Source organism: Devosia sp. Root105 (assembly GCF_001424865.1).
Classification (GTDB): Bacteria; Pseudomonadota; Alphaproteobacteria; order Rhizobiales; family Devosiaceae; genus Devosia_A.
Genome location: NZ_LMCR01000012.1, coordinates 275,577 through 331,505, shown reverse-complemented (window position 1 = coordinate 331,505; position 55,929 = coordinate 275,577). Strand labels below are relative to the sequence as shown.

The window sequence follows — 55,929 nt, the reverse complement described above, 5'->3', positions numbered from 1 at the left end:
GCGCCGCCCTTCAGCACGTATTCGACGCGGGCTTCGGCCGAGCGCATGCTTTCGCGGTCGAACTCGCCGAGATGGTTGGTGAGTTCGGCATGCTCGATGGTGATTTTGGCGCCGGCTTCGCCCTCGACGGTGAAGGCGACGTAGCCGCCGGCGTTCTGGCCGAAATCGTAGACCGTGCGCCCCTGAGCATCGGCGAAGGATTTGACCACCGGCAGGGCCGGCAGTTCGTGCACACCGGCCGTCTCGGCCGGTAGCAGCGTCGATTTGTCGAACCCGCTGAGCACGTTGGCGCCACCACTTGCCGGCGCATTCTCGGCCCGGGCGTCGTAATTCTCGCCATAGTAGATGCCGGATTTCATCACCGGCGCGAGGCCGCTCTGCCAGGTGCTGTCGGTGCCGACGATGAGCTCGCCATTGGCGCCGCGCAGCTCGGCAATGGCGCCGATCTTGTCGCCCCAGGTGTTGAACAGCTGGTTGCGCGGCCACATCATCCGCGAGCGGTACCAGCCATCGCCCAGCCAGATGTCGATGGTGTTGTCGCCGTCCTTGAGCAGGGCGCTGACATCGTAAGTCTGGAAGCTGAGGCGGTCCCAGTAGCTGGTCCAGCCCGGCGTCAGCAGGTCGCCGCCGACGCGCTTGCCGTTGATGAACGCCCGGTAGAGGCCGAGAGCGCTGATCCTCAGCGTCCCGGCCCCGCCGCGGGAGGAGAGGTTGAAAGTCTTGCGCAGGAACGACGACTGCGTGCCGACGCCCTGATCGACGCTGGGGTGGATCATTTCGGCGACCCAGGCGCCTTGGCTGGATACGGCTTCACCTGCCCGGATGAGCATCGTCTCGTTCAATTTTGCATCCTCCCAAGGGACCTGTTGCGGTCCATCCGGCGCCGCTGGCTGCCGATCAACGTGTGACGTTCTACGTATACCGTTCTACACGATCAGTTCAAGCAGGATTCGCGCAAGAACCGCCAAATCGACGCAGTAGCCGCCAAATGCCCTCAAGAACCGCCAAAATCGCTCACGTTGTGTTGTGGAAAGCGGGTTGCAGAGCGCCTTCAGGAAAAGTTGCAGACTTTTCCGGTTCGATGGCGCGTCAAATCAAGGACTTGGGGATTTCGCCGTTTCAATGAAACGGTGAAATGTCCTAGAAGAGGGGCCGGTTCGGGGGGAACTGTGGCGCCAGCAAGCAAAACCAGCCGCGTGACGATCAAGACGGTTGCGGCCGACGCCGGCGTGTCGGTGGCGGCTGTGTCGAAGGTGCTGCGCGACGCCTATGGCGTGAGCGATGCGCTGCGTGCCCGGGTGCAGGCTTCGATGGAGAAGCTGAACTACCGGCCGCATGCCGGCGCGCGCGCCATGCGCGGGCGCACCTACACGCTGGGCATCCTCTTGCCCGATATGCGCAACCCCTTCTTCGCCGATATCCTTGCCGGGGTGAACGAGGCGCTCGACCGCACCCAGTATCAGACCATGATCGGCGTCAGCCGCTCCGCCGAGACCATCGAGATGTCGCTGATCGACTCGATGATCGATCGGCAGATGGATGGGCTGATCATGATCGGGCCTCGCATGCCGCCGGAAACAGCGGAGGCGGTGTCGAGCCGCATCCCGACGGCGGTGGTCGGCTATCACGTGCCGCAACTGGCGACGCTCGATACGGCCAACAACGACGACGTTGCCGGCGCCGCTCAGGTGGTGCGCCACCTCGCGGCCAACGGCTATCGCCGCATCACCATGGTGACGCTGGCCGTCCCCACCAAGAATGTCGTGGTCACGGTGCAGCGTGAGCGCGGCTATCGCGAGGCGATGAAGGAACGTGGGCTGGCCCAGCACATCAACATCGTGCCGGCCGACCAGACGGCGCGCGAGGTACAGACGGTTGTGCGGCACCTGCTCGAATCCCGGCATCGGCCAGAGGCACTGTTCTGCTGGACCGACATGGTAGCGCTGCATGCGCTGAGCGTCGCCAAGGACCTGGGCCTCTCGGTACCCGGCGACCTCGCCATCGTCGGCTACGACAACACCATCTATTGCGATCTGGCGCAGAACAGCCTCACCAGCGTCGACCAGTCCGGCCAGGTGCTCGGGCTACAGGCGGCGCGCCTGTTGATCGAGCGGATCGACGGAAGGCAGCAGGGCGATCATTTCGTCGTCTCGCCGCGGCTGGTGGTACGCGGCAGTTCGCGTCCTCGCCCTTCGTAGAGCTTTCCACCGCCTACCATTCCAGTCAAACATTGCGCGCCAACCGGACCAGATAGAGATCATGCCCTTTTTCGACCTGCCGCAGTCCCAGCTCGACAGCTACCGTTCGAGCGCCGTCGCTCCCGCCGATTTCGACAGCTTCTGGGCGGAGACCCTCGAGCACTCGCGCGCCAAACCGCTGGAGGCTGTATTCGAGCCGGTCGATACCGGGCTGAAACTGTTCGACGTCGCCGATGTCACCTTTTCCGGCTTCGGCGGTGACAAGGTGCGCGGCTGGTACATCAGGCCGGCCGGCGTCGCGCCGCGCGGCACCGTGGTGAAGTTCATCGGCTATGGCGGCGGTCGCGGCCTGCCGCAGGAGCATCTGCTGTGGCCGGCCACCGGTCGCGCCGTGCTGGTGATGGATACGCGCGGGCAGGGAAGTTCCTGGTCGCGCGGCGATACCCCGGACCCGGCCGGCTCGTTCCCGGCGCACCCCGGCTTCATGACCCGCGGCATCAACGACCCGCGGGATTACTATTATCGCCGCGTCTACACCGACGGCGTGCGCGCCGTTGAGGCGGCGCTCGGCCGCGCCGAAACCGATCCGAACAAGCTCGCGGTGGTTGGCGGCAGCCAGGGTGGCGGCATCTCGATCGCCGTTGCCGGGCTCGAGCCGCGGGTGAGGGCCGCGATGCCGGACGTGCCGTTCCTCTGCGATTTCCCGCGCGCCGTCGGCCTCACCACCCGTGACCCCTATGGCGAAATCGTCCGCTTCCTCGCCACCCATCGCGAGAAGGCGGCTGCCGCCTACAGCACCATCAACTATTTCGATGGCGTGCATTTCTCGGCGCGCTCCAAGGCGGCGGCGCTGTTCTCGGTGGCGTTGATGGACGACGTCTGCCCGCCCTCGACCGTCTATGGCGCCTTCAACGCCTGGGCCGGTCCCAAGACCATCGAGAGCTACACCTTCAACAATCACGAGGGTGGCGGCACCTGGCAGGAGCGGCGGCAGGTCGCCTGGCTCGACGAGACCCTGCCGTGACCACGCTGGCGCTGGCCTACGCCGACCGCGACGGGGCCAGCGCCCGCCGCCGATGGGCGCTGTCGCGCATCCTGATCTACGCAGTGCTGGCGCTGTTCGGGCTGATCTATGCGCTGCCGGCGCTGCTGGTCCTCTCCAACTCGTTCCGCGACGGCGAGGAGGTGTTCCGCAACGGCATCATCGCCATTCCGGAGAGCTTCTCATTCGACAACTACCTGCGCGCTTGGAACGATGCCTGCGTCAGCGGCATGTGCCGGGGGCTGGGGCCGAACTTCCTCAACTCGCTGATCATCACCGTGCCGGCGACCATCGCCACCGCCATTATCGGGGCGCTCAACGGCTATGTGCTGAGCAAGTGGAAGTTCCCCGGCTCGGAGTTCATCTTCGTGATGATCCTTCTCGGCATCTTCCTGCCCAGCCAGATCGCGCTGCTGCCCTGGGCCTGGATCATCGGGAAGCTCGGCCTGCAGAACAATGTGCTGGGCCTCTTACTCATCCACACGGTGATGGGCATCTCGTTCGCCACCCTGTTCTTCCGCAACTTCTACGCCAGCGTTCCCAACGAGATCGTCAAGGCGGCGCAGGTCGATGGCGCCGGGTTCTGGCGCATCTTCGTGCGCGTCATGCTGCCGCTCTCGGGGCCGATCGCTGCGGTGACGGTGATCTGGCAGTTCACCCAGATCTGGAACGAGTACCTCTACGGCATGGTGTTTACTTCCGGCGCGCAGCAGCCGATCACCGTGGCGATCATGGGGGTGCGCGCCGGCGGCTCGGCGGCCACGGTGATGATGGCGATCGTGCCGCCGCTGCTGGTGTATCTGATCGGCGGCAAGTATTTTGTGCGCGGACTCACCCAAGGGGCACTGAAGTAGGCATGACGACCAGGAACTACGTGATCGACGAGATGATCTCGGCCAAGGCGATCGCGGCTCGGGTGGAGGCGCTCGCCAAGGAAATCTCGAACCACTATGCCGGCACCGACAAGCTGGTGGTGGTGGGGCTGCTGCGCGGCTCGTTCATCTTCATTGCCGACCTGGTGCGTGAGCTCGACCTGCCGGTGGAAGTCGATTTCCTCGAAGTTTCGAGCTACGGCAACTCCACCGAGTCCAGCCGCGAGGTGCGCATTCTCAAGGATCTGCGCGGCGAGATCGAAGGCCGTGACGTGCTGGTGGTCGAGGACATCGTCGACACCGGCTACACGCTCAAGCACGTGCTGGAAATCCTCGCGACCCGCCACCCCAAGCGCATCGAAGTCTGCGCGCTGCTCGACAAGCCGTCGCGGCGCGAGACCAGCGTCAAGGCGCGCTGGATCGGCTTCGAGATCCCCGACAAGTTCGTCGTCGGTTACGGGATCGATTACGCGCAACGCAACCGCAACCTCGATCACATTGGTGCGGTGCGGTTCACCGACTAGCTAAGGCCGAGGGGACCGGCGGAGGAGGGGACATGGATCGCACGCTGCTCGCGGCGGTGGTCGACCGCATCATGCCGGCCGACCGGGATGGCGGGGCCGTTGCCTTCGGCGCGCTCGACTACCTCGATGGCATCCTTCCCGCCCAGCCGAAATTGGGCGCCGCCATCGCCGCCGGCCTCGCGCGGCTGCCTGCCGATTTCGCTGCTCTCCCCGAGGCCGAGCGGGATGCGACGCTCGCCGGCCTCGATGATGCCGGCTGGTTCCGCGAACTCTGCGAACTGGTAGCCGAGGGCGTCTATGCCGATCCCGGCAATGGCGGCAATCCGAATGCTGCCTCTTGGGACATGGTTGGCTACGAGCACCGGCTGCCGGAGGGACCGACCGGTCCCGCCAGACGCGACGGGCAGGCGCCGCAGCCGTTCTCCGGCACGCTCGACTATGATGTGATCATCGTGGGAGCTGGCGCCGGTGGTGGCGTGGCCGCCGGTGTGCTGGCCGAGGCCGGCAAGCACGTGCTGCTGCTCGAGCGTGGGCTCGTGCGCGATTATTCCGACAGCGGCCATCGTGACCACCTGCGCAATCACCGTCTGGCGCTCTACGGCCACAACACCGGTCCGGACCTCGACGGCAACCCGCGGGTGCTGGCGGGGCCGGACGGTGTCGAGCGGGTGCTCCGCCCGCACGAGAACGGCTATCAGAACCTTGCCGCCGCCGTGGGCAGCGGCACGCTGGTCTATGGCGCCCAGGCCTGGCGCTTCCATCGGGCCGACTTCCGCATGGCGAGCCTCTACGGGGTTCCGGAGGGCTCATCCCTCATCGATTGGCCGATCGGTTACGATGATCTCGCGCCCTGGTACGAACGCGCTGAGTGGGAGATCGGCGTCTCCGGCGAGGGCGCCGCCCATAGTCACGAAGGTCTGCGCACGCGCGACTATCCGATGCCGCCGCTACCGGACAGTCCGGCCCGCTCGGTGCTGAGGCGCGGCGCCGCCGCCCTCGGCATCACCACGACCCGCCCGCCGCTTGCCATCAACAGCCAGCCGCGTCACGGCCGCGACGGCTGCATGGGCTGCGGCAGCTGCGTCGGCTTCCCGTGTCCGAGCGACGCCAAGAACGGCACCCAGAACACCATGATCAGGAGAGCGCTCGCCACCGGCCGCTGCCATCTGGTCACCGGCGCCATGGTCCTCCGGGTGGACACCGACAGCGCCGGGGTCGTCACCGGTGTTCGCTTCGCCGACAGCACCGGCGCGGAGCATTCCGTGCGAGGCAAGGCAGTAGTGCTGGCCGGCGGCGCGATCGAGACGGCGCGCCTGCTGCTCAACTCGCCCTCGGCGCGCGAACCGGATGGTCTGGGCAACGAGCACGACCTCGTCGGCCGGAACCTGCAGGGGCACGTCTATGCCGTCGCCTACGGTCAGTTCGACGAGACGGTGCATGCCTCGCGCGGGCCGGGCGTGAGCATCGCCACCACCGCCTACAATCACGGCAACCCCGGCATCGTTGGCGGCGGCATGCTGGCCGACGATTTCGTCCAGCCGCCGATCATCTTCTGGAAGAACGTGCTGCCGCCAGGGCAGCGGCGCTGGGGGCAGGGCGCCAAGGATTTCATGCGCGACCAGTTTCACCGCGTGTTGCGCGTCGCGGGGCCGGTGCACGAGATCCCCAATGCCGAGGCACGGGTGCGGGTTGCTCCCGGGGTACGGGACAAATGGGGGCTGCCGGTGGCGATGCTGTCAGGCGCGGTGCACGCTGAAACCATCCGGACGGCCCATTACATGCACGGCAAGGCGCTCGGCTGGCTTCACGCTTCCGGGGCGCTTGCTACCTGGGGCTTCGCACCCAATCCCGGACTATCGGGTGGCCAGCATCAGGCCGGCACTTGCCGTATGGGAACCGATCCATCCAACTCGGTAACCGATCCCTTTGGTCGTGTCTGGGGACACGACAATCTGTTCGTCTCGGACGGCGGCCTGCACCCGACCAATGGCGGCTTCAACCCGGTGCTGACCATCATGGCGCTGGCCTTCCGCAATGCCGAGCATCTGGCCAGTTCAATGTAGCCGGCCCGGATCGCTCCGGACCGGCTGGACGTCGGTCACCGGCAAACGTAGCGACGTCCGTTGCTGGCCCGATAAGTACCGGTTTCCGGATCGAAGCTGCGGTACTTGCGGCTGCAGTAATCGAGCCAGCGCTCGTACTCGGCGTCATAGCGATCGCGCCTGCTGCGTTCCTTCTCGGCCGAGCCGGCGATGATGGCGCCAATGGTCAGGCCGATAATGCCCGCGCCGATCGCCGCGCCGATATCATCGTCATTGTTCTTTTTGCTGGGGCGGCCCCAGCGGTCCTTCTCGCACCGCTCGCGTTCGCGGCGGTCGAGGAACTGGCTGCAGTCGGCCCAGCGCTGGTCCTCGCTCTGGGCGACGTGAATGCGGTTGCCGGCCGGCGACTGCGCCAGGGCGGGGGAAATCGCGGGCAGGGCAAATGAGGCCGCCATCATGACGGCAGTCAGGGTTCTGGCGAGAGCCATTTTGGTTCCTCGGAGGGCTTTCAGGAAAAGTTGCAGACTTTTCCGGTTCGAAAGCGCGACAAAAGCAGGGACCTGGAGCGGTTCGCCGTTCAATGGAACGGCGAACCGCTCTAGGGGATGGGGAATGGGCGGCCCGGGTGGCCGCGGGCCGCCCTGGGGACCGACGGAACGAGTGACAGATCCGTCGATCCCGATGCGATCTCGTCAGAAGCGGAAGTTGAGCCCCGCCTTGACCGCGTGATTGGTCAGGTCGTCGCTGCGGTGGATGTTGCCGGTAAGGGTCGAGTCGACGTCGTTGAAGCGCGTCTGCGTGTATTCGACCCGCGCCGACAGGCCGTTGCCAAAGCTCTGCTCGAGCCCGGCGCCCCACAGCATGCCACCGACCCACTTGTCGTCGGAGATGACGTTGTTGCCGGCATCGAGCCGCGCCACCCCATAGCCGGCGGTGCCGTAGACCAGCGTGCCGCCAAGGGCGAGACCACCGCGAACCTTGGCGGCGCCGCTCCAGTTCTGCTCCAGCTCGCCGCTGCCGACGCCATAGACGATGCCGCGGGCATAGGTGCCTTCGAGCTCGGCGCCGATCACCGCCGGGCCAAGCTGCATGGTGTAGCCGGCCTGCACGCCGCCCAGCAGGCTCGAGTCCTTGAAGATGTTGAAGTCGGATGCCTTGGGCGCGAGGCCGCCATGGATACCGGCGTAGAAACCGGTCCATTCAGAGGCTGAGGCCGGCGCGTAGGGCTCGCTCCAGCGGCTGTCCTGCGCGTCGGCCGCGGTCGCCGGCAGGACGCCGAGCAGCAGGACGGCAACGAAGCCAGGGGTAGAAAACTTCCAGAACATGGGAACTCCGCGAACAACGGGCCCCGCAACCAGGGAGGTGGCCGCCGGGCAAGTGAGGATGGCCGGCATGCACCTTGCAACCGGACTGCAGAGGTCATTCGGTGACCTCGCGGTCATTCACTGACCGCGTTCGCCATTTTCACTGTTGGGATTGCGCGAGCATTGCGCGGCGCCGAAATCGCTATGGCGTGGTTGCCACGGGCAGTTCGACGCGGAAGCAGACCCCGCCGAGATGGCTCGGCAGCACCGAGATATTGCCGCCATGCTGGCGCACCACTTCGCGCACCAGGTTCAGCCCGAGCCCGGCACCGCGGTCGAGTGGGCGGATGCGGTAGAACGGCTCGAAGATCTTCTCGCGATGCTCCGGCGCAATACCCGGTCCGCTGTCATGCACCTCGAAAGTGCCGTTGCCGGCGATCTCGATCTCTATGGTGCCGTTATTGCCGCCATGCACCACCGCATTCTGCGTCAAATTCGCCAGTAACCGCTCGATGGCGCCGCGATCGCCCAGCACCCAGGCGGAAGGGTCGGGCGCCCTGAGCGAGATGTCGTACCCGGCGGAGATGGCAAGCGGCGCATGATCGGCGACCACGCGCTCGGCCAGCGGCAACAGGTCGATCGGCTGGAAGTCGATCTGCGATTGGGCCAGCCGCTGCAGGTCGAGCAACTGTTCGGCCATGGCCGCCAGTCTCGCCGTGTCGGTGAGCAACCGGGTCCGCTCCGGGCCGGTGTCGAGATTCTCCACTCGGGTCTGCAGGATTGCGATCGGCGTCTTCAGCTCATGCGCCGCGTCGGCGAGGAAGCGGCGATGCCGCTCATAGCCTTCGTCGAGGCGAGTCAGGGCCTCATTCACCGCCGTCACCAGGCCGCGGACCTCGTAGGGTACCTTGTCGAGCGGCAGGCGTGTGCCGTGCTTGTCGAAATTGATGCTGCGGGCCTGCTCCTCGGCAGCGTCCAGCCCGCGCATCACCTTGCGAACGATCAACGGGATGGCGATCACCGTCGCGATGATCAGCATCAGCAGCAACGGCAGGATGAAGATGTTGCCGACCAGGATCGCCGCAAAGATGGTGCTGACAAAGGCGCCACCACCGGCCAGCACGTAGAGCTTGCCGATCGGTGTATCGCCGCTGTGGAATGCCGCCGCCAGATCTTCTTCACCACCCGAGTCGCGAATGTCGACAAACCACAGCCGGTTGAGGCTCGACGCCATCTCGCTATAGGCGGCCGGCACCGGACCATCCTCGAAGGCGTGCCCCTGGTCGTCCGTGACGATCATCCAAACCGTGGGAGACTCGGCGCGATAGCGCTCGAGCTCGGCATTAGGGCCGAGCACCAGTTCGCCATGGGGTCCGCGTCGCATAGCGGCGGCGACTGCCTCGGCAAGCGAGCTGTCGACGATCTGCTCGCCTGGATTGAGCTGCAGGATGAGGATGGTGAGGATGGCGGAAGCCAGCGACAGCGTCACGGTTTGCAGCAGCACCAGACGCCAGGCTAGGCGTCGACGCAGCGAGTGGGGGCGCCAGAACTTCATGCCACCGCCTTGATCAGGTAACCGACGCCGCGAATGCCATGGATTTCGACCCCCGCCTTGGCGTCCGCGAGCTTGCGCCTGAGCCGCGAGATATGGGCATCGAGCGAGTTCGACTGGATCTCGTCGCCATAGCCATAGACCGCGTCTTCAAGCGAGGTGCGCAGCACCGTGCGGCCGGCGCGTCGCAGCAGGCATTCGAGCACCAGCAGTTCGCGCCGCGGCAGCTCGATGGTGCTCTCGCCGATCCGCGCCTCGCGGCTGTCGAGATCGAACGACAGCGCGCCCAGTTGCACCGATTCCGGCGCCACCTGCATCGGCCGCCGCAGCACGGCGCGCAGCCGTGCCAGCAGTTCCTCTACCGCAAAGGGTTTTGGCAGATAGTCGTCGGCGCCGGTGTCGAGCCCCTCGATCTTGTCGGCAATCGAGCCACGGGCCGAAATGATGATCACCGGCACCCCGGCGTGGCGCTTGCGCAGCAGCGGCACCAGGTCGATGCCGTCGCCGTCCGGCAACTTGCGGTCGAGCAGCACCGCGTCATGCGTGTGGCTGAGGATTGCCTCTTCGGCGATGAGCTTGGTGCGCGCATGGTCGACGACCATATCGTAGCGCGCCAGCACGGCGCTCAGCGCCGCGGCCATTTCCGGCTCGTCTTCGACAAGTAGCAATCGCATTCAGGAATCCCCGCGCCACGATCTGCCATATGCAGCATGCATTGCGCCAGGATTGCGCCGCGGCAACCTCGGGTCCGAGTGCGGCCGATCAGCCGCCTGAGGGCTAACTAACCCGTTAGATATTCGAGCCATTTCAGGCGGCGTTTGGCTTTTTCGGCGACCGCAGACTCTGGTATTGTCGCAATGGGGCTCTCGGAAGTTCCGGAGCTTTCCCGCGAAACAGTGGAGAAGCATGATGGCCGAGACAGAGACTTCTACGCCTTCCGATTTTCCCGCCGGACTCCGCGCCATGCTTGGCGACAACTGGTGGCTGCTGCTGCTGCGCGGCATCGCCGCCATCGCCTTCGGCGTGCTGGCCATCTTCTGGCCCGCCATCACGCTCATCTCGCTGACCCTGCTATGGGGCGCCTACACCCTCATCGACGGCGTCTTCGCCCTGTGGGCCGCGATCTCCGGCCGCGCCAACTCCCCCGCCATGGGGCCGCGCTGGTGGATGGCGATCAGCGGCGTCGTCAGCGTCCTCGCCGGTCTTGCTGCCTTCTTCTGGCCCGGCATGACCGCGTTCATCCTCGTCATCTTCATCGGCATCTGGGCGATCATCATTGGTGTGCTGACCATCTGGGGCGCCATCCAGGCCCGCAAGGAGATCGAGGGCGAGTGGGTGCTCGGCCTGTTCGGCGCGCTCAGCATCCTGTTCGGCCTGCTGCTGCTGTTCCAACCGGGGGCAGGGGCGCTGTCGCTGATCTGGACCATCGCCGGCTATGCAATCTTTGCGGGCGTGTTGCTGATCATGCTGGCCTTCCGGGTGCGGAAGTTCAAACGGCCGGCCTGAACCGGCACTGGAACCAAGCAGCGCGAGCCACGTTCAAAGGGCACGGTAAAAGCGCCCTCAAGAACGCGAAGCCCCTGATCAATGCCCCGGATCGCCAAGGTGACCGGGGCATTTTCTTGCCGCGGTATACTTGCGGACAAGGTAGATGGCGGGCGCCTCGAGCTTTCGCTGAGCCGCCCGCCAACCCCGTCAGGTGTGGACGCAAGATCAGGGCGGCGGCCTGATAGCGGAACGTTCCTGCAATTTCGCTGACAAAGCCAGAGGCGTCGCCGCGCCGACGCCTGGTGGCCTGCCGATACCTACTCTGCCGCGCCGGTTCCGCTCATCGGCGCCTCGACCTGCAGGTCCTCGCGATAAGGCTTGGCGGACGGTGGGAGGTCCTTGCGCAGGAAGACATCTTCGCCCTTGAGCTGACGCAGCCAGATCGGGATCATCTCCCGATAACCCGCAAGGATTGACGGGGTAGGCGGGGGCAGGTCGTGCTTGATGGCTTCGTGCAGCCTCTCGAGCGCGTGGTAGGGCACGACCGGGAACATGTGGTGTTCGACGTGATAGTTCATGTCCGAATAGAGGAAGCGGCTGATCGGGTTCATCAGCACGGTCCTGGTGTTCAGCCGATGGTCGGTGACGTCTTCGGCCAGCGCGCCATGCTGCAACAGCCCCACCATCACCATGTGCCAGCAGCCGTAGAGGCGGGGTAGCCCGACCAGCATGAACGGCAGGATCGACTGCATGGCGATCGCGGTGATGCCGGTCGCGGCGTAGATCACCACCCAGATCCGCGCCACCCGAACCACCTTGGGCCACTCGCCCTTGGGAATGAAGCTCTTCTCGGCGTCGCTGACATTGCCGGCAGCGTTCCGTACCATGTCGCCCAGCGCGTACCAGACGTCGACAATGCCGACGAAACTCAGGATCACCCGGGCCAGCACCGGCGGTCGCATCACCGCGATCTCGACGTCGCGGCCGACGATGATGGTGTCGGCGTGGTGGCGAGCGTGGCTCCATTTCCAGGTCGTCGGGTTACGGATCAGCATGAAGCAGGCGATCTGGTAGATCACCTTGTTCATCCACGCTGTCTTGAACGCCGTGCCGTGCCCGCATTCATGCCAGCGGCTGTCGCTGGCCGAACCATAGAGCACGCCATAAACCAAGAAGCACGGCACGCACCACCAGGTGCCCCAGGACGCGATGCCGCCAATGCCGGTGACCAGCAGCAGGCCAAGCCAGATCAGGTTGTCGCGTATCGCCGGGCCATCGGAGCGTTGCATGAGTTCTTTCATGACGGCGCGTGGCACCTCAGTGTGATACCACTCGGCTGCCGCGAGGCCGCGCTCGATGGCGCGCTGCGCCTCGGGCCCGGTGATGCTGTAGTCGCGCTTCGTGATCATCGGCCCCCTCCGATGTGTCCTTACGGCCTGACAGGACCCTGCCCGGCGCCAGTGGCGCCAATGGTGGCGGCGATGCTGTCGAGGTCGGCGGCGTCGAGTTCGATGGTCGCTGCATCGATCCAGCCATCGACCTGGGCCGGTGATCGGGCGCCGACAATCGCGGCGCTCAGCCCAGGCCAGGCTAGCACCCAGGTGAGGGCGATGGTTGAGATCGAAGTGCCGTGCTTGTCGGCAACCGGCTTCAATGCCGCCGCGAGGGCAAGATTGCGGTCGAGCCGCTCGCCGGTGAACTCCGGGTTGGTCTTCCGCCAGTCGTTGTCGGCCAGGGTCGCGGCGCGCTCCCGGGTGAAGCTGCCGGTGAGCAGGCCCGCCTGCATCGGGCTGTAGCAGATGACGCCGGTGCCATGCGCCGCGCACCACGGCAGGATCGCCTCCGCGGTCTCCCGCTTGATCATCGAGAACGGCGGCTGCAGCGTTTCCACATGCCCCATCGCTTCGGCTCGCGCCAGTTGCTCGGCATTGTGGTTCGAGAGCCCGATATGCCGAACCTTGCCCTCGGACTTCAGCTCGAGCATCGTCCCCCAATAGTCCTCGAGCGGCACGTCGTCGGCCGGCCAGTGCACCTGGTAGAGATCGATGGCCTCGACCTGCAGGCGTTTGAGCGAGTTCTCGAGTTCGTTGCGGAGGCTCGCCTTGTTGGCGAGGCGGCGCGGGTTCTGCCCGTTGGCGTCGCGGATCACCCCGCCTTTGGTGAAGACGAACGGCCGCCGATCGGCCGGCAGCGCTTTCAGCGTCTGGCCGATCACCTCCTCGGAATGGCCGACGCCGTAGGCCGCAGCAGTATCGATCCAGTTGATGCCCAGGTCGATGGCGTGGCGGATGGCAGCGTCGGAATCAGCGTCATCCTGCGGGCCCCACATATTGCCGCCCATCGCCCAGGCGCCGACGCCAAGGCGGGTGATCTCCATGCCGGTCTTGCCGAAAGCGCGGGTGGGCAGCGACGTTTTCATGTTTGTTTGTCCTCCATCGGTAACTGCCATACCAGCATCTCCTCCCGGATCGGACAACCCAGCCTTGCGACCAATGCCCCGCTCGCGACCCGGCGGGCAGACGTCCAGCATATTGCATCCCGACATCCCCCTTGCGCCGAACCGTAACGTACGGTACGGTCGCGCCATTGATGTCGAGGTGTCCGGTTCGCGGGGTGCGGATCGTCACCTCGCGGGGCCTTGGGTGTCGTCGTGGCGTCTGCCGTTGCCAATAGCGAAGAGGTGTTCACGCCGCGCCAGCAGCAGGTGCTGACGGCGGCGCTGGATCTGCTCGTCGAGCAGGGCGATCGGCTGACCATGACCTCGGTGGCGCGCCGCGCCTCGTGCTCCAAGGAAACGCTCTACAAGTGGTTCGGCGACCGCGACGGGCTGCTCACCGCGACGGTGCAGTGGCAGGCCGCCAAGGTGAAGGCGCCGCAGGTCGATCGCTGGCGGCTTGATTCCGCCTCACTGCGCCAGAGCATCGAGCAGTTCGCTCGAGACCTGCTGGGCACCATCGTCGGCGATGTCTCGGTGACGCTCAACCGTCTCGCCATCGGCCATGCCGGCGCCGAAAAGCATGGGCTCGGGGCCATCGTCCTCGAGAACGGTCCGCTCGCTATCCGCAAGCGCCTGAAGCCGGTGCTGGAAGCGGGCAGGGAGGCGCGGCTGTTGCGCTTCGACAGCTCCGAGGAAGCCTATCGCAGCTTCTTCGGCCTTGTCGTGCGCGACGCGCAGATCCGCCTGCTGCTCGGCGAAACCTTCACTCCTGCCGAAGCCGAGATCGCGCGCGACGCGGCCCGGGCGACGGAACAGTTTCTTGCCATCTACGCGGTCCACCCGGCCGCCTGAGTTCAAATCGGCCGCACCGGCCCAACGCACCAAGAGGAGACTTCCATGCGCGTCTATTATGATCGGGATGCCGATCTCAACATCATCAAAGGGAAGAAGGTCGCGATCGTCGGCTACGGCTCGCAGGGCCATGCGCACACGCTGAACCTCCGCGATTCCGGGGTGAAGGACATCGTGGTGGCGCTGCGTCCGGGCTCGCCGTCGGCCAAGAAGGCCGAGGGCGAAGGCCTCAAGGTGATGTCCGTCGCCGATGCCGCCAAGTGGGCCGACGTCCTGATGATGCTGACCCCCGACGAACTGCAGGCCGACATCTACAAGAAGGACATCGAGCCCAATATTCGTGACGGCGCCGCCATCGCCTTCGCGCACGGCCTCAATGTGCACTTCAACCTGATCGAGCCCAAGGCGACCGTCGACGTGATCATGATCGCGCCGAAGGGCCCGGGCCACACCGTGCGTGGCGAATACCAGAAGGGCGGCGGCGTGCCGTGCCTGATCGCCGTCCACCAGGACGCCTCGGGCAATGCCCACGACATCGCCCTGGCTTACGCCTCGGGCGTCGGCGGCGGCCGCTCGGGCGTCATCGAAACCAACTTCCGCGAGGAATGCGAGACCGATCTGTTCGGTGAGCAGGTGGTGCTCTGCGGTGGCCTGGTCGAGCTCATCCGCGCCGGCTTCGAGACGCTGGTGGAAGCCGGCTACGCTCCGGAAATGGCCTATTTCGAGTGCCTGCACGAAGTGAAGCTGATCGTCGACCTGATCTACCAGGGCGGCATCGCCAACATGAACTACTCGATCTCGAACACTGCAGAGTGGGGCGAGTATGTCTCGGGCCCGCGCATCATCACCTCGGAGACCAAGGCCGAGATGAAGCGGGTGCTCAAGGACATTCAGTCCGGCAAGTTCACCTCCGAGTGGATGCAGGAATACAAGGGCGGCGCCTCGCGCTTCAAGGCGACCCGTCGCCTCGCCGACGAGCACCAGATCGAGGAAGTCGGCGAGAAGCTCCGCGGCATGATGCCGTGGATCAAGGCCGGCGCCCTCGTGGACAAGGCCAAGAACTAAGCGGGGCCTTGCTCCACGCTTGATCTGATGCGCGCTGGCGCGCCGCCGTGACCAAGGCCGGCGCGCTGGTCGACAAGGCCAAGAACTAATCCAAAGATCCTTCGCAGGATGTATGCGCAGAGGGGCCTCCGGGCCCCTTTGTCGTTTCTGGTCATCACCGTCGGGGAGCACAGGTTGCTCCAACGACTCGATGTCATCCCAGCGAAAGCTGGGACCCAACTCACAGCCCGTGCCAGCGGAGAAATGGGTCCCAGCTTTCGCTGGGATGACATCCGGTGGGTAGGCGAAACGGTTGGCCCACCGCGTTAGCGCGATGCGGCCCTATTGGATCTACCGGCTGGTGTCCGTGGCCATCCTAATGGCGAGGAAGCCGAGCACCGTGCCCATCAGCCAGCGCTGCAGCCGGGCCCACAACGGTCGTCCGGTGAGGAACAGTGCCACCGTCCCCGCCGTGATGATGAGGATGGCATTGACCGTCATGCTCACGGCAATCTGCGTGGCGCCAAGCACCAAGGTCTGGCCGAGCACATTGCCGGCCGACTTGTCGATGAACTGCGGCAGCAGCGACAGATAGAGCGCCGCGACCTTGGGGTTCAACAGGCTGGTGAACAGGCCCATCGCATAGAGTCGCTTCGGCGAATCCGGCGCCAGCGTCCTGAGTTCGAACGGCGAATGGCCGCCGGGGCGCAGCGCATTCCAGGCCAGCCAGCCGAGGTAGAGCGCTCCGGCGATGCGGATCGCGTCATAGGCGAAGGGCACCGCGAACAGCAGCGCGGTGAGGCCGAGCGCCGCCGCCAGCATGTAGACGATAAAGCCGGTGGCAACCCCGAGCAGCGAGATCAGCCCGGCGGCACGACCCTGCGCAATCGAGCGGGAGACCAGGTAGGCCATGTTGGGGCCGGGGGCGATCACCATAGCGAAGGCGACGCCGGCGAAGGCGAGAAGGGTGGTGAGCGCGGGCACGGCGGATCCCCGGTTGGCTGCACACCTGCATGCCACGCGCCATGAACTTCCGCCAGTGACGCCTACGTTTTGCTGTCGCCCTTCTCGATTCGCTCGCGGGTGAGCATTTCAAGCAGGCCAACCAGCCGGGTGATGTCTTCCTGGCGGAGCAGGTCGATCTTTTCGTGCAGGGCCTCGATGTCGAGTTCGGCGCGCAGGTTCACATCGTAATCGAGCTGCGCCTTCTGACGGTCGATGTCGGACTGGCGGTTCTGCGCCATCATCAGGATCGGGGCGGTGAAGGCGGCCTGGAAGCTCAGCACCAGGTTGAGCAGGATGAAGGGGTAAGGGTCCCAGTGCTGCACCCAGGCGACGACGTTGAACACGATCCACAGCACCAGCACCGCCGATTGCACGATGATGAAGCGCCACGATCCGACAAGCGCCGCGATCTGGTCGGCGAGGTACTCGCCATAAGTGCGGGGGAGGCTGATCGGCTTGGCCTGTCGCAGCGTGAATCGCCGCGCCGTCTCGGTGTTGTCGTGGTGGGGTTTGGTTTCGCTCATTGCCGCCTCTTGCTGGCCATGCCATGCGGCGGTTCTATCAGGTCTGGCGGTCGGCGCGGGATCGGATCCGGTGAGCCCCGAATCAAAAAGGGCCCCGATCATCTCGGGGCCCTTCAGCTTGGGATATCGCCTACCGCGAGGTCACTCATGGCCGCGGGAAGGCGTGCTGTGGTGGCGGCCGGCGCGCATCGCGGCGAGGTCGCCACGAGTGAGGCCGATATCACGCAGCAGATGGTCGTCGAACTTCATCAGGTCGGTGAAGACCCGCTTGCGTTCTGCACGACGGAACATGGACGTCAGGCTGAAAGCCATTTGGTCATCTCGTCAGTTTGGGTGGTGCCGGGATCGGCGGAGTGGGCTTATGCCCGTGGATCGATGAATGCCTGATGAACCGTTTGGCCCTTAGCGGGGCTTGCGGCCGAACCAGGTCTTCTGCTTCCTGAGCTCTGCGCGCGTCAGCCCGATATCGGCCAGCAGGCGGTCTTCGATCTGCTGGTTGGGCGTACGGGCACGCAGGTGGTCGGACAGCAGCAACAGTTCGGGGATCATGTTCGATTCCTTGGTTTGATAGCCGGCTCGTCCGGCGTTGGGGCGCTCAATGACCGAGGCCGGTTGAACCGGTTCTGAACGAGGAATTCAGGGAGAGACCAATGACTGAGATCGCGTCGCCGGCATTCCCGGTCGAGGGAGGCTGCATCTGCGGCGCGGTGCGCTACCGCATCACCGGCGCGCCGCTTGCCGTCTACAACTGCCACTGCCGCGACTGCCAGCGCCTGAGCGGCGCCACGCACTCGATGTCGATGCCGATCGCCCGCGACCGGCTGCAGCATCTGCGGGGCGAACTCGTTGCCTACGACAAGCCGGCCGACAGCGGCAGGACCGTGCGCATGCTGGCCTGCGCCCGCTGCGGCACCAAGCTCTGGAACGAGCCGCTCGCCTCGCCGGCGCTCTTCGTGGTCAAGCCCGGCACGCTCGACGACCCGAGCTGGGCCGTCCCCATCGGCAATATCTGGACCGCCAGCCGCCTGCCATGGGCGGTGATCGATGAGGCGCAGGTCAATTTCCCTGGCCAGCCGCCCGACCGCCAACCGCTCTATGACGCCTGGAGCGCGGCGACGACCTGATGCGGTCCACCGCAATTTGCCGGAAGAAATCGCCGCGCTGGCGGAGGGAGCGGCGCACCGTGTCGTGCTAGCAGGTGGACGAAACGCCTGGAGGGGATGATGAGTTTCGACAGTGATATCGCGCTGGTGGCCGAGCAGGAGCGGCAGCTGGTGTTCAGCCGGTTCGACGAGACCACGGCGCTGCAGTTGGGCGAGGATATTCGTGAGCTCGCGGTGGCGGCAAAGGCGGCCCTGGTGATCGACATCCGCTTCTGGAACCGGCCGCTCTACTACTACGCGATGGCCGTCACCGGCCCGGACAATTTCGAGTGGGTCCGGCGCAAGAGTAACTGCGTTCGGCGCTTCAACCGCGCTTCCTACGCGCTGACGCTGCGCCAGCAGCGCGACAATCGCGGCTTCGCACCCGATGACAATGTCGACCCTACCGAGATTGCGGCGCATGGCGGCTCGTTCCCGATCCGCATCGAGGGGGTAAGCGTCGTCGGAACGATCACCGTGTCGGGCGTCCCCGGCAGGCACGATCATGGCTTCGTGGTGACCGCGATCGCAGGGCATCTCGGCATCGATCCAGTGCCACTCATGCTGTCGCACGAGGAACCGACCGCCGACTGACCGGCCGGCTTGCCGGGATGCCGTTGGCCATGCCGCCGCAACCACAGCGACCGTATGGCTACGACAGACGACATCGCAGAATCATCGAGCAAGAACCGGGCTCGAGTTCACCGAGAACGCGGCGTTCTCGATCGGCGTAAGGGTGCGTGAGCGTCCCCCGCGAGAAGCTCGGACTGGTGGCCCCGAATTCGGCACTTGACGATGCGGACTCTGTCCTTGTCGTGGTGCCAATCCGCGCGAAAGACGTCGCTTCGATCGCTGCCTCCGGTCACGCCCCCGATCGTCAAGTGCTCTGCGCCTGAAGCACGGCGACGCTTAGCGCACTCGCAGGAGCCAGCTCTGCTGTTCGCGATGCACGTGCAGCAGCAGCGCCGTGAGGAATAGCGAGATGCCAACGATTTCGAAGGTTTCCTCGGTCACCACGAAGGCGATGTAAGAGGGGGCATCGACACCCTGCGCCTCAAAGATCGGAGCCCCAAGCATCTCCAGCCCAACGGCCCCGAAGACATAGATTGCACCCGACCCGAGAAACAGCAGTTGGGTGCGCCGCGGCAGGCGCAGGATGAACCGCCAGAGCAGAAGCAGGACCACGATCACAGCGGGGATCGCCACGAGGACCCACCCAAAGGTGAACACTCCGCTGGTGTGAAACACGAGCTTCACCTTTTCGATGAGGATCTCGTGAATGCTCGCCGTCTCGTCCATCGACAGGTAGACAAAGCCGAAGGCCAGCAACAGCCAGCCGACCCGTTGCTTGGATCGTTCAGCGCTGGCCTGCTGCGCCTGCAGGAAGAGCATCAGGGCACAAGCGATCAACTGCGTCGACGAGTACCAGACCGGAAGCGTATTCTCCGCATCGAGGCGCAGAATCTTCAGCCCATAAGTGCTGCTGGGCGTTCCCGACGAATAAGCCGCAAGCTCCCGGCCTACGCCCGCTGCAACGACGGCCGCGCTGGCGACCCATATCGCTATCGATGCTGTGATGACTGAAATGCTGACCAGCATGGGCCCTGCCGAGGCAAGAGCGTCGCGAGATCCGGCCTGTTTGCTCCGCCCGTCCATCGCGCCCCTTTGCGACAACTGTCTTCGGGTATTTCAGAGATCATTACGCCGCCGCCTGGCTGCGGTCAAAGGCGACAAGAGGTGCGCTTGCCGCGGTGCCATGCGGTTGGCTATATCGCCCGCAACCACAGGGAGCGGACGATATGGCTACGGCAGACGACATCGCCAAAATCATCGAGCAGGAGCGGGGGCTCGAGTTCACCGAGTTCAACGAGAACGTAGCGTTCTCGATCGGCGCAAGGGTGCGTGAGCGCGCCCTGCGCGAGAAGCTCGGGCTGGTGGTCGACGTCCGCACCTGGGACCGGCAGATGTTCTACGCCGCCATGCCCGGGACCACGGCCGACAATCCGAACTGGGTGCGCCGCAAGATCAACACCGTGCAGCGCCTGCTCAAGTCGAGCTATCGCGTAGCGCTGGAGCAGAACCGCGAGGATCGGCTGTTCGCGCCGAATCGGGCGCTCGACGGTGCTGACTTTGTCCTCGCCGGGGGCGCCTTCCCGATCCGGATGAAAGGCTTCGGCCCCATCGGCTGCGTCACCATTTCGGGCCTCCACGAACGCGACGATCACCAGGTTGGCGTGGACGCCGTGGTCGAAGAACTCGGGCTCGACAAGGCGGCTTTCGCACTCGCCAAGATTTAGTTGGAGGCGTCGCGGGGAGGCGGCTTGACACCGCGGATCGGGCTGCCGCAACTGCTGCCCGGTTGCGGAGCCCGATCATGAAACTCAACTACGTGCTGCTTGATGTTTTCACCACCGAGCGGCTGCAGGGCAATCCCCTGGCCGTCGTGCTCAAGGCCGACGGGCTGCTCGACGATCGGATGCAGGCGATCGCCGCCGAGTTCAATCTGTCCGAGACGGTGTTCATCCAGAAGGCGCAGTCGGAGCGCCACACGGCGGCCGTGCGTATCTTCACGCCGACCGTGGAGCTCCCCTTCGCTGGTCACCCGACAGTGGGCGCCGCCGTGGTGCTAGGATTACAGAATCGAAGCACTGCCGTGCGGCTCGAGGAGCAGGTCGGCGTCATCACCTGCGTGATCGAGCGCGTCGAAAAGGATGTCGGGCTCGCCCGCTTCGCGCTGCCTCGGTTGCCCGAAGAGGTCGGCAAGGTGCCTTCCGTCGAAGCGATAGCCGCCACGCTAGGGCTCCATGCCGACGACATTGGCTGCGGACCTTACCAGCCGGCGCTGTTCTCGGCCGGCGTGCCCTATTACCTGCTGCCGGTCCGCGACGCGGCGGCCCTGAAGCGCATTCGCCTCGAGCGACGCGGCTGGGACGTGAACTATCCTGAGGGGCATGGCTCGATCTACGTCTTCACCCAGACGCCGGAAGAGCATGGCAACGACTTCGCCGCGCGCATGTTCTCGCCCGGCATGGGCCAGGTCGAAGACCCCGCGACCGGCTCGGCTGCCGCCGCGCTCATTGGCCTTCTCGCCCGTCACACCGATAACGGCCAGCACGAGTTCCGCCTGCGGCAGGGATACGAGATGGGCCGTCCCAGCCTCATCACACTGCAGCTGCGCAAGGATGGCGACAGGCTCACCCATGGCGGCATCGGCGGCCACGCGGTGATCGTCGGCGAAGGGACGCTCAACCTGGGGGACTAGTGCTTTCAAATATCAACTGACAGACTTGCAATTCTGTCAGTCGTCATCCACATGAGCAGTCTCACCACAAGGAGACTGGTCATGGATCATCGCACGCTTGGAACATCGGGCCCCGTCGTTTCCGCCCTCGGCCTGGGCGCCATGGGGATGTCGGGCGCCTACGGGCCGTCCGATCGCAGCGAGAGTATTGCCACCGTGCATGCCGCGCTCGAGGCCGGCGTCACCCTGATCGACACCGGCGATTTCTACGGCATGGGGCACAACGAGATGCTGCTCGGCGAAGCCTTGCGGGGGCGGCGCGACAACGCCGTGCTCAGCGTCAAGTTCGGCGCGCAGCGCGGGCCAAACGGGCAGTGGTTCGGCTTCGACGGGCGGCCGGCAGCCGTCAAGACCGCGCTCGCCTACACGCTCGAGCGCCTCGGCGTCGATCACATCGACATTTACCGGCCGGCGCGGCTCGATCCGAACGTGCCGATCGAGGAAACGGTCGGCGCCATCAAGGACATGATCGACGCCGGCTATGTTCGCCACCTCGGTCTCTCCGAGGTCGGGCCCGAGACCATCCGCCGCGCCAATGCGGTGCATCCGGTGGTTGACCTGCAGATCGAGTATTCGCTGATCTCGCGCAGTATCGAGCGGGCGATCCTGCCGGTGACGCGCGAACTGGGCATCGGCGTCACCGCCTATGGCGTGCTGTCGCGTGGCCTGATCAGCGGTCACTGGAGCAAGGACGGTCTCGTCGCCGGGGATTTCCGCGGTCACAGCCCGCGGTTCAGCGCCGAGAATGTTGATCACAACCTGCAACTGGTCGACAAGCTGCGCGATATCGCAGCCGGCAAGGGCATCAGCGTCGCACAACTGGCGATCGCCTGGGTGCTGGCGCAGGGCAGGGACATCGTCCCGGTTATCGGCGCACGGCGCCGGGATCGGTTGACCGAGGCGCTGGGCGCGCTCGATGTGGTGTTGACGCAGGCCGATCTGTCCGCCATCGAAGGAGCGGTGCCACCGAATGCCGCGCGCGGCGAGCGCTACCTGCCGGCGCAGATGGCAATGCTCGACAGTGAGCGAACTGGAGCCTGATGAACGAGGTCTTGACCCGCGAACGAATTCTCGAGGCGGCGGAACAGGTGTTTCGCCGCTTTGGTCCGCATAAGACCACGGTGGTCGATGTGGCGCGGTTGCTCGGGGTCAGTCACGGCAGCGTTTACCGGCATTTCGACAGCAAGATTGCGCTGCGCGACGCGGTGGTCGAGGGCTGGTTGAAGCGCACGTCGGATCCCCTGGCGGCGATCGCGACCTCCGGGGAAGCGCCAGCGAAGCGGCTGCGCCTGTGGTTCAGCACGCTGCTCAAGCTGAAGCGCGAGAAGGTAAAGGGCGATCCGGAGCTGTTCTCGGTATCGCGCACCATCTTCGCCGAGGCGCGCGAGGTGGTGGCCCGGCATGTCGACACTCTCGTCGGCCAGCTGGAGATCATCATTGGGGACGGCATCGCCAGCGGCGACTTCCGGCCGGTCGACCCGCGGGCCACAGCGCAGGCGATGTTCGACGCCACCGCCCGCTTCCACGACCCGGCGCACGGCGCCGAGTGGAGCGCGCCCGATGTCGATGCCGGCTTCGACCGCGTCTATGCGCTGGTGACAGCCGGCATAATGGCATAGACCCCGGACCACGCCACGCCTTCACAATTCATCCGCGTCACGTGCCGACGCTAGTGCGACGCACCCAACTCAGCTAGCCTCCCCGCGGGCATTTGGAGGGCTAAGCCGTGTACGTTGTCACGCTTCTGATTTTCTTCATCCACATCATCGCGTTCATCGCCGGCGGCGCCAATCTGGTGCTGATGCCGATCGTCGGCGCCAAGCTGCCGACCGCCACGCCGGAGCAGCGCGGCCTGCTGTTCTCGATCATCGAAGGATTCGCCAAGGTCGGTAAATACGCCTTTGCGACGCTGCTGATCACCGGCATCCTGACACTGTGGCTCAAGTGGAACTGGGTCGTTCCCAACGCCTGGTTCTGGGTCAAGATGCTAGGCATCCTCGGGATGATCGTGTTCATCAGCCTCAACGAGGTGAACCGCAAGAAGGCCATCGCGGGCGATGCCGAAGCGGCCAAGCGCGCCAAGATGTTCGGCCAGCTGACCGGGGTCTCCTTCCTCGTCGTGGTCTTCTCCGCCGTGTTCGCCTTCAACTGAAGTCCCCCTGCAACTGAGGTCAGCTTGGACGTCGCCTTTTCGCTTCTGCTCATCGCCCATCTTGTCGGTCTCATGCTGGTAGCGGCGGCGTTCCTGCCGCTGCTGGGGATGATGGGGCAGGGCGGGGCGGCGCCCCAGACCAACCGGCTGCTCACCCGCTTCGGGCATTACGGCATCATCGTGCTGCTGCTCAGTGGGCCGTTGATGATCTGGGTCCGCTACGGCAGCCTCGACGGCGTCAGCCACTGGTTCTGGGCCAAGATGGCCTTCGTGCTGCTGCTCGCCGCAGGCGTCGTCCTCTCGGCGGTCTCGGCGCGCAAGATGCGCGCCGGCGATGCGGCGGCGACAGCGCGGGTGCGGCTCGGCCGGATTATCGCCGTGGTGTCGCTACTGGCGATCGTGGTGTTCGCCGTCCTGGCGTTCAACTGATGCCGCGGCTCGACCATATCAATATCGACGTGTCGGACGGCGCGCGGATGGTGCGGTTCTTCGCCGAGGTGCTTGGTGCCGAGGATGGCTTTCGTCCGCCATTCGATTTTCCCGGCCACTGGATCTATGTCGATGGCCATCCCGCCATCCATCTGAACATTGTGGCGAGACAGAGCGATTTCCCGCGCGGCATGGTCAATCACGTGGCCTTCGGGGTCTACGGGTTCGAGCCGACCAAAGCGCGGATCGAGGCGGCAGGGTGGCCGTACCGGATCACCGGCATCCCCGATTCGGAGATCGGGCAGTTCTTCGTCGAAGGTCCGGAAGGGCTGCTGATCGAGGTGCAGTTTCGCCGCGAGCGACCCGCGCGCGGCTAGGGCCGCTTCACCTTCCGTTAGCCGCCGCTGCGCAAAGGCTTGCGCAAGCGGCGGAATTCGCGCAGTATTTGCGCCGTAGCAAGTTTTGGTCTGATGAATGCAGCGCAACCGCGCCATTGCCATAGCCGCCGCCCAGCAGAAGGCTCGTGAGAGCCGGCTGATGATTGCGGCCGCTCTGCTGCTGCTTCCGGCCGCCCTGCTTCTCCTTCTTATCAGCCCCTGATAACCGACAGCTCGTCTAGCGAGCGGGTGGTCAGGGGAGCGCGCAGGTTAACCGAACAACGATTTGTCCGGTCGCGACGGTTTTCGAACCCCGGCCGTTTGATAGGAAAACAGCAATGAGCACCCAGGCAGCGGCAGCGAGCAACAAAGACCGCGTCTTCATCTTCGATACGACGTTGCGCGACGGCGAGCAGAGCCCCGGCGCGACGATGACCTTGGAGGAAAAGCTCCAGGTCGCCGAGGCTCTCGACGAAATGGGCGTCGACATCATCGAAGCCGGTTTCCCCATTGCCAGTAATGGTGATTTCGAAGCTGTGGTGGCCGTTGCCAAGCAGGTGWAGAWCTCGGTGGTCGCCGGCCTCGCCCGCGCCATCCCGGGTGACATCGCCCGCGCCGGCGAGGCGGTACGCCACGCCAGGCAGGGCCGCATCCACACCTTCGTTTCCACCTCGCCGATCCATCTGGCCCACCAGATGAAGAAGACCGAAGAGCAGGTGCTGGAGATCATCTCGGCCACCGTGGCGCAGGCCCGCAACCTCATCGACAATGTCGAGTGGAGCGCGATGGACGCCACCCGTACGCCGATCGACTACCTGGCGCGCTGCGTCGAGCTCGCCATCAAGGCCGGCGCCACCACCATCAATCTGCCCGACACGGTTGGCTACGCCATTCCGGCTGAGCACGAGGCGATGTTCCGCTCGATCATCGAGCGCGTCCCTGGCGCCGATAAAGTGATCTTCTCCGCCCATTGTCACAACGATCTCGGCCTCGCCGTCGCCAACTCGCTGGCCGCGGTGCGCGGCGGCGCCCGCCAGATCGAATGCACCATCAACGGTTTGGGCGAGCGCGCCGGCAACGCCGCGCTCGAAGAAGTGGTGATGGCGCTGCGTACCCGCGGCGACGCCATGCCCTATGACACCGAGATCGACTCGACCCATTTGAGCCGCGCCAGCAAGGTGGTCTCGGCGGCCGCCAACTTCCCGGTGCAGTACAACAAGGCGATCGTCGGCAAGAACGCCTTCGCGCATGAAAGCGGCATCCACCAGGACGGTATGCTGAAGAACGCCCAGACCTACGAGATCATGACGCCGGCCTCGGTCGGCATCAAGGAAACCACCCTGGTGATGGGCAAGCACTCGGGTCGCGCCGCCTTCAAGGACAAGTTGAAGGAATTGGGCTACGACCTTGGCGATAATGCCTTCCAGGAGGCATTTGTCCGCTTCAAGGATCTCGCTGACCGCAAGAAGCACGTCTATGACGCCGACATCGTGGCGCTGGTCGATGACGAGGCCGGCTCGGTCGGTGATCGGATCAAGCTGGTCGACATGGAGGTGATCTCCAAGACCGGCGGCGTGCACCATTGCGACCTCGTCATCACCATTGACGGCGTCGAGGTGAAGGCCTCGTTCGACGGTACTGGCTCAGTGGATGCGATCTTCAACGCCATCAAGCAGGCGGTCGGCAAGGACCCGCACCTGGTGCTCTACGCCATCGATGGCGTGACCGGCGGCACCGACGCGCAGGCGAGCGCCCACGTGCGCCTCGAAATGAACGGCCGCATCGTCTCCGGCAACGCCGCCGAGCCCGACACCCTCGTGGCTTCGGCCCGCGCCTACATCAACGCCTATAACCGCCTGCTGCTCGAACGCGGCGCCGCGGCGCAGGGGGCCACCGAGGCTGCCGCCGCGAGCTGATCCGAGCTGCAGTCGACACTTTCCGAGCCGCCCCTCCGGGCGGCTCCTTCTGATGGTGCGCCAGGCGCCGCCGTCGGGCTGCCCCTTCTGATGGGCTAGGGGAGCGACCAATGACCTACGAATTGCGCGAGCTGGCTTCACCCGAGGATTGGGAGGCGATGCATCGGATCCGGCTCGAAGTGCTGTTCACTGCGGAGCGTCACCCGGGCCTCGTCTATGACCGGGCGCACCCGCACGATACGGAGCCGACGCACAGCAAGTTCGTGCTCATGCATGACGGTGTGCCGATCGGCACCACCCGGCTCGATCCGCGCGGCGAAGGCGGTATCGTCCGGCTGGTCGCCATCGTGCCACCGTTGCAGCGGCAGGGCCACGGCTCGGTACTGGAAACCTTGCTCATCGACTACGCCAGGGCGCGCGGCATGAAGCGGCTGTGGCTCAATGCTGCTCGCGACGCCGTCGGCTTCTACGAGAAGCTCGGTTGGACAGCTGAGGTGTGGGACGAGGTGGAGCTCGCGACCTTCGCCCACAATTGCGTGCAGATGACTAAGCCGATTTGACGCGATGCAGCTTCCCAGCTCGGAGGCGCGCGCAATCCATGACCGCCGACGTTTCGGCGTTTCACTGCAACGGTGAAGCGCTCTAGGCTGCGCCCGAGTCGAATGGCTGGAGCATTCATGCTGCGAGAACTGAAGGGCGGGCTCACCGCCTTGGCCCTGGTGGTTGCTGGCGTGCTGTTCGCAGTGAGCGTCGACCTGGGCATTCCCGGGCAGGCCCTGCTGCAGTCGTTGCGCTTCCACATCGCTGCAGCGCTGCTCGGCCTGGTGGTGCTGCTGTTCGTCGCTGGCGCCTGGCGCCGCGCCTGGGTGTTCGTGTTCGTCTTCGCGATCAGCGTCGGGCAGGGCGCGGCGATCATCTACCATCAGCAGGAGGCGCGCATTGCGCTTGCCGCTACCCCGGGCAAGCCGCTGCTCAAGCTGCTGAGCTTCAACCTGCTGTCGGGCAACCAGAACGGCGAGAACATCGCCCGGTTCATCGCCGGCTCGGGCGCTGATGTGGCCGTCCTGATGGAGGCGGCACCGATCGCCAGCCATGTCGGCATCCTGCGTCAGGTCTATCCGTACTACGCCGGCTGCGATGATGGCTCGCGCTGCGGCGGCGTGGTGCTCCTCTCGCGCACGCCGCTCGCCGACATCACCGTGCAGTCGATGAGTGGGGCGTGGCAGAATCGCCTGGTAACCGCCAGCACGACGATCGACGGGCAGAAGCTCAACATCGTCGCGGCACACCTGGTGAAGCCCTATTTCGACGACTTTGCCGCCGAGGAGTTTGCCAAACTCGGCGCCGTCATCGGTCGGCTCGATGGTCCATTGGTGCTGGCCGGCGATTTCAATGCTGCGGCCTGGTCCGCCAGTATCGACGGGCTGGTGCAGCGGCGAAACCTCGCGCCCGGGCCGTCCTACCCCGCCACCTGGCCGGTTCGGCTCGGTCCGCTGGGCGTCCCGATCGACAATGTTTTCACCCGCGCGCCATTGGTCATCAGCGAAGTGAACGCGCTGGATGACGCCATGGGCTCCAACCACCGTGGGCTGCTGGCGGAAATCAGGCTGACCGGAAGCTAGTTGCCGCAAGGACGCATCATCGTGCGGTGACTTGCCAGATCAGTCATTCGCGTGCATCTCCAAGGCTCAGCTTTGCGGGGGCAGGCATGAAGTGGCGAGACTTTCGGCGCAGCGCGCTCGGGCGGGTGCGACAGGCAGGTCGCTTGGCGCGCTGGTGGCTTTTCGGTCTGCTGGGCTTCGCTCGACCGCCGCGCTTGCGTTTTCGCCCGCCACCGTGGCGGCGTCCCACGCCACTGCCTGCGCAGCCGGCAACCATTACTGTCCCAGTCACCCGCCCCGTGATCTACGGGGATGTGATCCCTGAAAAGTTCGACAGCTTGCCGACCCATGCGAGTGGCGGGGAGCCCGGCATCACGATTGCCGACGATGTTGTGCTTGTACCCGGGCATCTGTTCGTCGACCGTCGAACGGCTGTCGTGTTGCCGCAGAGCCAGGGCGTTATCATCGATCCGAAGGCGCTCAGTGGGCTGAGATCGCGCCCACCCAGAGTGTTTCGGTCTCCTGCTGAGGCAGATGAAGTCTTCGTGGTGGATTGCTACTTCACCGACAACTATGGCCACAACCTGCTCGAGGCTTTGACCCGGCTTATGCTGCTCGAACGGGCTCCCGCCGGCATCGAGATCGCGACCTCCATTCCGAGATCGGCGACAGTCAGCGCGTTATTCGAGGGGTTGGGCGTCGCCCCGTCGCGCGTTCGCTACTATCGCGAGCCGCTGTTCTGTCACCGGGCGTACCTGCCCGACCGGCTTGTCTACCTTGAGCAGTTCATCAACCCGCTGGCGCGCGAGGCGCTCTCGCGGCTGGTCGCGCTTGGAAGCGCCTCCGGGGTCGAGCGCGCCGAACGCATCTTCATATCCCGTTCGCGGATACGTCGGCGTCGTCTCGTAAATGAGGTCGAGATCGAGGCGCTGTTCGAGCGCTATGGCTTTCGCATCGTCCATCCGGAGACGCTGCCGGTTGAAGCCCAGATTGCCTTGTTCAGCGAAGCCAAGATGATTGCCGGGCTAGGTGGGGCCGCTATGCACAGCACCGTGTTCAGTCGTCCCGAAACCAGGATATTGATGGTCAGCTCAAGGGCATGGTTCATGCGCACCGATGTGCTGATCAACGAGCGCGAGGGCCAGCTTGGCTATGTGTTCGGCGAGCCGGAGGGCGTCGCGAGTGGCCTTGGAGACTGGGATTGGCGCGTCGATCCCGCCGCGGTCGAGGCGGCGATCGTTGCCCATTTCGGGCTCTGAGCCGCGAGCAGCCCGAACAGGTCCTTGGGGTCGTCGAGCTCGGGGATAAGGTCGATGTCGCGGATCTCGGCCCGGCTCAGGTCGCGGGCGTAGCGGAGCGTCGAGAAATCCTCGATGGCGAAGCCGACCGAGTCGAACAGCGTAACCTCGCCGGCCGACCTGCGGCCGGCCGCCTTGCCCGTCAGCACCTGCCACAGTTCGGTGACCGCGAAATCTGCCGGCATCTGCTGGATCTCGCCCTCGACCCGGGTCTGCGGCGTGTACTCGGTGAAGACCGAGGCACCGGCGACGATGTCTGGATGCAGCTCGGTCTTGCCGGGACAGTCGCCGCCAATGGCATTGAGATGCATGCCGGGCACCACATGATCAGGCGTCAGGACCCGGGCCCGTGTTTTGTCGGCAGTGCAGGTCGTGACGATGTCTGCGCCGTCGACGGCCTCAGCGACCGAACCGGCGCGGATGATGCGGAGGCCGCTGGTTGCGAGGTTGAGGCAGAACTTGTCCATCGCTTCGGTGTCGAGGTCGAACACCCGCACCTCCTCGACCCCCAGCAACGCCTTGAAGGCGAGGGCCTGGAATTCTGACTGGGCCCCAGCGCCGATCAGGGCCAGCACCCGGCTGTCGGGTCGAGCCAGGGCGCGCGCCGCGACGGCGGAGGTCGCAGCGGTGCGGAGCGCGGTCAGTATCGTCATTTCCGACACCAGTACCGGGTAACCCGTCGACACATCGGCGAGCACCCCGAAAGCTGTGACCGTCAGCTTGCCGCCCGCCGTGTTGCCGGGATGACCGTTGACGAATTTCATGGCGTAGAGTTCGCCATCGGAGGCCGGCATCAGTTCGATCACGCCGTCGCGGCTGTGGCTGGCGAGGCGAGCCGCTTTCTCAAAACTCTCCCAGCGGCGGAAATCGGCCTCGATGTAACCGGCGAGACCGACAAGGAAGGGCTCGAGGCCGGTATGCCGGAGGAGGCTGCGGATGTCGCTGGTGCCGATGAACTGGGTCATTTGGGCCTCTTACTTTGGGAAGCAGTCAGGCTTCGGTTGAGTGTCAGGTTGTCGCTAAGTCACGAAGCTCTGCCGCCCGCGGCGTGGGCGCCGCTTCACCGAACAGGCGGGCGGCGAGGTCGACCATCAGGTCGGCGCTGCTGCCGTGGCGATCGAGAATGGGGTTGAGCTCGACCAGGTCGAGCGAGCCGACGCGGCCGCTGCGGTGCAGCATGTCCATCACCAACTGACCCTCCGCGAGCGTCAGCCCGCCGGGCACGGTGGTGCCGACACCGGGGGCCAGGCTGGGATCCATGGCATCGACATCGAGCGACAGATGCAGGTGGCCGTTGGCGGCCTCCACACGATCGAGGAAACGACGCAGCGGCGTGGCGACCCCGGCGATCCGGATGGCGTCCATGTCCACCACCTCGACGCCGCGCGCATCGATCAGTTGTGCTTCCTCGCAGTCGAGCGCGCGGGCGCCGAGGATCATGACATTGGCGGGATCGACACGCGCAAACCAGGCATCGTCATTGGCAAAGCCCGGCTCGCCGCAGAGGCGGGCCAGCGACATGCCGTGGATGTTGCCGGTCTCGGTGGTGGCCCAGGTGTTGAAGTCGCCATGGGCGTCGAACCACAAGACGAACAATGGCCGGCCCGCATCGCGGCAATGCCGGGCGACACCTGCGACCGAACCCATCGAGATCGAGTGATCACCACCGAGAAACACCGGCCGCGCCCCGTTCTCGAGGCTGCGGTAGCCGGCCTCGCTGGCGCCCGCGGCCAGCGCCTCAATTTCCGCAGCGGCCGTAAGCCGGCGATCGACATTGATATCGCCGAGGTCGGCTACGGCATAGCCGAGGCTCGCGAGGCGCTCTGCCAGGCCAGCCGCACGCAGGTCGTCCGGTCCGAGAGCGGCGCCGCTGCAGGACGCACCGGCATCGGTCGGCACGCCGACCAAGTCGATACGGTTGCCGGCAGAGGGGCGGCGGGCGCGGGCGTCGTGGAGCATCTCGGTTTCCTCGATTGCGATCTTCCCACTATGTGAGGTCGGAGTGCTGCTGACGAAAAGCCGAAGAAGTGATAAGAATGTGCAGTCCAATGCGCAAAATGGTGGCCAAGGATGACGAATAGTACACCTGGTCTCGATGACCTCGACTACCGCCTGATCGCGCTGCTGCGCACCGACGGGCGGATGCCGGTCGCCAAGCTCGCGGCGCAGCTCAATGTCTCACGCGCTACGGTGACGGCAAGGATGGCGCGGCTGGAGCATTCCGGCGCAATCGCCGGCTACACTGTGGTGGTGCAGGCGCAGGGGCGGGTGGACGCCGTGCGCGCCATCACCATGGTCGAGGTCGACGGCAAGAACTCCGAGCAGATCATCCGCCGCCTCGCCGGTTTCCCCGAGATCCGCGGGCTCTACACCACCAATGGCCGCTGGGACGTGGTGGCCGAGATCGAGACGCCGACATTGCGCGAGTTCGACGAACTGCTGCGCAAGGTTCGCCAGATCGACGGCATCGCCAATACCGAGACGAGCATCCTGTTGGGAGCGCGGAAGGAGCTCGGCTAGATCCTCCCAAAAGCCGTGTCGCCCCGGCTCGCACCGAGGCGACGACAATAAGAGGCTCGGTGCGCGGACCGGCCCTACCTGATCGTCAGCGGCGCCAGCGCACGGCTGAGGCTGGCTTCGCCCATCCCGAAGGTCGTCGCGTTGTAGTTGAGCAGCGTATCCTTGCGCGCCGTATTCAGCAGCTGGTTGGTGATCTGGGTCGGTGTCGCCGTGGTGAACTTGCTGCCCAGGATCGAGGCGTAGCCCGAAATGATCGGCGCGGCGAACGACGTGCCGGCGAGGCCGGTCTTGCTGCTCTCGACCCCGACCACCAGGAAGTGGCTCTGCACCGCTGTGTTGGTGCCGGCCTTGTTCGAGTAGGAGGCGAGGCTGGCGGGCTTTGCCACCGTGCCGTTGCTGGTGAGCGCCCCGACATAGATAGCCGACGGTGCGCCGACCAGCGCAAGGTTGAGGAAGTCCTTGTTGCCGGCTGCGTTGGTTGACCCGATGGCGATGCCATCATTGCCCGCGGCTTTGACCGTTACCGCCCTGCCGTACTTGGCATAACTGATGATCGAGGATTCCTGCGCACTCCATCCCAGCTGGCCGAGGCTGTAGGTGCCCTTGGCATACATGCCGTAGCTGAGGTTGAGCACGTTGAGGCCGCTCGCCAGCGGGACCGTGGTGCCGGAATAAAAGCTCTGCGATTTGATGGTCGCGAGCGGCGCGATCATGCTGGCTTCGAGTCGGGTCCATTCGCCGTGCCGGTAGAGCAGCGACCCGGTTCCGAGGTTGCCGGTGAACTTCGATCCGCTGCTGAAATCGTCGACGATGGTGATGGTGGTCCTCTGGCCTTTGTAGCCCTTGGTCCACGCGTCGGCGATGTCGGGGCTCATCCAGCTCCTGAGCACCGGTGAGGTGGTCTGGGCGCTGGAGGTGGAAACCCCGCCCAACAGGGCAAGGCCGGCGATGGCTGCGATGACGAGAGACTTGAGACGGGAAGTCATGGCGTGCACTCCTGGACGCTAGAAACTGGCGCTGTAGCTGAGCGAAATGTGGAGCCGGTTCGGTTCGGCATGGGCGAGGTACTGCAGCGTCTCCTCCGGGGCGAGGACCGTTGCGGCGAGCCGGCAGTTGACGGTCTGGACGCCGCCGATCTCGCCGTAGTCGCCCTCGCAGGGCTGCTCGTTGAGGTCACCCCAGGCGACCGCGCGCACGGTAAGCGAGAGCACTGAGTTGGCGGCCGGATGAGCCTGGGCGACGAAGCCGATGCGAAGGCTGGGATCGACCGTGTATTTCTCGCCCCGCTCGCCGGTGCTGAAGCCCCAGAGCAGGCCGAAATCATCACCGAACTGGGTCAACAGGTCGACGCGGGTATCCGGCCAGTCGCTGTGATACCAGTCGCCGAACGACACCGGGGTGCCGTCGGCAAGCTCGTAGCCCGACACCCGGCTGTTCACCGAGGCGTCGTACCACCCGTCGGCAAGGCTTGCCGCGGTTGCGGACAGCTCCGAGTCCTGCGCCATATCGATCAGGTGGACGGCGACGCCTTGCTCCTGGGCGAGCGTGGGCGAGGACCATGCCGTGAGCAGCACAAGGGCGAGAAGCAGACCGGCGGCGATGCCGCCCTGCCAGTGTTCCTGCCCGTGCAGGTCGTTTCGCCGATCAACCTCAGGGAGCGTTCTGCCCATGAGATGGCCCCATTATCGAGCCGCCAATAGAACGCAGTTTCGCTAAGGAAGTGTTCGGAACCAGAACTAAATAAGTGTAATCAGCCGGCGTGGCCGAGTGCGTGGGGCAGTTCCGCCGCCACGACATCGAGCTCCTCCGGCCGTCCAGCGCTGATGCGGATGTGGCGGTCGAGCCCCGGCGCCATCGGCTTGCGAACGAACACGCCGCGCGCCTCCAGTGCCTTCAGCACCCGCATGGCATAGTCGCCGTCGCGGCCGCAATCGACGGCGACGAAGTTGGTGGCGGAGGGCACAGCGCTGAGGCCGTTCTCAGCCGCGATGCCGTAGATGCGCTCTCGTCCGCTGGCGACTTTCGCCACCACGCTGGTCAGCCATGCTTGGTCCGCCAGTGCCGCCATCGCTGCCACCTGGCTCAGCCGGGTAACACCGAAGTGGTTGCGCACCTTGTCGAAGGCTTTGATGAAGCTTGCTTCGCCGATGGCGTAGCCGACCCGCATGCCGGCAAGCCCATAGGCCTTGGAGAAGGTGCGGGTGCGGATCAGGTTGGGGCGGGCGATGTCGAGGGCAGGCAGGGTGCCCGCCGGCGCGGTCTCGCAATAGGCCTCGTCGAGCAGGATCAGTGTCTCTTCCGGGACCTCGGCGACGAAGCGTTCGATCTCCGCAGCGCTCCACCAGGTGCCCATCGGATTATCTGGGTTGGAGAGATAGATTACCTTGGCCCGCTCGCGCCGCGCCGCCCTGGCGAGAGCGCCCAGGTCCTCGTGGTGACCGGCATAAGGCACCGCGACGATCCGGCCACCGAACCCGGTCACGTGATAGTTGAAGGTCGGATAGGCGCCGAGCGATGTGACTGCGACATTTCCGGGCTCGGTAATCAGCCGGGCGATCAACCCGTGCAGCCCGTCAATGCCTTCGCCAACTGCGACATTGGCCGCGGGGATGTCGAGATGCGCGGCGAGCGCTGCCTTCAGCTCATGCACCTCCGGATCGCCATACATCCATACCCCACCTGCTGCCGCCGCGATCGCCTCGATCACCTTCGGTGAGGGCCCAAAGCCGCTCTCGTTGGCGCCGACCCGTGCCCGGAACGGCACACCGGTCCGCCGCTCCAGTGCTTCGGGACCGGTGAACGGCACGGTGGAGGGCAGGGACTGGGCAAGGGGGGTAAGGATGGGGCGCATGGTGCGGCGAACTTAGAGCGAGATCAGGAAAAGTTGCAGACTTTTCCGGTTCGATCTCGCGACCAAACAGGGACGTGGAGCTGGAGTGCGATTCGAAGAAGCGCAATCCGGCTCCGTCCTGCCCGGAGCGCGCTGCAACTCCATCCATTCGCACCACGTATCTCAATGGTTACATCGCCAAGCCGCACGTTAGTTTGTGTTGTGCGTGACGCGGGCGCGGGACAATCATCGAGGCAATCAGAACCTTCGGGGTGAACTTTCATGATCAAGAACAAGCTGGCGCTCGCGGTGGCAATCGTGGGTGCGCTGGGGATGACCGGCGCGCAGGGCGCCGAGACGGCGACCGCCATCTTCGCCGGCGGTTGCTTCTGGTCGATCGAGAGCGATTTCGACCATGCGCCGGGCGTCATCTCCACCACCTCGGGCTATATCGGCGGGCACGTCGACAACCCGAGCTACGAGCAGGTGGTCACCGAAACCACCGGGCATCGCGAGGCAGTGAAGATCGTCTATGACCCCAGTGTCACCAGCTACGACAAGCTCGTCGACACCTTCTTCCACCTGATCGATCCGATCGAGACGCGTGGCCAGTTCTGCGATTACGGCGAGAGCTACACCACGGCGATCTACGCCGGCACCGATGCCGAGCTGAAGGTCGCCGAGGCCGGCAAGGAAGCGACTGCCGCAGCGCTCGGCAAGCCCGTGGCGACCATCGTCGCGATGGCCCCGACCTTCTGGCCGGCCGAGGCCTATCACCAGGATTTCTGGAAGGGCAGCGAGATGCTGCAGAACGGCTTAACCCGCGCCCAGCACTACGCCCGCTACCGCGTCGGCTGCGGCAAGAATGGCCAGGTCGAAGCCATCTGGGGCAAGGACGCGTTCAAGGGGCTCGACGGGCACGCGTGAGGCCTGACGTCCAGCGGCACCACAAACGGGGGTCATCCCGCGAAAGCGCATTCGCGCTAAGTTACGGTTGTGCCCCACCCACCGGGTCATTCCCGCGAAAGCGGGAACCTCTGTTTTCTTGGCCTTTGCACGTTCGCAAACGGAGTTCCCCGCTTTCGCGGGGATGACACCGAGCTGCAGAGGCTCGGTTCGCATACCCAACGTCACCCGCTTTCGCGGGGATGACCCGGTGCGTGGACTGACGTAGCACCAGCTCCCTTACGTCAGATCCGGCGTCCGCTCACCAGCGCTCTGTGTATGCGGGTCGGCGGCCAGTTCCACCTGCGCCTGCTCGTCGTCGGCGGTGAGCATCTTGTTGATCGCGAGCTTGGCCTTTTCGGTCAGGTCGCGCAGCGTCGGCAGGTATTCGGGCGTCGGCACCCAGGCGCGCAGCTGCAGCATGATCTTGTCGCCGACAAAACTCTCGACATGCACCGTCGGCGGCGGATCGACCTGCACGCGCTTATCCGAGGTGGCGATCTTCAACATCGTCCGGCGCGCCGCCGCGACATTGATCGAATCCGGCACGGTGATGTTCACGTCGATTCGCCGGCGCGGCTCGCGGCTGTGATTGGTGATCGCCGAGGACCAGAGCTTTTGATTCGGCGTGAAGATGTAGAGCCCGCTGGTCGAGCGGAGCCGCGTGCCGAACAGGCCGATCTCCACCACCACGCCGGCCACCCCATCGCCGACGATGTATTCGCCGATGGCGATGGGCCGCAGCCACACCAGCATGATTCCCGCCGCGATATTGGCGAGGGTGCCTTGCAGCGCCAATGCGATGGCAAGGCCGGCGGCGCCGATCACCGCGTAGATCGAGGTGCTCGAGACGCCGAGGAAACTCAGCGCCGTAACGATCGAGAAGATGATGATGCCGTAGCGGGTGACCTGCGCCAGCAGCGGGGCAAAATTCTTGTCGACGCCATAGGCGCGCGGCAACAGGTTGCGCACCATGCGCGACAGCGTGCGCGCCAGGTACCAGCCGGCGATCAGCACGATGAGCGCGCTTAGGAGGGCCACGGAATTGTCCGCAAGCCACCTGAGCGGCAGAGAGATGGCTTCGGTCGCGTCGGTGGGCAGGTCGTTCATCGGCTCTTCGTGGGCTGTTTCGCTGCGGGCGTTAACTTACCAATCTGGCAAAAGCAGGAAAGTCCACAGCAGCGCGAATAGATGCTGGACAAGGTGGGGGACCCCTGATAGTCAGCCGCTCGGACAGGGTGCGTAGCTCAGATGGTAGAGCAGCTGACTCTTAATCAGCGGGTCCACGGTTCGAGTCCGTGCGCACCCACCAAGTCCTCCTAAAGCTTTGAAATGGCGGCCGGAACAGGCATTGACCTCGTTCTGGGCCCTGGACCGATGCGGCCTTCGCCGTTCGACGTTGAAGCCGCGATCCACGTTGTCGAATCGGTACTCAAGCGCCGCGTTCGGCTGGTGGGGAGCCGGCGATTGCCGGCCTACAAAGCGCCACGGGCGTGAATTGATCTAATGGCGCTCTTCACAAGGCTCGCCGCGCCGCTTACATAGCCCCACCACCCTTGCTCACGGAGATAACCCGGAATGCCCTTCGGCCTTGATGCTTCGGCTTTTGCGGCATTCTTTCAGGTTATCATGATCGATCTGGTGCTCGCTGGCGACAACGCGGTCGTCATCGGGCTCGCGGCAGCCGGGCTGCCGGCCGATCTCCGTCGTAAAGCCATCCTTATCGGCATCATCGCTGCGACGATCCTGCGCATCTGTTTTGCGCTGATCACTACCCAGCTGCTGGCGCTCGGCGGCGGCCTGCTCATCGCGGGCGGTCTGCTCCTGCTCTGGGTATGCTGGAAAATGTATCGCGAGCTGTCGGTCTCGCACGAGGACGAACACAACGCCACCGAGGCGCTGGCGGATGCAGACCTCAACGCCGACGGTACCGTCTCGGGCAAGAAGAAGAAGTCGCTGAAGGCGGCGGTCTGGCAGATCATCATCGCCGACGTCTCGATGTCGCTCGATAACGTGCTGGCGGTGGCCGGCGCGGCGCAGCACCACGAAGTGGCGCTGATCTTCGGCCTCGGCCTCTCGGTGCTGCTGATGGGCGTCGCGGCGACCCTGGTTGCGGGCCTCTTGCACAAGTACCGCTGGATCGCCTGGCTTGGCCTCGTGATCATCCTCTATGTGGCGGTGAAGATGCTGTACGAGGGCGCTGACCAGCTGCTCGGCCACACGCTGCCGATGATCCCGCTGATCAAGGGCGCGCCTCCCGTTCCGGTGGTGCACTAACTCCCACGTAACCACGGCCCGAGTTTCCTCGCATTGCGAGGCGGGCCGTAGGGATTTCCTCACGCGAGAGACGATAGCGTCCGGCAGGTTCTCTGCCGGATTTCGTCCATGTCGCTTGCCGCCCTTTCGCTCAGTCCCGTTGCGCAGTTTGCCGTCCCGTCACGACCGGTCGCTTCCAGCTTCGCCATGAACCTGGTCGAACCGGAAGCCTGGGACGATGCGATCGCCGATTTCGAAGGCGTCTGCCAGGAGCAGCTTGCGACCTTCGCGCGGGCCCGCTGGCCGGGCGTCGCACTCGAGCCGCAGCTGTTCACGCTGGCCGGCGAGGTGGTCGGCGGCTGCCTGATTATGGTGCAGCCGCTGCCACTCGGGCTCGGCTCGATCGCCCTGGCCAAATGGGCGCCGATGCTGCGCCATACCGACACGGCCGACGCCAACGCCATCTACGCCCGCATGGTCGCAGCGCTGTCCGAGGAATATGCGGTCGGTCGCCGGATGATGCTCTCGGTGCTGCCGCGTGCGGCGCTAGGCGCCGCCAACGCCGAATACGAACAGCTGCTTGCCCGCGGTTTTCGTCAGGGCGCCAGGCTGCTGTTCCCGGATCGCTACATCGTCAACCTCAGGCTGAGCGACGCCGAGCAGCGTCAAAGCTTTCACCAGAAATGGCGCTATCACCTCAACAAGGCCGAGAAAGCCGGGCTGAGCTTCGAGCACACCGGAGCTGAACGGCGGGCCGAGTTCGACGCGCTCTACGAGCAGATGGTCGACCGCAAGAAGTTTCCCGACCATTCGGCTTACGGCACCGTGCCGGCGCTGCTGGCGATGGACAACCCGACCTTGAGGCCCGAGCTGTTCTTCGTCAGGCGGGCCGGTGAGATCGTCGCCGGGGCGATCATCTTCAAGGCCGGCGATCGGGCGGTCTACCTCTATGGCGCCACCAGCGCCGCGGCGCTCGAACTGCGCGCCGGCTATTTTCTCCACTGGCACATCATCCGCTGGCTGCGCGACCATACCGCCGCCCGTTGGTACGACCTCGGCGGCACCGATGGCTTCCAGGGGCTGCACCAGTTCAAGAAGGGCATGGTCGGCGAGCGCGGCGTTATCACGCCGGTGCCGCCCGTCGCCAACTATGCCGCGCACTGGTGGCCGCGCCTCGTCGGCGAAGGCGCCTTCGCCGGCCGGGAGATTGCACACGCGCTCGGCCGCTATGTCGATCGGCTGCGGCCTGATCGCGCCAAGCCGGACCAGCGGCGGAGCGCCGAATGAGCCTCCGGCAGCGCCTCGTTTCACAATCGAGCGTGATCTTCGGTGCCCGGCTGTTCGGCGCCGGCGTGATCTTCCTGGCCCAGGCGGCCATCGCCCGCTTCTGGGGCGCCGATATCCTCGGCGAATACCTCCTGATCATCGCCACGGTGAACATCGTCGCTGTGGTGATGCCGCTCGGCTTCGAGACCATCGGCACCTACTTCGCCGCCGAGTATCGCTCGAAGGGTGAGGGCCGGCTGCTGCGTGGCTTCATGCTGCGCGCTTACGGCCACGTCGCGGTGACCTCGCTGGTGCTGCTGTTCCTGGGCTATCCCCTGGCCGGGCTGTTCGGCGAGCCGGGCAGGGTGCTCATCGCCCACTGGCTGCCGGCTTGCCTGATGGCGCTCGCCACCGCCGTGGTCTACTGCAACAGCGCGTTGCTGGTCGGGCTGAAGCGTCCATTCGCCGGCTTCTTCGCCGACACCATCTTTCGCCCGCTGCTCATCGTCCTCTGCTTCGCGCTCGCCGCGATGGCGGGCAATGCGGAAGCGAAGTTCGCCGAGTTGATCTGGCTCCTCGCCATCGGTTTTGCCGTGATTGCCGCCGCCCAGTTCGCCTGGGTGCTGCGCGCTGTCCGGCAGGTGCCTGAAGCTATGGCCGCTACTGCAGCCGAGCAGAAGCGCTGGTGGCGCTTCGCGCTGCCATGGGTGGTCATCGCGCTCGCCACCGACTTCTTCTTCGACATCGACCTCTTGCTCCTGTCCCACTTCCTCGATCGCGAAAGCCTCGCGGTGTTCGGCGTCTGCACCCGGGTGTTCTCGTTGGTGGCATTCGGCGTCTCGGCCGTATACGCGGTGACACTGCCCGAGATGTTCGAGCGCAACGCCGCAGCCGACCGGGCGGGCTTCATGAAGCAGATCGGTGAGGCCAACCTCGTCGCCTGCGCCATTTCGGTGGCACTGTTCGCCATCGTGGTGCTGACCGGGCCGTTGCTGCTGATGCTGTTCGGGCCGGAGTTCCAGGTCGGCGTCGTGCCGCTCGCCGTGCTCTGTCTCGCCCTCTGCGTGCGTTCACTGTTCGGCCCCGCGGCGCTGGTGCTGTCGATCCACGACCGGCCCTACGCGACGCTGCCGGCCATCGGGCTCGGCATGGGTGTGCTGGTTGGGGCTAATATCCTGCTGGTGCCGGCGCATGGGCTGATGGGTGCTGCGGTGGCAGCGCTGGCGGCCCAGACCTTCTGGTCGGCGGCGATGTGGCTGACGGCGAAGCGGATGGCCGGGATCGACGTTTCGATAGGCCCGCGGCTCCAGGAGCTCCTGGCGGCCCGGCGGGTGAAGGACGTCTAGCGTTTGTGGGCGTTTGGCCGCGCCCTCACCGCCCCAGCAGCATATCCACCCGCGCCTTGAACCTGGCGATGCGGCCCATGCTCATCCCCGAGTCATAGTCCTCGGTGACCTTGGTGTAGAACTTCTCCATCACCACGTAATCCTGCCCGAATATCTGCTGGCGCAGCAGCGCCGCCTGCTCGTAGCCGTAACGGCGGAGCAGGGCGAGGGCGACTTCGTTCTCCGGCCGTACCCAGGTGAAGGCCTTGTGGAACTTGCCGTTGTCCCAGTGTTCGTCGAACACCCGCATACCGTAAATACCGAGCCGGCTCTGCCGGTGCGACGGAAAGATCCAGCTCCAGTAGCGGAAGATCGAGCCGGTCTCCGGCCCGGAAACGAGACCGCCGCCGGGCACGCCGTCCTGCGTCAGGATGATGACGTGGAAGGGGTCGACGCGCTGCAGCGCCCGCAGGAACCCCTTGGTCAGGCGGCTCTTCTCGTGCTCTTTGAAGCGTTCCGAATAGTGCGGCGACTCGTCGATCACCGCCATCAGCTCGGCATGGATCATGTCGAGTTCATCCGGTCGCGCGGCGTGATAGCCGAGTTCGGGCATCGAAGCCTCCAAATGGTATTGCCGGCATTGTCACCTGAAACCGCCGAGAAAGCGTTTACGGCGAGGGTTTCCGAACGGTTTCAGCGCTTTCCACTAGGCCGAAAGGCGGCAAGTGGTCTGCTTGCCCGACCTTCAGGGCTTGGTTAGAACGGTTCGCAAAATCGGAGGACTATCGATGAGCGAGAGTTTGGTGTTCGCCCCCAGCGCGGCGGCGGTTGCCCGGACACGGACCACGGCGGCGCAGTACGAGGAGATGTACGCCCGCTCGCTGAGCGATCCGGATGGCTTCTGGAAAGAGCAGTCCCAGCGCATCGACTGGATCAAGGCCCCGACCAGGATCAAGAACACCAGCTACACCTACCCCGACATCTCGATCAAATGGTTCGAGGACGGGGTGTTGAACATCTCCGCTAACTGCGTCGATCGCCACCTCGCGACCCGCGCCGATGAGACCGCCATCATCTGGGAAGGCGATATCCCCGGCACCGACGACAAGGTCACTTACCGCCAGTTGCACGAGCGGCTCGGCCGCTTCGCCAATGTGCTGAAGGCCAATGGCGTCAAGAAGGGCGACCGCGTCACCATCTACATGCCGATGATCATCGACACCGCGGTGGCGATGCTGGCCTGCGCCCGCATCGGCGCGGTGCACTCGGTGATCTTCGGCGGCTTCTCGCCTGACTCGATCGCCGGCCGCATCAACGACTGCGATTCGAGGATCGTGCTGACGGCCGATGAAGGCCGCCGCGGCGGCAAGACCATTCCGCTGAAGAAGAACGTCGACGAGGCGCTGCTGAAGACCCCGGGTGTCGAGCGCGTCATCGTGGTCAAGAACACCGGCAACGCGGTGGCGATGCAAGCGGGCCGCGACGTCTGGTACGCCGACGAGGCCGCCAAGGTTTCGGCCGATTGCGCGCCCGAGCCGATGAACGCCGAGGACCCGCTGTTTATCCTCTACACTTCCGGCTCCACCGGTAAGCCCAAGGGCGTGCTGCATACCACCGGCGGCTACATCGTCTGGGCCTCGCTGACCCACGAGCGCGTCTTCGACTACCAGCCGGGCGAAATCTACTGGTGCACCGCCGACGTCGGCTGGGTCACCGGCCACAGCTACATCGTCTATGGGCCGCTCGCCAACGGTGCGACCACGCTGATGTTCGAGGGCATTCCGAGCTATCCCGATGCCGGCCGCTGCTGGCAGGTGGTGGAAAAGCACAAGGTCAACATCTTCTACACCGCGCCCACCGCCATCCGCGCGCTGATGGGCGCCGGCGCCGAGATCCCCGACAAATATGCCATGCCGTCGCTGCGGCTGCTCGGGGGGGGGGAGCCGATCAACCCGGAAGCCTGGCTCTGGTACCACAAGCATGTCGGCAAGGAGCGCTGCGAGATTGTCGACACCTGGTGGCAGACCGAAACCGGCGGCATCCTGATTTCGGCGCTGCCCGGCGCCATTGCCGCCAAGCCCGGTTCGGCCACCAAACCGTTCTTCGGCATCAAGCCGATCGTGCTGTCGCCTGAGGGCAAGCTCCAGGAGCAGACCAAGGCGGAAGGTGTGCTCTGCATTGCCGACAGCTGGCCGGGGCAGATGCGCACCGTTTATGGCGACCACGCGCGCTTCGTTTCGACCTATTTCGAGACCTACAAGGGCTACTACTTCACCGGCGACGGCTGCCGCCGCGACGAGGACGGCTACTACTGGATCACCGGCCGCGTCGATGACGTGCTCAACGTCTCCGGCCACCGCATCGGCACCGCCGAGGTGGAGAGCGCGCTGGTGGCGCATCCCAAGGTCGCCGAGGCGGCCGTGGTCGGCTACCCGCACGACATCAAGGGGCAGGGCATCTATTGCTATGTGACGCTGATGGCCGGCGAGAAGGGCGACGACGCGCTGAAGACCGAGCTCCGGAACTGGGTGCGCAAGGAAATCGGCGCCATCGCTTCGCCCGACCTGATGCAGTTCGCGCCCGGCCTGCCCAAGACCCGCTCGGGCAAGATTATGCGCCGCATCCTGCGCAAAATCGCCGAGAACGACTACGGCGCGCTCGGCGATACCACGACGCTCGCCGATCCGGGCGTGGTGACGGACCTGATCGAGAACCGTCAAAACCGCTGAGGCTGGAGCGTGGGGCCACCCCCCACCCTTGATCCCTCCCCACAAGGGGGAGGGAGACGCTCGAACCGAGATCGTGCGGTTATCGCCTCCCTCCCCCTTGTGGGGAGGGAATGAGGGTGGGGGTGGCCCCATGCTCAGCTCCATCGGGGTTTCGCCGCATTCTCTTGCCAGAAGCCAGTTCCCGATTTCTCCGAGACCCTCATTCATGCGCCTCGCCACGATGCTTCTCGCGACGCTTCTTCCCCTTGCTGCCTCACCTGCCTTGGCCCAGTCGCTCGAGCAGATGGCGGGGCAGATGATCGTCGTCGGGTTTGTTGGCAACGGCGTCGACGACAAGGGGGTGGCGGCGCTGAGGGCCGAGATCGCAGCAGGCGATATCGGCGGGGTCATGTATCTGAAGACCAATGTCGCGAGCCGCAAGGCGGTGGAAGCGATGAATACGGCGTTCCGCGAAGCAGCTCCAGCCGGGTTGCCGCCATTCATCACCCTCGACCAGGAAGGCGGGCTGGTCGAGCGGCTCGATAGTGCCGCCGGCTTCAAGGAAATTCCGGACGCCGCCTCGGTCGCGGCCAAGAACACGCCGGCCGAGGCCCGCGCCATCTATGATGGGTTGGCGCAAGGCGTCGCCGCCTGGGGCTTCAACGTCAATTTCGCGCCGGTGGTCGACCTGTCGGTCAACCCGAACAACCAGGTGATCGCCAAGTACGGCCGCGCCTTCGGCAAGGACGGCAAAGTGGTGGCTGAGTACGCCGCCGAGGTGATCGCCGCCCACCACGCGGCCGGCCTGCTGACCTCGCTGAAGCACTTCCCTGGCCACGGCTCATCCACGGCAGACAGCCACGAGGGCTTTGTCGACATCACCAAGACCTGGAAGGACAGCGAACTCGAGCCCTATCGCGAGCTGATCTCAGGCGGCTACGAGGACATGGTGATGATCGGTCACCTGATCGACACCAATGTCGATCCCTCCGGCATGCCGTCGAGCCTCTCCAAGCCCTGGATCGAGGACAAGCTGCGCGGCGAGCTCGGCTTCAAGGGCGTGGTGATCACCGACGATCTCGAGATGGGCGCCATCCGCGACCACTTCAGTCTCAAGGAGACCGTGGTCAACGCGGTGCGGGCCGGCGTCGACGTGCTGCTGTTCTCCAATACCGCCTACCAGCGCGCCACGCTGGGCGACGAGGTCCGCGCCATTCTCCTCGCCGAGGCCGAGGCCGATCCGGTGTTCAAGGCGCGCGTCGAAGAAAGTTTTGCGCGCATCGTGGCGCTGAAATCGCGCCTCGGAGCCGACAATGTCCAAGCTCAGTAAGGCTGAGGTCATCGCGTCGCTTGGGCTCGGCGGCCATTTCGAGGGCGGTTATTTCCGCGAGACCTTCCGCCCGACGCATCGTGAGAAGCTCGAAACGGCGCGCGGCCGGCGCGGCACCATGACCAGCATCTACTACATGCTGACCGACGATTCCCCGGTGGACCACTTCCACACCAAGCACTCGGATGGCATCCAGTTCCACCATTTCGGCGCGCCGCTGACCTATCACATGATCCACCCCGATGGCCGCTACGAAGCGGTGGTGCTGGGGCCGGACCTGGCCGCCGGACAGGTGCCGAGCCTGGCTGTCGCCGGCGGCGTCTGGAAAGCGGCTGAGCTGCCGGCAGGCGAGTACGGGCTGGTCAGCGAGGTGGTAGCGCCGGGCTGGGAGATGGAGGACATGATCCTCGTCACCCGCGCCGAGCTTCTGGCCCGTTTCCCGCAGCATGCCCAAGTGATCACCCGGCTGACCCCGGCGCCGTAACGGCGTCGCGGGGTTGTCGCGGCGGTGCTGCTTCATCTATGAGGGCCGGAGTTTTCCCCACCTGAGCCGGGGCGGGCGTCGAAAGCGCTCCCGTCCCATAGCTCAAATGGGCTAAACTTCGGATCGCGGAGCGCTATCAGGAAAAGTTGCAGACTTTTCCGGTTCGATAGCGTGACAATCAAATACCCCGATTATCTCGCCGATCGATCGGCGGGATAATCTGCAGGCGAGAGGTTTTGGCATGAGCGAAGAGGGCAGGGAGGTGCGGCGGGTACGTGCGCTGTTCATCTCCGATGTGCATCTCGGCATGCGTCCCACTCGCATCACCCAGTTGATCGACTTCCTGCGCTGGCACGAAGCCGAGACGATCTACCTCGTCGGCGACATCGTCGATGGCTGGCGGCTCGCCAAGGCCTGGCACTGGCCGGCGGAGTATCACCAGCTGGTCGAGATCTTTCTCGACAAGGCGCTGGCCGGCACGCGCATCGTGGTGCTGCCCGGCAATCATGACGAATTCCTGCGCGAGTATCTCGGCACCTATTTCGGCGAGGTCGAGTTCGTCGATCGTACCGTGCACACCACGGCGCAGGGCAAGACCTACGTGGTCATGCACGGCGACCAGTTCGACGTCGTCGTCGCCCACGCCAAGTGGCTGGCGCATGTCGGCGACTGGGCCTATCGCGCTGCGCTCCGGCTCAACATCGCCGTCAACTGGGTGCGCCGCCGCATGGGCCTGACCTACTGGTCGCTCTCGGCCTGGGCAAAGCACAAGGTGAAGAACGCCGTCAGCGTCATCGGTCGTTTCGAGGAAGCGCTGACGCTCGAGGCCCGCGAAAGCGGCGCCGACGGCGTCATCTGCGGCCACATCCACTACGCCGACATGCACGAGCGGCTGGGCATCCACTACGTCAACACCGGCGACTGGGTGGAGAGCTGCACCGCCGTCGCCGAGACGCATGAAGGCGTGCTGGAGCTGGTCCGCTGGACCGAGACCCCGCTGCCGCGCAAGCCACGCCGGCTGCGGCTCAGGCGTGCGCCGGCGGTGCCCGGGCAGTGATCAACCGATAGAGACGGCCCCCTCCCATCCTCCCCCATGAAGGGGGAGGTGCCTCGCCGGTTCGCTTGGTACGATCGAGGCCAGAGCCTCGACTCTTCACCTCCCCCTTCATGGGGGAGGCTGGGAGGGGGCCGTCTGTGACAGTTGGCACTTGTCCGTCATCCCACCGTCACACCCCATTCGCAGCCCTGTCACCCGACTCCCGTAAACCCCACGCATCGCTTGCCGATGGGTGGGTCCGATGCGCAAGGTACTGATCGTCACCGATGCCTGGTTGCCGCAGACCAATGGGGTGGTGCGCTGCCTCGAAGCGGTCGGCCGGGAGTTGATGGGGCGGGGCCACGAGGTCAGCTACCTCACCCCCGAGGGGTTCTGGACGTTCCCGATGCCGACCTATCCGGAGATCCGGTTGTCGCTGGTAACCCCGATGACCATTGGGCAAGTCATTGCCCGCGAGGCACCGGACCACATCCACATCGCCACCGAAGGCCCGTTGGGCCTGCTCGCCCGCTTCGTCTGCCTCGAGCAGGGGCTGGCCTTCACCACCAGCTACCACACCCGCTTCCCTGAATATGTCGCGGCCCGCATGCCGATCCCGACCGAGTGGACCTATGGTTTCCTGCGCTGGTTCCATGGCCCGGCCGCCGCAACGCTGGTGCCGACCGCCTCGATGCAGGAAGAGCTCGCCGCGCGCCAGTTCGGCCACGTCCGGCTCTGGACCCGCGGCGTCGACCACTCGCGCTTCTCGCCAGGCCCCAAGAGTGAGTTTTCCGATCTGCCCGGCCCGCACCTGCTCTATGTCGGCCGCGTTGCGGTGGAAAAGAACGTCGAGGCGTTCCTCAAGCTCGATGTCCCCGGCACCAAGATCATCGTCGGCGACGGCCCGGCCCGCGCCGAGCTCGCGGCGCGCTATCCCGAAGCCGTATTCCTCGGCCTGAGGACCGGCGAGGAGTTGTCCCGGCTCTATCGTTCGGCCGACGTCTTCGTGTTCCCCAGCCGCACCGACACCTTCGGCAACGTCATGATCGAGGCGTTGGCGTCCGGCGTCCCGGTCGCCGCGTACCCGGTCACCGGCCCGCGCGACATCCTCACCGACCCAGCCTGTGGCGCCCTCGACGAGGATCTCGGCTTCGCCGTCATCCGCGCCCTCACGCTCAGCCGCGAAGCGGCGCGCACCCACGCCCTCGGCTTCACCTGGGCCCATTGCGCCGACCTATTCCTCGAGGCGCTGGTGCCGGTCCGCGATACAGCGGCGAAGGCCGCATGATCTCCGTCACGTAACGCCTGATAACGCCGAGCCCGTTGATCTTTCCGCGCCCGCTCTGCACTGTCCGCCGGTGCGGCGGATTCTCCCGCCGGGAGCACACCCGGATGTCGTCGACCACCATCGCCCCGCGCATCTCGCCAGAGCTGCGCGCTGCGATCTATCATTTCACCGTCTTCGGCAGCACCGGGGTAGCGTCCGTCTATCTGGGCATCTGGCTGATCAACCATGGCATCAGCGCCGAGGAGATCGGCATTATCAACGCGGCGCCGCTGGTCGCCATGCTGCTGGTCAACCAGCTGGTGGGGCGCATCGCCGATCGCATGCCGGATTGGCGCGGCGTCATCATCGTGCTGTCGCTGATCGCAGGGCTGGTGCCGATCGGGTTGTTCTTCGTCTCCGGCTTCTGGGGCATTCTCGGTATCTGGATCTTCTCGGTGATGCCGGCCTTCGCGCTGGTGCCCGTCGTCGATGCCGCGACGCTGCGGATGACGCAGCGGCGGGGCACCGACTTCAGCGCCGTGCGCGCCTGGGGCACCGTCGGCTTCATGGTCGCGACGCTCGTCAGCGGCCCGCTGATCGCCTGGCTCGGCGACGGCGCATTCGTTCCGGTCTTCGTCGCCTTCGCGCTGCTGCGCGCCGTGCTGGCGTTCCAGCTGCCGCAGTTCCGTTCCGGCGAGGATCGCGCCGCCTTGAGGAAGGGCGCCCGCCATCTGCGCGATGTGTTGAAGCCGTGGTTCGTGATGGGGCTGCTTGGCCTCAGCATCCTCTACTCGACCCATAGCGCGATGACTGCCTTCGCCGCGATCCTGTGGACCGAGCAGGGCATTTCACCCGGGCTGATCGGGCCGCTCACCGCCACCATGGCCGCTGCCGAAGCGGTGATGATGTTCGTCTGGAGCCGCCTGAAGCTCAGGGTTTCGGCCCGCCATATCATCATCTTCGCCTGTCTGGTCGCCGCATTGCGCTGGACCGCCATGGCGTTCTCACCGCCAGTCTGGGTGCTGTTCGGGCTGCAGCTTTTGCACTCCATCACCTTCGCCATGGGGTACCTCGGCGGCATCTACTTCATCGCCAACTGGACCAGCGACGACATTGCCGCCGAGGCGCAGGGTTTCTCCTATGTGCTGCAGCAGGCCATGTCGGTGGTGATCATCCTCGCCATGGGTTGGTTCGTGGCCGCCTTTGGTCCAATGGCGTGGTTGTTCGTCGCGGCCTATGCCGTTCTCGGAGCGCTTTGCGTGGTGCTCTCGCTGAAGCTGCAGCCCCCATCCGCGCACCCGATCACGTCGGACCAGCTGACCGTAGCCGATCCGGCCCCCTGAGGTTTGATATGCCTGCCAAATCGGCCAAAGAGCCGTTCATTACGCCGGAGCTGCGCGCCACGGCGTTCTACTTTTCGATCTACATGGCAGGGGCAGCGTTCAACGTTTATGGCGGCATCTGGTTTGCCGACAAGGGGCTGAGCTCCGAGCAGATCGGCATCATCAACGCCGTACCGGTGCTGGTGACGCTGCTGCTCAACATCGTCGTCGGCCGCGTCGCCGACAAGGCGTCAGATTGGCGGCAGGTGATCGTGCTCGGCTGCGGGCTCGGCGCACTGATCCCGATCGGCCTGTTTTATGTCCACGATTTCTGGGGCATCCTGATCATCTGGACGCTGGCGCTCCTCCCCATCAACGTCATCGGCCCGGTCGTCGATGCCGCCACAATGCGGATGACGCGACGGCGCGGCACGCAATACGGCTCGATCCGCGCCTGGGGCACTGTCGGCTATATGGTGACGCTGTTCGCCGTCGGCTGGGTCATCAGCCAGTTCGGCGGCGGCATCTTCCTGCCGATGTTCGTCGGGCTCTCGATCCTTCGTGGCCTCGTCGCCTTCGGGCTGCCGCGCTTCCGCGCCGGCGAGGGCGAATTGAAGCCGCCGGTGACCGGCGCCACTCATCTCGGCGCGGTGATGAAGCCGTTCTTCCTGTTGCCGCTGGTCGGCTTCTCGATGGTCTACGCTACCCACATCGTGCTCAACGCCTTCCAGGCCCTGCTGTGGATGGAGCAGGGGCTGTCGGCCGACATGATCGCGCCGCTGCTGGCGCTGGCGGCTTTCGCCGAGGCGGCGATCATGTTCCTGTTCGGCCGGATCGCTCGCCGCTTCTCGGCCCGCAGCCTGATCCTGCTCTCGGCTGCCACGGCGGTGTTCCGCTGGATCTGCATGGGCTTCCAGCCCGGTCTCGAGTTCCTGATCCCACTGCAGCTGCTGCACGCCTTCACCTTTGCCCTGGGCTTCATGGGCTGCGTCAACTTCATCGCCAACTGGACCAGCGACGAGATCGCCGCCGAGGCGCAGGGCTTTTTCCAGATGCTGCAGCAGGCCATGAGCGTCATCGCGCTGATCGCCTTCGGCTGGCTCACCGGCCTGATGGGCGCCCAGGCCTACTTTGTCGCCGCCGCCTTCGCCTTTGTCGGTGCGGTGCTGATCTGGCTGTCGATCACCATGCAAGGCCCCAAGCGCCCGGCCGAAGCCCGGCTGGGCTAGCAAAGCCGGCGCCGCGCTCTATCTCTCCTGGGTAACTCCAGGAGAGATAGATGAACGCTGCGCCCAAACCCTATCAGCCGATCAACTTCGCCCAGAAATACGAGCTTTTCGCCGAGCAGTGGCAGCCCAAGGTGGTGGCCGAACTGAACGACTACCAGTTCAAGCTGGTGCGCATCGAGGGCGACTTCGTCTGGCATGACCACCCCGATACCGACGAGGCCTTCATCGTGCTCGAGGGCGAGCTGCGCATCGATTTCCGCGATGGCGCGGTGACGGTGAAGCCGGGCGAGATGTTTGTGGTCAAGCAAGGCGTCGAGCACAAGCCCTATGCGGCTGGCGAAGTGAAGATGATGCTGATCGAGCCGCGCGGCGTCACCAACACCGGGTCGGCGCCGGGCGAACGCACGGCACAGAACGACGTCTGGATATGACTGAAAAGAAAAGGGCCCGCGGTGTCCCGCGGGCCCCAGGGGAGGTATCGTGCGCGTCAGCCGAGGCGGCCGCTGGCATGGGCCAGCATGGTGTAGACGCGGCCGCGATCGCTGAGCAGGTACTCGCGGGTTTCGCCGGCCGGGTTTGACCCGGTGGCGGCACGCTTCAGCAACTGCTCGAACTCGGCCATGTAAGTGGCTGACGTCTTGGCGAAATCGCTGTCACGCTGGATGCGCTTGCGCACTTCGTCATAGGTCGCCTGGCCGCCCAGCGTGTAGATCCGGCGCGAGAACACATTCTGCTCGCCGGCCTGGTAGCGCTGCCATGCGTCGGCCAGCGCCGAGGGCTCCATCGCCTTGGCGATCTCCTCGGTGAGGGTCGAGAGGTTCTGCGGTGCAGCGGCGGGGGCCGGAGCCGGAGCCGGAGCAGCGGGGGCCGGGGCCGGGGCGGCCGCGGCAGCCGACGGACCCGATGCATTGCGCAGCACGTCACGCAGCCAACCGCCACCTTCTTCGGTCTTGGGGGCAGCCGCAGCGGGCTTGGCCTCGGCAACCGGCTGCGGGCGCGGCGCGGTGACCACCGGGGCCGAAACCTCCGGCATCGCCGTGTAGCGCTGTTGCGCGCGGGTCGGCTCGGTCTTCGGCGGTTCGGCGGCGCGCACCGGCTCCGGACGGACCGGTTCCGGACGCGGCTCGGGCCGCGACGGGGCTTCGTCGCGTGCCGGACGGCTCGGCGACGGACGACGCTCGTTGAGGTCGTGAGTTGCCGGCTGGGCGCGGACGATGGCGTTGAGCTCGGCCAGGGCCTCGATCTGCTCGGCCACGACACGACGCATCGCGGCAGCGCTGGACTTGGTCTCTTCGGGCAGTTCCATCACGCCACGCGCCAGTTCGGAGCGGGTGTTCTCGAGTTCCGAGCCTACTTCCTTGGCGGTGGCGCGCATCGCGGTCGCCGTCTCGTTGAAGCGCTGTGTCGCGGCCTCGAGGGCCTGCTGCATCTCGAGGATCATCGTTGCCTGGGTCTGGCGCAGGGCATCGGCGGCACGCTGGCTCTCGTTCGCCGCGGTGTCGGTGAACGAGCCGAGCTGGGTCGCGACGCGGTGCGAAGTGCCGTCCAGCGCTTCCTCGAGCAGGTTGGTGCTCTTGCTGAGCACCGACTGCATCTCGGACGTGGCGCTGGCGAGCGCGCTCTGCACCTTGTCGGTGGTGCCGGTGAGGGCCTGCTCCAGCTGACCGGTGGTCTCGCCCAGGGCGGTCTGCACCCGCTCGGCCGTGCTGCTCATTACCGATTCGAGCTGGCTGGTGGTCTCACCCAGCGCGTTATGCACCTTCTCGGCAGTGCTGTTCATCACCGACTCGAGCTGGCTGGTGGTGTTGCCCAAGGCGTTCTGCACCTTCTCGGCCGTGCTGGTGAGCACGGATTCGAGCTGGCCGGTGGTTTCGCCCAGGGCGGCCTGCACGGTCTCGGCGGTGCTGGTCAGCACGCTGTGCAGCTGGCCGGTGGTGTCGGCGAGAGCTGCGTTGATGGTGCCCGAGGTCGCTTCCAGCGTCTCGGCGACGCCGGACGTGGTCGAGGCCAGGAGCTGCTCCATCGACTCGCGGGCGGCGACCAGGCGCTGCTCGGTCTCTTCGACGGTGTCGGAGATCGAGTGGGCAAAGCCGCGCATGCGGGTGTCGATCTCGTCGGCGCGGGCGGTGAAGGCCTGCGCCAGCTCGTCCATGGCCGAGCGACGCTCGTCGAGGTTGGCAAGGGTCAGGGTGCCCGAAGCCGAGAGGTTGTGCGCCGCGCTGTCGAGGCTCTTGGCCTCGGCGTCGAGGTTGCCGAGCATCGAGCCGAACTCGTTGACCATCGAGGCGATCGAGGCCTGCAGCGCGCCCACATGCTCGGTGACGAGGCGCCCGGCTTCTTCGGTCGAGCCGATCGCCTCGCGCACCGTGGTTGAGTAGGTGGCGGTCTGCTGGGCCACCGAGTTCTCGAGGTTGGCGAGGTTCGCCGTCGAGGCGTCGAGCACCTTCTGCAGCAGCATGTTGGAGTCGTTGAGCTTGCCCAGCGCCGTCGTCACATCGGTGAGGATGCGCGAGGTCGACTGGTTCATCAGGTCTTCGGCCTGCGAGGCGTTGGTGATCAGCGCCTGTGCCAGCACGTTGCCGTGGTTCTGCAGGCTCATCTCGAGCTGCGCCGAGCTGTCGGAGACCAGCGCCGAGAAGGCGTCGGTCTTTTCCGACACCACGCGGTTGATCTCGGCGACCTTGCCGCCGATGGCGTCGGCAGCGGCCACCGCCTTGATCGAGATCAGCTCGTCGATATTGCTCGACGCCTGCTGGAACTGGGCGAGGGCGCGGCCCACCGCTACGTCCATGCGGTCGGCGGTCGTGGTGACATCGTCGGCGATGCCTTGCGTCGCCGAAACGATGCGGCGGGAGATGGTCTCCTCGATACGATCGGCGCCGGCCTCGAGGTCGGTCATCGATTGCACCAGGGCGGTGTTGATCGCGGTATTGAGCGAAGCCAGCCGCTCGGCCGTGATGTCGGCGCGGGCGGTGATCGCCTCGGGCAGGGTGCCCAGGCGCTGGTCCACCATGTCGGTGATGGCCTTGCGGGCCGAGTTGACGCCGGTCTCGATGATGTCGGCGGCCTTGCGGGCGCTCTCGCCCACCGTGCTGGCCGCACCTTCGATGCGGGCATTCACGCCGGCTTCGGCGTCGGCCATGCGGAGGATCGCGCTGTCGATGCCGCGGCCAAGGCCTTCGCTGACTTCCGAGACCTTGGTTTCGATCAGCGTCGAGACGGCGCCGGCGCGTTCCGACATCACCTCGGTGACGTTGCGCAGGCTCGCATCGATCCGGTCGCGGGCCGTGGTGCCCTGCGCGTCGATCGTGCGGGCCAGCTCGCTGGTGCGCTCGCCGATCGCCGCGGCGATGCCGACGGTGTGGCTGCCGAGCGTTTCGGCCAGCTGCTGGGTGCGGGTGTTGAGCGCCTCGGCAAGCTCCGCCGAACGGGTCGACACCGTCGACGCCAGCGCCTGGGTGCGCTGGTCGAGGCTGTCGCCGATCTGGCTGGCGTGCTGCTGCAGCGTCCTGTCGATGGCCTGGCTGCGGCGGTCGAGACTGTCGCCGATCTGGGTCGCGTGCTGCAGCAAAGTTGTGTCGAGCGCGGCAGTCCGCTGGTCGAGGCTGTCACCGAGCTGCTGAGCGTGCTGCAGCATGGCGGCGTCGAGTGTCGAGGTCCGCTGGTCGAGGCTGTCGCCGATCTGCTGCGCATGCTGCTGCAGCGCCAGGTCGATGGCCTGGGTGCGGGTGGCGACCGACTGGTCGAGCGCCTGCGTGCGGCTGGCCACGGCCTGGTCGAGCTCCTTGGCGCGGCCGGTCAGCACGTTGTCGAACTGCTCGACGCGCGAACCGAGCGCCAGGTCGATCGCCTGGGCGTGGGTGATGATGTTGGTGTCCATGGCGCGGGCATGCCCGGCAATGGTCACGTCGAACGCCTTGACGTGCTCGTCGAGCGCCGCGCTCAGCTCGCCATGGCGGCTGCTCAGCGTCTCGCCGAGGAGCTGGGTGCGGCTGTCCAGCGCATCGGCGATGATCTGCGTATGGCCTTCGAGCGAGTCCGAGATTTCCTGCGACCGGTTGGCGATTGCTTCGGTGATCTGCTTGGTGCGCTGGCCGAGCGTTTCGGTCATTTCACGGGTGCGCTGCGAGACGATCTCGTTGAAGTGCTCGGACTTCTCATCGAGCGCCATCTCCAGCACGTTGGCGCGTGCGGCAAAGCTCGCATTGTTCTTGTCGAGCGCCGCGATCAGCTTGTCGCCCTTGTCGCCGATGACGCCATCGAGGCTGGCGAGGCGGTTGTCGATGACCACCGCGATCTCGTCGAGGCGGGCGTCGAACTGCGCGAGGTTCTGCGAACCGGCGCCGGTCAGGGTGACGCGAGCCCGTTCGGTGGTGTCGTCGAGGGCGCCGGAAAGCTCGATCATCGCCGACTGCAGGCGCGACTCCATCGAGTTGACCTGGATCTGCACCTGCTCGTCGAGCTGATGCGACAGGCCCGACAGCAGCTGCTCGGCTTCCCGGGCGCGGCCGGTGATATCGGACGCGATGCGGGTGCCGATCATATCGAGGGCGCTCGACACTTCATGGCCGCGGTCGCGCAACTGGTCGAGCAGGGTAATGCCGCCCTGGCTCAGGAGCTTGGCCAGCGACGAGGTGCGGTTGTCGATGGCGTCCGAGAGGGTCACGGCACGGCTGTCGAGCGCTTCGGTCAGCGACTGCATGCGGCCGTCGATCACCGCGCTCAGTTCCTGCGTGCGGTTTTCGAAGGCGCCCGAGATAGTGCCGGCGCGGTCTTCGAGCGTGATGTTGAGGCGCGAGGCGCTGTCGTCGAGGGCGACCAGCAGGTGGCTGGTGCGCTGGTCGATCAGCGACACAAAGCTCTCGGTGCGCTCGCCGAACGCGCCGTTCAGCGAGTTACCGGCAGTTTCGAGCGCCTTGGTCAGGTTGCCACCAGATTCGACGATGGTGCCGGCGATGCGCTGCGAGATCATGTCGAGGTCGAACACGAGGCCGGTATGGCTTTCGGTGATCGCTTCGCGCACGCGTTCGGTATTGGTGATGACAGCTTCGCGCTGGCTGGCCAGTTCCTGGATCAGCGCGCGCATACGGGATTCATTGTCGGAATAGGTACGCTCGAGCGCCGTGACCTCGTTGTGGATCATCACTTCGAGCTCGCCGGCGCGCGACAGGGCGCGCTCGAGGCCATCGCCCAGCGCGTTCACTTCGCGGCGCACGGCCTGACCGACCGAGGCGACCTTCTCCGATGCGGTGGTCTCCGGCTCGGCGAGGCGGATCGCCGCCTGCGTCACCGCGGCGGCGGCGTTGCGCAGGTCCTGCGCCCGGCGGATCAGCGTCGCGATGGCGAAGATGCCGATCACCGGCACGATGGCGAGCGCCAACAGGCCGATGAAATCGTTCGAACCCCAGAAGGAGGCATTGCCCATGTCGGCGCCGTTGCGGATCATCGCCACCAGCGCGATCGCCACCACCCAGCCGAGCGCCACCAGCCCGGCCACCATGGTCGGCGCGCCGGACGATTTCGACTGCAGGCCGTAGAGAATTTTGGAAGAGGGGAAGCGGTCGTCATTGGCGACCGAACCGGTCTGCGCCGCGAACTTGTCGGCGGTGCGCTGACGTTCCGAGCGCGGCGAGTTATCGCGCGGCGGCAGCTTGGGCGCGGCCTTTTCGGCCGGCGGCTCTTCCGCTGCTGCGGGCTGGTCAAGGTTGGCGAAAACCGAGTCCTTGAGCGCGTCCTCGACTGCCGAGAATGCCAGAGTTGCAGGATCGTTCTGGGGTGTTGCGGTCTTTTTGGCCATAACTCTTTACAACTCTCGCATCGGCACTTGGCGGTCGATCAGAGCCTGCATTGGACCACCCCGGGGGTTCCGGTTAGTCGTCCAAATTGGGTAAAATGCGATTCAAATGCCCCGCAATCTGCCCTATGCCCCACGCCGCCGCACGCTAGGTGGACCTCAAACATACATACAATTTGAGGCAAACCGAGCGCATTCTTAATGGAAGGTTAATTTCGGGTCGGAATGCGGCCGGTTAAGGGCATAGGTAAGATTGTACCCATTCGTTTTGGCTGCCCTTCACCCGGTCTCGCTAGCTTCCTGCCATAGCCCAGGTCCGGGCGGTAGGAAGGGTTGCGGGGATGGTTAGGAATATTGCAGTCGAAGCCGGGGCAGGGTCAGCCTCCCGGGACCTTTCCCATGCTCCCATCGACATGGATCACCTCGATCAGCAGTCGCTCGGCGATCCGGGGCTGCGCGATGAAGTGCTCCGGCTCTATGCCCAGATGTCGGGCGTCTATCTCACGCGCATCGAGAA

At 65.5% G+C, this 55,929-nt stretch carries 56 protein-coding genes and 1 tRNA gene (2 of these 57 running past the window's edge); 37 read left to right on the top strand and 20 right to left on the bottom strand.

All coding sequences use genetic code 11. The annotated features are described in order from the left end of the window. Positions 1 to 830 carry the 5' portion of an alpha-L-rhamnosidase gene (locus ASC68_RS10285; RefSeq protein ID WP_055879816.1) on the bottom strand. 1,513 nt of this gene lie to the left of the window's left edge, so only the first 830 of its 2,343 coding nucleotides appear in the window; the start codon lies at positions 828 to 830; the stop codon falls past the left edge of the window. Between the two features lie 366 nt (positions 831 to 1,196). Between ASC68_RS10285 and ASC68_RS10280 the strand changes: the two genes are divergently transcribed. From ASC68_RS10280 to ASC68_RS10260, 5 genes are all read left to right on the top strand, one after another. After that, complete coding sequence (locus tag ASC68_RS10280) at positions 1,197 to 2,198, top strand: LacI family DNA-binding transcriptional regulator (RefSeq protein WP_248310521.1); 1,002 nt, start codon at positions 1,197 to 1,199, stop codon at positions 2,196 to 2,198. A gap of 61 nt (positions 2,199 to 2,259) precedes the next feature. Then, positions 2,260 to 3,222 carry an acetylxylan esterase gene (locus ASC68_RS10275; RefSeq protein WP_055878406.1) on the top strand — a complete coding sequence of 321 codons (963 nt, stop codon included), beginning with the start codon at positions 2,260 to 2,262 and terminating at the stop codon, positions 3,220 to 3,222. Then, positions 3,219 to 4,094 (top strand): carbohydrate ABC transporter permease, encoded by an 876-nt coding sequence (locus ASC68_RS10270; RefSeq protein ID WP_055878405.1) that lies wholly within the window; start codon positions 3,219 to 3,221, stop codon positions 4,092 to 4,094. Before ASC68_RS10275 ends, ASC68_RS10270 begins: the two co-directional genes overlap by 4 nt. 2 nt (positions 4,095 to 4,096) lie before the next feature. Beyond that, positions 4,097 to 4,636 (top strand): hypoxanthine phosphoribosyltransferase, encoded by a 540-nt coding sequence (hpt, locus tag ASC68_RS10265; protein ID WP_055878403.1) that lies wholly within the window; start codon positions 4,097 to 4,099, stop codon positions 4,634 to 4,636. Between the two features lie 32 nt (positions 4,637 to 4,668). Further along, a complete protein-coding gene (locus ASC68_RS10260) occupies positions 4,669 to 6,699 on the top strand; it encodes a GMC family oxidoreductase (RefSeq protein WP_055878401.1) in 2,031 nt (676 codons plus the stop codon). 35 nt (positions 6,700 to 6,734) lie between these two features. Here the strand turns inward: ASC68_RS10260 and ASC68_RS10255 are convergent, their stop codons facing one another. The 4 genes from ASC68_RS10255 to ASC68_RS10240 form a co-directional block, all read right to left on the bottom strand. Further along, entirely contained in the window at positions 6,735 to 7,166 is a 432-nt protein-coding gene (locus ASC68_RS10255) for a BA14K family protein (protein WP_055878399.1), read from the bottom strand. 204 nt (positions 7,167 to 7,370) lie between these two features. Next, positions 7,371 to 8,003: an outer membrane protein gene (locus tag ASC68_RS10250; RefSeq protein ID WP_055878397.1), complete on the bottom strand. Its 633-nt coding sequence runs from the start codon at positions 8,001 to 8,003 to the stop codon at positions 7,371 to 7,373. A gap of 181 nt (positions 8,004 to 8,184) precedes the next feature. Beyond that, positions 8,185 to 9,537 (bottom strand): HAMP domain-containing sensor histidine kinase, encoded by a 1,353-nt coding sequence (locus ASC68_RS10245; protein WP_055878395.1) that lies wholly within the window; start codon positions 9,535 to 9,537, stop codon positions 8,185 to 8,187. Further along, on the bottom strand, positions 9,534 to 10,208 hold the full coding sequence (locus ASC68_RS10240; RefSeq protein ID WP_055878393.1) for a response regulator transcription factor: 675 nt from the start codon (positions 10,206 to 10,208) through the stop codon (positions 9,534 to 9,536). The genes ASC68_RS10245 and ASC68_RS10240 overlap by 4 nt, the downstream gene beginning before the upstream one ends. Before the next feature lie 235 nt (positions 10,209 to 10,443). Between ASC68_RS10240 and ASC68_RS10235 the strand changes: the two genes are divergently transcribed. Continuing rightward, a complete protein-coding gene (locus tag ASC68_RS10235; RefSeq protein ID WP_055878391.1) occupies positions 10,444 to 11,040 on the top strand; it encodes an HdeD family acid-resistance protein in 597 nt (198 codons plus the stop codon). 299 nt (positions 11,041 to 11,339) lie between these two features. Here ASC68_RS10235 and ASC68_RS10230 read toward each other — a convergent pair whose 3' ends face one another. Continuing rightward, positions 11,340 to 12,431, bottom strand: a complete 1,092-nt coding sequence (locus tag ASC68_RS10230) for a fatty acid desaturase family protein (protein WP_055878389.1) — start codon at positions 12,429 to 12,431, stop codon at positions 11,340 to 11,342. Positions 12,432 to 12,451: 20 nt separating this feature from the next. Next, a complete protein-coding gene (locus tag ASC68_RS10225; protein ID WP_055878388.1) occupies positions 12,452 to 13,441 on the bottom strand; it encodes an aldo/keto reductase in 990 nt (329 codons plus the stop codon). A gap of 231 nt (positions 13,442 to 13,672) precedes the next feature. Between ASC68_RS10225 and ASC68_RS10220 the strand changes: the two genes are divergently transcribed. Both ASC68_RS10220 and ilvC read left to right on the top strand, forming a co-directional pair. After that, entirely contained in the window at positions 13,673 to 14,311 is a 639-nt protein-coding gene (locus ASC68_RS10220) for a TetR/AcrR family transcriptional regulator C-terminal domain-containing protein (RefSeq protein WP_055879813.1), read from the top strand. Positions 14,312 to 14,356: 45 nt separating this feature from the next. Then, positions 14,357 to 15,376: a ketol-acid reductoisomerase gene (ilvC, locus tag ASC68_RS10215; protein ID WP_055878387.1), complete on the top strand. Its 1,020-nt coding sequence runs from the start codon at positions 14,357 to 14,359 to the stop codon at positions 15,374 to 15,376. A 330-nt stretch (positions 15,377 to 15,706) separates the two neighbouring features. Here ilvC and ASC68_RS10210 read toward each other — a convergent pair whose 3' ends face one another. The 4 genes from ASC68_RS10210 to ASC68_RS28630 form a co-directional block, all read right to left on the bottom strand. Next, entirely contained in the window at positions 15,707 to 16,339 is a 633-nt protein-coding gene (locus tag ASC68_RS10210; RefSeq protein ID WP_055878384.1) for a LysE family translocator, read from the bottom strand. A gap of 62 nt (positions 16,340 to 16,401) precedes the next feature. Next, positions 16,402 to 16,884 (bottom strand): DUF1003 domain-containing protein, encoded by a 483-nt coding sequence (locus ASC68_RS10205; RefSeq protein WP_082528056.1) that lies wholly within the window; start codon positions 16,882 to 16,884, stop codon positions 16,402 to 16,404. A 141-nt stretch (positions 16,885 to 17,025) separates the two neighbouring features. Then, on the bottom strand, positions 17,026 to 17,196 hold the full coding sequence (locus tag ASC68_RS28295) for a DUF1127 domain-containing protein (RefSeq protein ID WP_082528055.1): 171 nt from the start codon (positions 17,194 to 17,196) through the stop codon (positions 17,026 to 17,028). Between the two features lie 90 nt (positions 17,197 to 17,286). Further along, entirely contained in the window at positions 17,287 to 17,433 is a 147-nt protein-coding gene (locus tag ASC68_RS28630; RefSeq protein WP_156384522.1) for a DUF1127 domain-containing protein, read from the bottom strand. 101 nt (positions 17,434 to 17,534) lie between these two features. Here ASC68_RS28630 and ASC68_RS10200 point away from each other — a divergent pair, with 101 nt between their 5' ends. Beyond that, entirely contained in the window at positions 17,535 to 18,008 is a 474-nt protein-coding gene (locus ASC68_RS10200) for a GFA family protein (protein WP_055878382.1), read from the top strand. Positions 18,009 to 18,107: 99 nt separating this feature from the next. Then, positions 18,108 to 18,620, top strand: a complete 513-nt coding sequence (locus tag ASC68_RS10195; protein ID WP_055878381.1) for a heme-degrading domain-containing protein — start codon at positions 18,108 to 18,110, stop codon at positions 18,618 to 18,620. Between the two features lie 315 nt (positions 18,621 to 18,935). Here ASC68_RS10195 and ASC68_RS10190 read toward each other — a convergent pair whose 3' ends face one another. After that, positions 18,936 to 19,625 carry a hypothetical protein gene (locus tag ASC68_RS10190; protein ID WP_055878379.1) on the bottom strand — a complete coding sequence of 230 codons (690 nt, stop codon included), beginning with the start codon at positions 19,623 to 19,625 and terminating at the stop codon, positions 18,936 to 18,938. 200 nt (positions 19,626 to 19,825) lie between these two features. Here ASC68_RS10190 and ASC68_RS10185 point away from each other — a divergent pair, with 200 nt between their 5' ends. The 12 genes from ASC68_RS10185 (at position 19,826) to ASC68_RS28290 (ending at position 29,061) form a co-directional block, all read left to right on the top strand. Continuing rightward, positions 19,826 to 20,323, top strand: a complete 498-nt coding sequence (locus ASC68_RS10185; RefSeq protein WP_055878377.1) for a heme-degrading domain-containing protein — start codon at positions 19,826 to 19,828, stop codon at positions 20,321 to 20,323. Positions 20,324 to 20,400: 77 nt separating this feature from the next. Beyond that, positions 20,401 to 21,288 (top strand): PhzF family phenazine biosynthesis protein, encoded by an 888-nt coding sequence (locus tag ASC68_RS10180; protein WP_055878376.1) that lies wholly within the window; start codon positions 20,401 to 20,403, stop codon positions 21,286 to 21,288. An 81-nt stretch (positions 21,289 to 21,369) separates the two neighbouring features. Beyond that, a complete protein-coding gene (locus ASC68_RS10175) occupies positions 21,370 to 22,368 on the top strand; it encodes an aldo/keto reductase (protein WP_055878374.1) in 999 nt (332 codons plus the stop codon). Beyond that, positions 22,368 to 22,946, top strand: coding sequence for a TetR family transcriptional regulator (locus tag ASC68_RS10170; protein WP_055878372.1), 579 nt, complete (start codon positions 22,368 to 22,370; stop codon positions 22,944 to 22,946). The genes ASC68_RS10175 and ASC68_RS10170 overlap by 1 nt, the downstream gene beginning before the upstream one ends. A 107-nt stretch (positions 22,947 to 23,053) precedes the next feature. After that, entirely contained in the window at positions 23,054 to 23,479 is a 426-nt protein-coding gene (locus ASC68_RS10165) for a hypothetical protein (RefSeq protein ID WP_055878371.1), read from the top strand. A gap of 24 nt (positions 23,480 to 23,503) precedes the next feature. After that, positions 23,504 to 23,908 carry a hypothetical protein gene (locus ASC68_RS10160; RefSeq protein WP_055878369.1) on the top strand — a complete coding sequence of 135 codons (405 nt, stop codon included), beginning with the start codon at positions 23,504 to 23,506 and terminating at the stop codon, positions 23,906 to 23,908. Next, on the top strand, positions 23,908 to 24,285 hold the full coding sequence (locus ASC68_RS10155) for a VOC family protein (RefSeq protein WP_055878368.1): 378 nt from the start codon (positions 23,908 to 23,910) through the stop codon (positions 24,283 to 24,285). Before ASC68_RS10160 ends, ASC68_RS10155 begins: the two co-directional genes overlap by 1 nt. A 97-nt stretch (positions 24,286 to 24,382) precedes the next feature. Continuing rightward, complete coding sequence (locus ASC68_RS29335; protein ID WP_274532685.1) at positions 24,383 to 24,508, top strand: hypothetical protein; 126 nt, start codon at positions 24,383 to 24,385, stop codon at positions 24,506 to 24,508. A gap of 115 nt (positions 24,509 to 24,623) precedes the next feature. Beyond that, the gene (locus ASC68_RS10150) at positions 24,624 to 26,201 is read left to right on the top strand and encodes a 2-isopropylmalate synthase (RefSeq protein WP_055878366.1); all 1,578 of its coding nucleotides are present in this window, start codon (positions 24,624 to 24,626) and stop codon (positions 26,199 to 26,201) included. Positions 26,202 to 26,311: 110 nt separating this feature from the next. Next, a complete protein-coding gene (locus tag ASC68_RS10145) occupies positions 26,312 to 26,761 on the top strand; it encodes a GNAT family N-acetyltransferase (RefSeq protein ID WP_055878365.1) in 450 nt (149 codons plus the stop codon). 117 nt (positions 26,762 to 26,878) lie between these two features. Then, the gene (locus tag ASC68_RS10140) at positions 26,879 to 27,823 is read left to right on the top strand and encodes an endonuclease/exonuclease/phosphatase family protein (RefSeq protein ID WP_055878363.1); all 945 of its coding nucleotides are present in this window, start codon (positions 26,879 to 26,881) and stop codon (positions 27,821 to 27,823) included. Positions 27,824 to 27,909: 86 nt separating this feature from the next. After that, complete coding sequence (locus tag ASC68_RS28290) at positions 27,910 to 29,061, top strand: glycosyltransferase family 61 protein (RefSeq protein WP_082528053.1); 1,152 nt, start codon at positions 27,910 to 27,912, stop codon at positions 29,059 to 29,061. Here the strand turns inward: ASC68_RS28290 and ASC68_RS10130 are convergent. Both ASC68_RS10130 and rocF read right to left on the bottom strand, forming a co-directional pair. After that, entirely contained in the window at positions 28,953 to 30,065 is a 1,113-nt protein-coding gene (locus ASC68_RS10130; RefSeq protein ID WP_082528052.1) for an ornithine cyclodeaminase, read from the bottom strand. The two genes, ASC68_RS28290 and ASC68_RS10130, sit on opposite strands and share 109 nt — an antisense overlap. 43 nt (positions 30,066 to 30,108) lie before the next feature. Then, positions 30,109 to 31,059, bottom strand: a complete 951-nt coding sequence (rocF, locus tag ASC68_RS10125; RefSeq protein ID WP_055878360.1) for an arginase — start codon at positions 31,057 to 31,059, stop codon at positions 30,109 to 30,111. Between the two features lie 111 nt (positions 31,060 to 31,170). Here rocF and ASC68_RS10120 point away from each other — a divergent pair, with 111 nt between their 5' ends. Then, positions 31,171 to 31,620: an Lrp/AsnC family transcriptional regulator gene (locus tag ASC68_RS10120; RefSeq protein WP_055878359.1), complete on the top strand. Its 450-nt coding sequence runs from the start codon at positions 31,171 to 31,173 to the stop codon at positions 31,618 to 31,620. A gap of 74 nt (positions 31,621 to 31,694) precedes the next feature. Here the strand turns inward: ASC68_RS10120 and ASC68_RS10115 are convergent, their stop codons facing one another. From ASC68_RS10115 to ASC68_RS10105, 3 genes are all read right to left on the bottom strand, one after another. Further along, positions 31,695 to 32,606 carry a S8/S53 family peptidase gene (locus ASC68_RS10115; RefSeq protein ID WP_082528051.1) on the bottom strand — a complete coding sequence of 304 codons (912 nt, stop codon included), beginning with the start codon at positions 32,604 to 32,606 and terminating at the stop codon, positions 31,695 to 31,697. An 18-nt stretch (positions 32,607 to 32,624) separates the two neighbouring features. Further along, positions 32,625 to 33,290, bottom strand: a complete 666-nt coding sequence (locus ASC68_RS10110) for a hypothetical protein (protein ID WP_055878357.1) — start codon at positions 33,288 to 33,290, stop codon at positions 32,625 to 32,627. Between the two features lie 80 nt (positions 33,291 to 33,370). Next, positions 33,371 to 34,471 carry a pyridoxal phosphate-dependent aminotransferase gene (locus tag ASC68_RS10105; RefSeq protein WP_055878355.1) on the bottom strand — a complete coding sequence of 367 codons (1,101 nt, stop codon included), beginning with the start codon at positions 34,469 to 34,471 and terminating at the stop codon, positions 33,371 to 33,373. A gap of 261 nt (positions 34,472 to 34,732) precedes the next feature. Here ASC68_RS10105 and msrA point away from each other — a divergent pair, with 261 nt between their 5' ends. Then, complete coding sequence (gene msrA, locus ASC68_RS10100; protein ID WP_055878353.1) at positions 34,733 to 35,377, top strand: peptide-methionine (S)-S-oxide reductase MsrA; 645 nt, start codon at positions 34,733 to 34,735, stop codon at positions 35,375 to 35,377. 258 nt (positions 35,378 to 35,635) lie between these two features. Here msrA and ASC68_RS10095 read toward each other — a convergent pair whose 3' ends face one another. Continuing rightward, entirely contained in the window at positions 35,636 to 36,505 is an 870-nt protein-coding gene (locus ASC68_RS10095) for a mechanosensitive ion channel domain-containing protein (protein ID WP_055878351.1), read from the bottom strand. 126 nt (positions 36,506 to 36,631) lie between these two features. Between ASC68_RS10095 and ASC68_RS10090 the strand changes: the two genes are divergently transcribed. From ASC68_RS10090 to ASC68_RS10075, 4 genes are all read left to right on the top strand, one after another. After that, positions 36,632 to 36,707, top strand: a tRNA-Lys gene (locus ASC68_RS10090). Between the two features lie 266 nt (positions 36,708 to 36,973). Beyond that, positions 36,974 to 37,672, top strand: a complete 699-nt coding sequence (locus tag ASC68_RS10085) for a TerC family protein (protein WP_055878350.1) — start codon at positions 36,974 to 36,976, stop codon at positions 37,670 to 37,672. A gap of 108 nt (positions 37,673 to 37,780) precedes the next feature. Beyond that, complete coding sequence (locus ASC68_RS10080) at positions 37,781 to 38,938, top strand: GNAT family N-acetyltransferase (RefSeq protein WP_055878348.1); 1,158 nt, start codon at positions 37,781 to 37,783, stop codon at positions 38,936 to 38,938. Then, positions 38,935 to 40,263, top strand: coding sequence for a polysaccharide biosynthesis C-terminal domain-containing protein (locus tag ASC68_RS10075; protein ID WP_055878346.1), 1,329 nt, complete (start codon positions 38,935 to 38,937; stop codon positions 40,261 to 40,263). Before ASC68_RS10080 ends, ASC68_RS10075 begins: the two co-directional genes overlap by 4 nt. A 25-nt stretch (positions 40,264 to 40,288) precedes the next feature. On the opposite strand, the gene ASC68_RS10070 is transcribed toward ASC68_RS10075, so the two are convergent. Beyond that, on the bottom strand, positions 40,289 to 40,855 hold the full coding sequence (locus tag ASC68_RS10070) for a hypothetical protein (protein ID WP_055878345.1): 567 nt from the start codon (positions 40,853 to 40,855) through the stop codon (positions 40,289 to 40,291). Between the two features lie 175 nt (positions 40,856 to 41,030). Here ASC68_RS10070 and acs point away from each other — a divergent pair, with 175 nt between their 5' ends. The 8 genes from acs (at position 41,031) to ASC68_RS10030 (ending at position 50,049) form a co-directional block, all read left to right on the top strand. After that, positions 41,031 to 42,971, top strand: coding sequence for an acetate--CoA ligase (gene acs / locus ASC68_RS10065; protein ID WP_055878343.1), 1,941 nt, complete (start codon positions 41,031 to 41,033; stop codon positions 42,969 to 42,971). Positions 42,972 to 43,176: 205 nt separating this feature from the next. After that, positions 43,177 to 44,280 carry a glycoside hydrolase family 3 N-terminal domain-containing protein gene (locus tag ASC68_RS10060; RefSeq protein WP_055878341.1) on the top strand — a complete coding sequence of 368 codons (1,104 nt, stop codon included), beginning with the start codon at positions 43,177 to 43,179 and terminating at the stop codon, positions 44,278 to 44,280. After that, on the top strand, positions 44,264 to 44,764 hold the full coding sequence (locus tag ASC68_RS10055) for a cupin domain-containing protein (RefSeq protein ID WP_055878340.1): 501 nt from the start codon (positions 44,264 to 44,266) through the stop codon (positions 44,762 to 44,764). Before ASC68_RS10060 ends, ASC68_RS10055 begins: the two co-directional genes overlap by 17 nt. Before the next feature lie 241 nt (positions 44,765 to 45,005). Then, positions 45,006 to 45,821, top strand: a complete 816-nt coding sequence (locus ASC68_RS10050) for a UDP-2,3-diacylglucosamine diphosphatase (protein WP_055878338.1) — start codon at positions 45,006 to 45,008, stop codon at positions 45,819 to 45,821. Between the two features lie 241 nt (positions 45,822 to 46,062). Continuing rightward, positions 46,063 to 47,088, top strand: coding sequence for a glycosyltransferase family 1 protein (locus ASC68_RS10045; protein WP_055878337.1), 1,026 nt, complete (start codon positions 46,063 to 46,065; stop codon positions 47,086 to 47,088). Between the two features lie 104 nt (positions 47,089 to 47,192). Then, positions 47,193 to 48,410 carry an MFS transporter gene (locus ASC68_RS10040; protein WP_055878335.1) on the top strand — a complete coding sequence of 406 codons (1,218 nt, stop codon included), beginning with the start codon at positions 47,193 to 47,195 and terminating at the stop codon, positions 48,408 to 48,410. A gap of 8 nt (positions 48,411 to 48,418) precedes the next feature. Continuing rightward, complete coding sequence (locus ASC68_RS10035; protein WP_055878333.1) at positions 48,419 to 49,618, top strand: MFS transporter; 1,200 nt, start codon at positions 48,419 to 48,421, stop codon at positions 49,616 to 49,618. Positions 49,619 to 49,668: 50 nt separating this feature from the next. Then, a complete protein-coding gene (locus ASC68_RS10030; protein WP_055878332.1) occupies positions 49,669 to 50,049 on the top strand; it encodes a cupin domain-containing protein in 381 nt (126 codons plus the stop codon). Positions 50,050 to 50,105: 56 nt separating this feature from the next. Here ASC68_RS10030 and ASC68_RS10025 read toward each other — a convergent pair whose 3' ends face one another. Beyond that, positions 50,106 to 55,415 (bottom strand): hypothetical protein, encoded by a 5,310-nt coding sequence (locus ASC68_RS10025; protein WP_055878330.1) that lies wholly within the window; start codon positions 55,413 to 55,415, stop codon positions 50,106 to 50,108. A 410-nt stretch (positions 55,416 to 55,825) separates the two neighbouring features. On the opposite strand from ASC68_RS10025, the gene ASC68_RS10020 reads away from it, so the two are divergent. Beyond that, positions 55,826 to 55,929 carry the 5' portion of an Hpt domain-containing protein gene (locus ASC68_RS10020; protein WP_055878328.1) on the top strand. The gene runs 214 nt beyond the window's last position, so only the first 104 of its 318 coding nucleotides appear in the window; the start codon lies at positions 55,826 to 55,828; its stop codon lies beyond the right edge, outside the window.

Coding starts and splice junctions, on each gene's coding strand:
- ASC68_RS10275 (WP_055878406.1), top strand. CDS start 2,260: ATGCCCTTTTTCGACCTGCCGCAGTCCCAGCTCGACAGCTACCGTTCG.
- hpt (WP_055878403.1), top strand. CDS start 4,097: ATGACGACCAGGAACTACGTGATCGACGAGATGATCTCGGCCAAGGCG.
- ASC68_RS10260 (WP_055878401.1), top strand. CDS start 4,669: ATGGATCGCACGCTGCTCGCGGCGGTGGTCGACCGCATCATGCCGGCC.
- ASC68_RS10255 (WP_055878399.1), bottom strand. CDS start 7,166: ATGGCTCTCGCCAGAACCCTGACTGCCGTCATGATGGCGGCCTCATTT.
- ASC68_RS10250 (WP_055878397.1), bottom strand. CDS start 8,003: ATGTTCTGGAAGTTTTCTACCCCTGGCTTCGTTGCCGTCCTGCTGCTC.
- ASC68_RS10245 (WP_055878395.1), bottom strand. CDS start 9,537: ATGAAGTTCTGGCGCCCCCACTCGCTGCGTCGACGCCTAGCCTGGCGT.
- ASC68_RS10240 (WP_055878393.1), bottom strand. CDS start 10,208: ATGCGATTGCTACTTGTCGAAGACGAGCCGGAAATGGCCGCGGCGCTG.
- ASC68_RS10235 (WP_055878391.1), top strand. CDS start 10,444: ATGGCCGAGACAGAGACTTCTACGCCTTCCGATTTTCCCGCCGGACTC.
- ASC68_RS10230 (WP_055878389.1), bottom strand. CDS start 12,431: ATGATCACGAAGCGCGACTACAGCATCACCGGGCCCGAGGCGCAGCGC.
- ASC68_RS10225 (WP_055878388.1), bottom strand. CDS start 13,441: ATGAAAACGTCGCTGCCCACCCGCGCTTTCGGCAAGACCGGCATGGAG.
- ilvC (WP_055878387.1), top strand. CDS start 14,357: ATGCGCGTCTATTATGATCGGGATGCCGATCTCAACATCATCAAAGGG.
- ASC68_RS10205 (WP_082528056.1), bottom strand. CDS start 16,884: ATGAGCGAAACCAAACCCCACCACGACAACACCGAGACGGCGCGGCGA.
- ASC68_RS28295 (WP_082528055.1), bottom strand. CDS start 17,196: ATGGCTTTCAGCCTGACGTCCATGTTCCGTCGTGCAGAACGCAAGCGG.
- ASC68_RS28630 (WP_156384522.1), bottom strand. CDS start 17,433: ATGATCCCCGAACTGTTGCTGCTGTCCGACCACCTGCGTGCCCGTACG.
- ASC68_RS10200 (WP_055878382.1), top strand. CDS start 17,535: ATGACTGAGATCGCGTCGCCGGCATTCCCGGTCGAGGGAGGCTGCATC.
- ASC68_RS10195 (WP_055878381.1), top strand. CDS start 18,108: ATGAGTTTCGACAGTGATATCGCGCTGGTGGCCGAGCAGGAGCGGCAG.
- ASC68_RS10190 (WP_055878379.1), bottom strand. CDS start 19,625: ATGCTGGTCAGCATTTCAGTCATCACAGCATCGATAGCGATATGGGTC.
- ASC68_RS10185 (WP_055878377.1), top strand. CDS start 19,826: ATGGCTACGGCAGACGACATCGCCAAAATCATCGAGCAGGAGCGGGGG.
- ASC68_RS10180 (WP_055878376.1), top strand. CDS start 20,401: ATGAAACTCAACTACGTGCTGCTTGATGTTTTCACCACCGAGCGGCTG.
- ASC68_RS10175 (WP_055878374.1), top strand. CDS start 21,370: ATGGATCATCGCACGCTTGGAACATCGGGCCCCGTCGTTTCCGCCCTC.
- ASC68_RS10170 (WP_055878372.1), top strand. CDS start 22,368: ATGAACGAGGTCTTGACCCGCGAACGAATTCTCGAGGCGGCGGAACAG.
- ASC68_RS10155 (WP_055878368.1), top strand. CDS start 23,908: ATGCCGCGGCTCGACCATATCAATATCGACGTGTCGGACGGCGCGCGG.
- ASC68_RS29335 (WP_274532685.1), top strand. CDS start 24,383: ATGCAGCGCAACCGCGCCATTGCCATAGCCGCCGCCCAGCAGAAGGCT.
- ASC68_RS10145 (WP_055878365.1), top strand. CDS start 26,312: ATGACCTACGAATTGCGCGAGCTGGCTTCACCCGAGGATTGGGAGGCG.
- ASC68_RS10140 (WP_055878363.1), top strand. CDS start 26,879: ATGCTGCGAGAACTGAAGGGCGGGCTCACCGCCTTGGCCCTGGTGGTT.
- ASC68_RS28290 (WP_082528053.1), top strand. CDS start 27,910: ATGAAGTGGCGAGACTTTCGGCGCAGCGCGCTCGGGCGGGTGCGACAG.
- ASC68_RS10130 (WP_082528052.1), bottom strand. CDS start 30,065: ATGACCCAGTTCATCGGCACCAGCGACATCCGCAGCCTCCTCCGGCAT.
- rocF (WP_055878360.1), bottom strand. CDS start 31,059: ATGCTCCACGACGCCCGCGCCCGCCGCCCCTCTGCCGGCAACCGTATC.
- ASC68_RS10120 (WP_055878359.1), top strand. CDS start 31,171: ATGACGAATAGTACACCTGGTCTCGATGACCTCGACTACCGCCTGATC.
- ASC68_RS10115 (WP_082528051.1), bottom strand. CDS start 32,606: ATGACTTCCCGTCTCAAGTCTCTCGTCATCGCAGCCATCGCCGGCCTT.
- ASC68_RS10110 (WP_055878357.1), bottom strand. CDS start 33,290: ATGGGCAGAACGCTCCCTGAGGTTGATCGGCGAAACGACCTGCACGGG.
- ASC68_RS10105 (WP_055878355.1), bottom strand. CDS start 34,471: ATGCGCCCCATCCTTACCCCCCTTGCCCAGTCCCTGCCCTCCACCGTG.
- msrA (WP_055878353.1), top strand. CDS start 34,733: ATGATCAAGAACAAGCTGGCGCTCGCGGTGGCAATCGTGGGTGCGCTG.
- ASC68_RS10095 (WP_055878351.1), bottom strand. CDS start 36,505: ATGAACGACCTGCCCACCGACGCGACCGAAGCCATCTCTCTGCCGCTC.
- ASC68_RS10085 (WP_055878350.1), top strand. CDS start 36,974: ATGCCCTTCGGCCTTGATGCTTCGGCTTTTGCGGCATTCTTTCAGGTT.
- ASC68_RS10080 (WP_055878348.1), top strand. CDS start 37,781: ATGTCGCTTGCCGCCCTTTCGCTCAGTCCCGTTGCGCAGTTTGCCGTC.
- ASC68_RS10075 (WP_055878346.1), top strand. CDS start 38,935: ATGAGCCTCCGGCAGCGCCTCGTTTCACAATCGAGCGTGATCTTCGGT.
- ASC68_RS10070 (WP_055878345.1), bottom strand. CDS start 40,855: ATGCCCGAACTCGGCTATCACGCCGCGCGACCGGATGAACTCGACATG.
- acs (WP_055878343.1), top strand. CDS start 41,031: ATGAGCGAGAGTTTGGTGTTCGCCCCCAGCGCGGCGGCGGTTGCCCGG.
- ASC68_RS10060 (WP_055878341.1), top strand. CDS start 43,177: ATGCGCCTCGCCACGATGCTTCTCGCGACGCTTCTTCCCCTTGCTGCC.
- ASC68_RS10055 (WP_055878340.1), top strand. CDS start 44,264: ATGTCCAAGCTCAGTAAGGCTGAGGTCATCGCGTCGCTTGGGCTCGGC.
- ASC68_RS10050 (WP_055878338.1), top strand. CDS start 45,006: ATGAGCGAAGAGGGCAGGGAGGTGCGGCGGGTACGTGCGCTGTTCATC.
- ASC68_RS10045 (WP_055878337.1), top strand. CDS start 46,063: ATGCGCAAGGTACTGATCGTCACCGATGCCTGGTTGCCGCAGACCAAT.
- ASC68_RS10040 (WP_055878335.1), top strand. CDS start 47,193: ATGTCGTCGACCACCATCGCCCCGCGCATCTCGCCAGAGCTGCGCGCT.
- ASC68_RS10035 (WP_055878333.1), top strand. CDS start 48,419: ATGCCTGCCAAATCGGCCAAAGAGCCGTTCATTACGCCGGAGCTGCGC.
- ASC68_RS10030 (WP_055878332.1), top strand. CDS start 49,669: ATGAACGCTGCGCCCAAACCCTATCAGCCGATCAACTTCGCCCAGAAA.
- ASC68_RS10025 (WP_055878330.1), bottom strand. CDS start 55,415: ATGGCCAAAAAGACCGCAACACCCCAGAACGATCCTGCAACTCTGGCA.